This is a genomic window from Pseudactinotalea suaedae (assembly GCF_009733815.1).
Lineage (GTDB): Bacteria > Actinomycetota > Actinomycetes > Actinomycetales > Beutenbergiaceae > Pseudactinotalea > Pseudactinotalea suaedae.
The window spans coordinates 171,750-227,406 of record NZ_WNXY01000009.1 but is presented as its reverse complement, the minus strand read 5'-3'; the positions used below and the strand labels follow the sequence as shown (position 1 = coordinate 227,406).

General features: G+C 72.4%; 55 protein-coding genes and 1 pseudogene (2 of these 56 only partly in view). 29 read left to right on the top strand and 27 right to left on the bottom strand.

Annotated features, from left to right (window positions below; translation table 11 throughout):
* The 10 genes from GPA04_RS15895 to GPA04_RS15850 form a co-directional block, all read right to left on the bottom strand.
* Nucleotides 1-2,341, bottom strand: partial view of a type VII secretion EssC family protein gene (locus tag GPA04_RS15895; protein WP_156225169.1) — the 5' portion only. Its footprint begins 2,093 nt before the window's first position; only the first 2,341 of its 4,434 coding nucleotides appear in the window; its start codon is at nt 2,339-2,341; its stop codon lies beyond the left edge, outside the window.
* Nucleotides 2,342-2,447: 106 nt separating this feature from the next.
* Nucleotides 2,448-3,566, bottom strand: a complete 1,119-nt coding sequence (locus tag GPA04_RS15890; RefSeq protein ID WP_156225168.1) for a glucuronyl esterase domain-containing protein — start codon at nt 3,564-3,566, stop codon at nt 2,448-2,450.
* Nucleotides 3,567-3,643: 77 nt separating this feature from the next.
* The gene (locus tag GPA04_RS15885; protein ID WP_156225167.1) at nt 3,644-3,916 is read right to left on the bottom strand and encodes a hypothetical protein; all 273 of its coding nucleotides are present in this window, start codon (nt 3,914-3,916) and stop codon (nt 3,644-3,646) included.
* A gap of 123 nt (nt 3,917-4,039) precedes the next feature.
* Nucleotides 4,040-5,074 carry a hypothetical protein gene (locus GPA04_RS15880; RefSeq protein WP_156225166.1) on the bottom strand — a complete coding sequence of 345 codons (1,035 nt, stop codon included), beginning with the start codon at nt 5,072-5,074 and terminating at the stop codon, nt 4,040-4,042.
* A 164-nt stretch (nt 5,075-5,238) separates the two neighbouring features.
* On the bottom strand, nt 5,239-5,520 hold the full coding sequence (locus GPA04_RS15875; RefSeq protein ID WP_156225165.1) for a hypothetical protein: 282 nt from the start codon (nt 5,518-5,520) through the stop codon (nt 5,239-5,241).
* A 141-nt stretch (nt 5,521-5,661) separates the two neighbouring features.
* The gene (locus GPA04_RS15870; protein WP_241680845.1) at nt 5,662-6,522 is read right to left on the bottom strand and encodes a hypothetical protein; all 861 of its coding nucleotides are present in this window, start codon (nt 6,520-6,522) and stop codon (nt 5,662-5,664) included.
* A 135-nt stretch (nt 6,523-6,657) separates the two neighbouring features.
* On the bottom strand, nt 6,658-7,119 hold the full coding sequence (locus tag GPA04_RS15865; protein ID WP_156225252.1) for an HNH endonuclease: 462 nt from the start codon (nt 7,117-7,119) through the stop codon (nt 6,658-6,660).
* A 338-nt stretch (nt 7,120-7,457) separates the two neighbouring features.
* On the bottom strand, nt 7,458-8,360 hold the full coding sequence (locus GPA04_RS15860; RefSeq protein WP_156225164.1) for a hypothetical protein: 903 nt from the start codon (nt 8,358-8,360) through the stop codon (nt 7,458-7,460).
* 91 nt (nt 8,361-8,451) lie between these two features.
* Nucleotides 8,452-8,913: a hypothetical protein gene (locus GPA04_RS15855; protein ID WP_156225163.1), complete on the bottom strand. Its 462-nt coding sequence runs from the start codon at nt 8,911-8,913 to the stop codon at nt 8,452-8,454.
* Nucleotides 8,914-9,005: 92 nt separating this feature from the next.
* A complete protein-coding gene (locus GPA04_RS15850; protein ID WP_156225162.1) occupies nt 9,006-9,566 on the bottom strand; it encodes a DNA-3-methyladenine glycosylase I in 561 nt (186 codons plus the stop codon).
* A 60-nt stretch (nt 9,567-9,626) separates the two neighbouring features.
* Between GPA04_RS15850 and GPA04_RS15845 the strand changes: the two genes are divergently transcribed.
* The gene (locus GPA04_RS15845; RefSeq protein WP_156225161.1) at nt 9,627-10,184 is read left to right on the top strand and encodes a nitroreductase family protein; all 558 of its coding nucleotides are present in this window, start codon (nt 9,627-9,629) and stop codon (nt 10,182-10,184) included.
* A gap of 29 nt (nt 10,185-10,213) precedes the next feature.
* On the opposite strand, the gene GPA04_RS15840 is transcribed toward GPA04_RS15845, so the two are convergent.
* Nucleotides 10,214-11,470 carry an MFS transporter gene (locus tag GPA04_RS15840; RefSeq protein ID WP_156225160.1) on the bottom strand — a complete coding sequence of 419 codons (1,257 nt, stop codon included), beginning with the start codon at nt 11,468-11,470 and terminating at the stop codon, nt 10,214-10,216.
* A gap of 25 nt (nt 11,471-11,495) precedes the next feature.
* Here GPA04_RS15840 and GPA04_RS15835 point away from each other — a divergent pair, with 25 nt between their 5' ends.
* Nucleotides 11,496-12,062: a winged helix-turn-helix domain-containing protein gene (locus GPA04_RS15835; protein ID WP_162458636.1), complete on the top strand. Its 567-nt coding sequence runs from the start codon at nt 11,496-11,498 to the stop codon at nt 12,060-12,062.
* On the opposite strand, the gene GPA04_RS15830 is transcribed toward GPA04_RS15835, so the two are convergent.
* From GPA04_RS15830 to GPA04_RS15810, 5 genes are all read right to left on the bottom strand, one after another.
* Complete coding sequence (locus tag GPA04_RS15830; RefSeq protein ID WP_156225158.1) at nt 12,059-12,949, bottom strand: 3-methyladenine DNA glycosylase; 891 nt, start codon at nt 12,947-12,949, stop codon at nt 12,059-12,061. The two genes, GPA04_RS15835 and GPA04_RS15830, sit on opposite strands and share 4 nt — an antisense overlap.
* Nucleotides 12,950-13,160: 211 nt before the next feature.
* Nucleotides 13,161-13,628 (bottom strand): MarR family winged helix-turn-helix transcriptional regulator, encoded by a 468-nt coding sequence (locus tag GPA04_RS15825; protein WP_241680844.1) that lies wholly within the window; start codon nt 13,626-13,628, stop codon nt 13,161-13,163.
* Entirely contained in the window at nt 13,625-14,230 is a 606-nt protein-coding gene (locus GPA04_RS15820) for a CE1759 family FMN reductase (protein WP_156225157.1), read from the bottom strand. The genes GPA04_RS15825 and GPA04_RS15820 overlap by 4 nt, the downstream gene beginning before the upstream one ends.
* Entirely contained in the window at nt 14,227-15,381 is a 1,155-nt protein-coding gene (locus tag GPA04_RS15815) for a CE1758 family FMN-dependent luciferase-like monooxygenase (RefSeq protein WP_156225250.1), read from the bottom strand. The genes GPA04_RS15820 and GPA04_RS15815 overlap by 4 nt, the downstream gene beginning before the upstream one ends.
* 101 nt (nt 15,382-15,482) lie before the next feature.
* A complete protein-coding gene (locus GPA04_RS15810) occupies nt 15,483-16,064 on the bottom strand; it encodes a TetR/AcrR family transcriptional regulator (RefSeq protein ID WP_156225156.1) in 582 nt (193 codons plus the stop codon).
* 82 nt (nt 16,065-16,146) lie between these two features.
* Between GPA04_RS15810 and GPA04_RS15805 the strand changes: the two genes are divergently transcribed.
* Both GPA04_RS15805 and GPA04_RS15800 read left to right on the top strand, forming a co-directional pair.
* Nucleotides 16,147-17,313: an MFS transporter gene (locus GPA04_RS15805; RefSeq protein WP_156225155.1), complete on the top strand. Its 1,167-nt coding sequence runs from the start codon at nt 16,147-16,149 to the stop codon at nt 17,311-17,313.
* A 9-nt stretch (nt 17,314-17,322) separates the two neighbouring features.
* Nucleotides 17,323-18,111 carry a deoxyribonuclease IV gene (locus GPA04_RS15800; protein ID WP_156225154.1) on the top strand — a complete coding sequence of 263 codons (789 nt, stop codon included), beginning with the start codon at nt 17,323-17,325 and terminating at the stop codon, nt 18,109-18,111.
* A 16-nt stretch (nt 18,112-18,127) separates the two neighbouring features.
* Here GPA04_RS15800 and GPA04_RS21165 read toward each other — a convergent pair whose 3' ends face one another.
* From GPA04_RS21165 to GPA04_RS15780, 5 genes and pseudogenes are all read right to left on the bottom strand, one after another.
* Nucleotides 18,128-18,589, bottom strand: coding sequence for a DUF8817 family protein (locus GPA04_RS21165; RefSeq protein WP_194238965.1), 462 nt, complete (start codon nt 18,587-18,589; stop codon nt 18,128-18,130).
* A gap of 112 nt (nt 18,590-18,701) precedes the next feature.
* Nucleotides 18,702-18,833, bottom strand: a pseudogene (locus GPA04_RS21625) (DUF8817 family protein); the annotation flags it as partial.
* A 114-nt stretch (nt 18,834-18,947) separates the two neighbouring features.
* The gene (locus GPA04_RS15790) at nt 18,948-20,285 is read right to left on the bottom strand and encodes an ABC transporter substrate-binding protein (protein WP_156225153.1); all 1,338 of its coding nucleotides are present in this window, start codon (nt 20,283-20,285) and stop codon (nt 18,948-18,950) included.
* 117 nt (nt 20,286-20,402) lie between these two features.
* Complete coding sequence (locus GPA04_RS15785; protein WP_156225152.1) at nt 20,403-20,891, bottom strand: pyridoxamine 5'-phosphate oxidase family protein; 489 nt, start codon at nt 20,889-20,891, stop codon at nt 20,403-20,405.
* Nucleotides 20,892-20,919: 28 nt separating this feature from the next.
* On the bottom strand, nt 20,920-21,501 hold the full coding sequence (locus GPA04_RS15780) for a Dps family protein (RefSeq protein WP_156225151.1): 582 nt from the start codon (nt 21,499-21,501) through the stop codon (nt 20,920-20,922).
* 62 nt (nt 21,502-21,563) lie between these two features.
* On the opposite strand from GPA04_RS15780, the gene GPA04_RS15775 reads away from it, so the two are divergent.
* From GPA04_RS15775 to GPA04_RS15725, 11 genes are all read left to right on the top strand, one after another.
* Complete coding sequence (locus GPA04_RS15775; RefSeq protein ID WP_156225150.1) at nt 21,564-23,375, top strand: gamma-glutamyltransferase family protein; 1,812 nt, start codon at nt 21,564-21,566, stop codon at nt 23,373-23,375.
* Nucleotides 23,376-23,466: 91 nt separating this feature from the next.
* Nucleotides 23,467-24,849: a D-alanyl-D-alanine carboxypeptidase family protein gene (locus GPA04_RS21450; protein ID WP_277754320.1), complete on the top strand. Its 1,383-nt coding sequence runs from the start codon at nt 23,467-23,469 to the stop codon at nt 24,847-24,849.
* Nucleotides 24,850-25,015: 166 nt separating this feature from the next.
* Nucleotides 25,016-25,699 (top strand): histidine phosphatase family protein, encoded by a 684-nt coding sequence (locus GPA04_RS15765; protein WP_156225149.1) that lies wholly within the window; start codon nt 25,016-25,018, stop codon nt 25,697-25,699.
* 129 nt (nt 25,700-25,828) lie between these two features.
* Complete coding sequence (locus tag GPA04_RS15760; protein ID WP_156225148.1) at nt 25,829-26,893, top strand: LacI family DNA-binding transcriptional regulator; 1,065 nt, start codon at nt 25,829-25,831, stop codon at nt 26,891-26,893.
* Nucleotides 26,890-27,708, top strand: a complete 819-nt coding sequence (locus GPA04_RS15755) for a ThuA domain-containing protein (protein ID WP_156225147.1) — start codon at nt 26,890-26,892, stop codon at nt 27,706-27,708. The genes GPA04_RS15760 and GPA04_RS15755 overlap by 4 nt, the downstream gene beginning before the upstream one ends.
* Nucleotides 27,705-28,832 (top strand): Gfo/Idh/MocA family protein, encoded by a 1,128-nt coding sequence (locus GPA04_RS15750; RefSeq protein WP_241680843.1) that lies wholly within the window; start codon nt 27,705-27,707, stop codon nt 28,830-28,832. Before GPA04_RS15755 ends, GPA04_RS15750 begins: the two co-directional genes overlap by 4 nt.
* Before the next feature lie 167 nt (nt 28,833-28,999).
* Nucleotides 29,000-29,485, top strand: coding sequence for a DUF8738 domain-containing protein (locus GPA04_RS15745; protein ID WP_156225146.1), 486 nt, complete (start codon nt 29,000-29,002; stop codon nt 29,483-29,485).
* 4 nt (nt 29,486-29,489) lie between these two features.
* Nucleotides 29,490-29,987: a hypothetical protein gene (locus tag GPA04_RS15740; protein ID WP_156225145.1), complete on the top strand. Its 498-nt coding sequence runs from the start codon at nt 29,490-29,492 to the stop codon at nt 29,985-29,987.
* Between the two features lie 115 nt (nt 29,988-30,102).
* Nucleotides 30,103-30,492, top strand: a complete 390-nt coding sequence (locus GPA04_RS15735; protein WP_156225144.1) for a hypothetical protein — start codon at nt 30,103-30,105, stop codon at nt 30,490-30,492.
* Nucleotides 30,489-31,133 (top strand): vWA domain-containing protein, encoded by a 645-nt coding sequence (locus GPA04_RS15730; protein WP_156225143.1) that lies wholly within the window; start codon nt 30,489-30,491, stop codon nt 31,131-31,133. The genes GPA04_RS15735 and GPA04_RS15730 overlap by 4 nt, the downstream gene beginning before the upstream one ends.
* 65 nt (nt 31,134-31,198) lie before the next feature.
* Nucleotides 31,199-32,038, top strand: coding sequence for a DUF72 domain-containing protein (locus tag GPA04_RS15725; protein ID WP_156225142.1), 840 nt, complete (start codon nt 31,199-31,201; stop codon nt 32,036-32,038).
* Nucleotides 32,039-32,047: 9 nt separating this feature from the next.
* On the opposite strand, the gene GPA04_RS15720 is transcribed toward GPA04_RS15725, so the two are convergent.
* From GPA04_RS15720 to GPA04_RS15710, 3 genes are read right to left on the bottom strand one after another with little or no spacing between them, the layout of a single operon-like run.
* Nucleotides 32,048-32,935 carry a carbohydrate ABC transporter permease gene (locus GPA04_RS15720; RefSeq protein WP_156225141.1) on the bottom strand — a complete coding sequence of 296 codons (888 nt, stop codon included), beginning with the start codon at nt 32,933-32,935 and terminating at the stop codon, nt 32,048-32,050.
* Nucleotides 32,932-33,804: a carbohydrate ABC transporter permease gene (locus GPA04_RS15715; RefSeq protein ID WP_156225140.1), complete on the bottom strand. Its 873-nt coding sequence runs from the start codon at nt 33,802-33,804 to the stop codon at nt 32,932-32,934. Before GPA04_RS15715 ends, GPA04_RS15720 begins: the two co-directional genes overlap by 4 nt.
* A gap of 52 nt (nt 33,805-33,856) precedes the next feature.
* On the bottom strand, nt 33,857-34,399 hold the full coding sequence (locus GPA04_RS15710; RefSeq protein ID WP_156225139.1) for a hypothetical protein: 543 nt from the start codon (nt 34,397-34,399) through the stop codon (nt 33,857-33,859).
* A gap of 117 nt (nt 34,400-34,516) precedes the next feature.
* Between GPA04_RS15710 and GPA04_RS15705 the strand changes: the two genes are divergently transcribed.
* Nucleotides 34,517-37,330 carry an FAD-binding and (Fe-S)-binding domain-containing protein gene (locus GPA04_RS15705; RefSeq protein ID WP_156225138.1) on the top strand — a complete coding sequence of 938 codons (2,814 nt, stop codon included), beginning with the start codon at nt 34,517-34,519 and terminating at the stop codon, nt 37,328-37,330.
* A gap of 60 nt (nt 37,331-37,390) precedes the next feature.
* On the opposite strand, the gene GPA04_RS15700 is transcribed toward GPA04_RS15705, so the two are convergent.
* Nucleotides 37,391-39,451, bottom strand: coding sequence for a choice-of-anchor I family protein (locus tag GPA04_RS15700; protein ID WP_241680842.1), 2,061 nt, complete (start codon nt 39,449-39,451; stop codon nt 37,391-37,393).
* A gap of 129 nt (nt 39,452-39,580) precedes the next feature.
* On the opposite strand from GPA04_RS15700, the gene GPA04_RS15695 reads away from it, so the two are divergent.
* On the top strand, nt 39,581-39,814 hold the full coding sequence (locus tag GPA04_RS15695) for a hypothetical protein (protein ID WP_156225137.1): 234 nt from the start codon (nt 39,581-39,583) through the stop codon (nt 39,812-39,814).
* Between the two features lie 16 nt (nt 39,815-39,830).
* On the opposite strand, the gene GPA04_RS15690 is transcribed toward GPA04_RS15695, so the two are convergent.
* Nucleotides 39,831-40,262, bottom strand: coding sequence for an Lrp/AsnC family transcriptional regulator (locus GPA04_RS15690; RefSeq protein ID WP_156225136.1), 432 nt, complete (start codon nt 40,260-40,262; stop codon nt 39,831-39,833).
* 95 nt (nt 40,263-40,357) lie between these two features.
* Between GPA04_RS15690 and GPA04_RS15685 the strand changes: the two genes are divergently transcribed.
* Nucleotides 40,358-41,857 (top strand): aminotransferase class III-fold pyridoxal phosphate-dependent enzyme, encoded by a 1,500-nt coding sequence (locus GPA04_RS15685; protein WP_156225135.1) that lies wholly within the window; start codon nt 40,358-40,360, stop codon nt 41,855-41,857.
* A gap of 258 nt (nt 41,858-42,115) precedes the next feature.
* Here the strand turns inward: GPA04_RS15685 and hrpA are convergent, their stop codons facing one another.
* On the bottom strand, nt 42,116-46,183 hold the full coding sequence (gene hrpA, locus GPA04_RS15680; RefSeq protein WP_156225134.1) for an ATP-dependent RNA helicase HrpA: 4,068 nt from the start codon (nt 46,181-46,183) through the stop codon (nt 42,116-42,118).
* 59 nt (nt 46,184-46,242) lie between these two features.
* Between hrpA and GPA04_RS15675 the strand changes: the two genes are divergently transcribed.
* From GPA04_RS15675 to GPA04_RS15625, 11 genes are all read left to right on the top strand, one after another.
* Nucleotides 46,243-47,217, top strand: a complete 975-nt coding sequence (locus GPA04_RS15675) for an endonuclease/exonuclease/phosphatase family protein (protein WP_156225133.1) — start codon at nt 46,243-46,245, stop codon at nt 47,215-47,217.
* 35 nt (nt 47,218-47,252) lie between these two features.
* Nucleotides 47,253-47,579 (top strand): ribosomal protein L7/L12, encoded by a 327-nt coding sequence (locus GPA04_RS15670; RefSeq protein ID WP_156225132.1) that lies wholly within the window; start codon nt 47,253-47,255, stop codon nt 47,577-47,579.
* A 36-nt stretch (nt 47,580-47,615) separates the two neighbouring features.
* Complete coding sequence (locus tag GPA04_RS15665; protein WP_156225131.1) at nt 47,616-47,987, top strand: DUF5655 domain-containing protein; 372 nt, start codon at nt 47,616-47,618, stop codon at nt 47,985-47,987.
* A gap of 377 nt (nt 47,988-48,364) precedes the next feature.
* A complete protein-coding gene (locus GPA04_RS15660) occupies nt 48,365-49,141 on the top strand; it encodes a hypothetical protein (RefSeq protein WP_156225130.1) in 777 nt (258 codons plus the stop codon).
* 91 nt (nt 49,142-49,232) lie between these two features.
* On the top strand, nt 49,233-50,426 hold the full coding sequence (locus GPA04_RS15655; protein ID WP_156225129.1) for an ATP-binding protein: 1,194 nt from the start codon (nt 49,233-49,235) through the stop codon (nt 50,424-50,426).
* Between the two features lie 82 nt (nt 50,427-50,508).
* Nucleotides 50,509-51,537, top strand: coding sequence for a LacI family DNA-binding transcriptional regulator (locus GPA04_RS15650; RefSeq protein WP_241680841.1), 1,029 nt, complete (start codon nt 50,509-50,511; stop codon nt 51,535-51,537).
* Nucleotides 51,534-52,751, top strand: coding sequence for a Gfo/Idh/MocA family protein (locus GPA04_RS15645; protein WP_156225127.1), 1,218 nt, complete (start codon nt 51,534-51,536; stop codon nt 52,749-52,751). The genes GPA04_RS15650 and GPA04_RS15645 overlap by 4 nt, the downstream gene beginning before the upstream one ends.
* 111 nt (nt 52,752-52,862) lie before the next feature.
* Nucleotides 52,863-53,705, top strand: coding sequence for an alpha/beta fold hydrolase (locus tag GPA04_RS15640; protein WP_156225126.1), 843 nt, complete (start codon nt 52,863-52,865; stop codon nt 53,703-53,705).
* 31 nt (nt 53,706-53,736) lie between these two features.
* A complete protein-coding gene (locus tag GPA04_RS15635; protein WP_156225125.1) occupies nt 53,737-54,312 on the top strand; it encodes a TetR/AcrR family transcriptional regulator in 576 nt (191 codons plus the stop codon).
* 130 nt (nt 54,313-54,442) lie between these two features.
* Nucleotides 54,443-55,510, top strand: a complete 1,068-nt coding sequence (locus GPA04_RS15630) for an LLM class flavin-dependent oxidoreductase (protein WP_156225124.1) — start codon at nt 54,443-54,445, stop codon at nt 55,508-55,510.
* Nucleotides 55,507-55,657 carry the start of an NADPH-dependent F420 reductase gene (locus GPA04_RS15625; protein ID WP_156225123.1) on the top strand. Its footprint extends 524 nt past the window's final position, so only the first 151 of its 675 coding nucleotides appear in the window; it begins with the start codon at nt 55,507-55,509; the stop codon falls past the right edge of the window. The genes GPA04_RS15630 and GPA04_RS15625 overlap by 4 nt, the downstream gene beginning before the upstream one ends.

Genomic DNA, 55,657 nt, shown 5'->3' with positions numbered 1-55,657 from the left:
GCGAGCGGCCCCGCTGCGCGATCGAGACCATGCCCTCGACGAACTCCGGCACCTCCGCGAGCAGCGCGGCGAACTCGTCGACGCAGATCAGCATCGACGGCGGCGCCGCCTCCGGGTTGCTGCGCTCCAGTGCGAGCAGGTCCTTGGCGCCGTACTGCGCGAGCAGGTGCTCGCGGGAGGTCAGCTCGGCGTGCAGCGAGGTGAGGCACCGCTGCACCAGCGCGGGCGTGAGGTCGGTGATGTAGCCGACGCTGTGGGGCAGCTCGGCGACCTCGCGGAAGGCGGCGCCGCCCTTGTAGTCCACCAGCAGGAACGTGATCCGCGAGGGCGGGTTGTTCATCGCGAGCGAGCACAGCAGCGACTGCAGCAGCTCGGACTTGCCGGCGCCCGTGGTGCCCGCGACCAGGCCGTGCGGACCGTCCTCGCGCAGGTCGATGGTGACGACGCCCTCGCCGCCCGTGCCGAGCTGAGCCCGCAGCCCGGTCGAGGTGGCCCAGCGCTCGATGAGCCGCTCGACGTCGTCGGGGTCGGCGAGGTCGCCCGAGAGCCCGGGCAGTCGCACCTGCGGGGGCAGCATCGACTCGGCCGCGAGCACGGCGGCCTCGTCGCGGTAGCCGGACAGCGCCCGCGCCGCGCGCCAGACCTCGGTCAGGCCGAGCGCCTCGACGCTGGTCAGCGGCTCCACGCCGCCACGGTCGCGGTGCAGCAGCGCCCCCACAGCGCCCTCCGCTCCCGCGGCAGCGGGGTCGACCGTAGCCTCGCCCAGCGCCACCACCGTGGCCGTGGTGGCCGGAACGGTCTCGACGTCCGAGCCGATCCACAGCAGGTGCAGCCTGCGCTCGACCGCGTCCGCGGCCACGGCCTCGACCAGGCGGCGGGGCAGCCCGGCACCCTCGTCGACGAGCACGAGGGTGTGGGCCGTGCCGCCGTCGGCGCTCGCGAGCTCCTCGAGCAGCGCCTGACCCTCGGTCGCGCCGATCGCCACGCAGGCCATGCCGCCGTTGCGCGGCGCGGCGTGGGGCAGCCACCGCAGCCAGGACTCGATGTGCGAGCGGCCGGGCCCGAGCGCCGCCGCGACCTGCACGTCGGTCGGGGAGTGGGTGACGGCGAGGCGCAGCACGGTCGCGCGGACCCACGCGTCGACGTCGGCGGTCTCGCCGGTCACGGCGGCCAGGCCGGCCTCGACGAGCTCGAGCGGCACCGGGAGATCGGCGAGCGTGGCGCGCTCACCGAGGGCGCGGCTGCCCTCCGCCTGCAGGCCGCGGTCGCCGTGGTTGAGCTTCTTCGCCGTCAGCAGCGCGGCGCGCGGCCCGCGGCCCGCGCGCACGGCGAGGAAGTCGTCGCTGTCCGGGCGGCGTACCCAGAGGCGGTGGTCGCGGGCGACCGCGCGGGCGAGGACGACGTCCAGGTCGGGCTCGTCGTCCTCGGCGTTGCGGCGCTGCGTGGTGGCGGCGTCGTCGAGGGTGGCGAGGAGCTCACGCATGTCCTGTCGCCAGATCGCCGACTCCGCGGCGAACTCGCGCCTGGCGGCGCGGCGCTGGATCAGCCACGTCAGCAGCATCATCGACGGGAAGCCGATCATGAACACCAGCGCCAGCGGGCTGCGGCTGTAGCTGAACATCACGCCGCCCATCAGCACCGGCATCAGCATCATGGGCCAGGACAGCGGGGTCTTGCGCTGCGAGGTGGGCGGCGCGGGTGTGTCGAGCTCGGCCGTGGCGACCGAGTCGCCGAACCGCGGCGAGCGGAGCACGCCGCGCTCGCGGGCTGCCTCGCCGTCACCGGGATGGATGAGCAGGACGCTGTCGCCCAGCGTGATCCGCTCGCCGTAGGCCACCGGGGTCGACCGGGTGATGGTGCGGCCGCCCACCACGGTTCCGTGCGCCGACCCCTGGTCGAGCACGACCGGTGTCTCGGCCAGCAGGATCCGTGCGTGCACCCGGCTCACCAGCGGGTCCCGCAACCGCAGCCCGGCGGTGCCCGCGCGACCCACGACCAGGGTGTCGCCGGTGATGTCGGCGACCAGTCCGACGTCGGGCCCTGCCACCACGTGGACGGTGGCGCGCGGGGCGCGGCGCGGCCCGGGGCGCGTGCGCCAGTCGGTGGGGACGCCGGTGACCTCGAGGACGTCGCCGTCACGCAGGCCGGCCTCGGCGAGCGGGGTGTCGGCGGGCCACGTGCGGCCGTCGCTGACGGGTGCCAGCAGCATCCCCCGGCCACCGAGGTGTTCACCCAGGCCGGCGGCGAGATCGGCGACCGTGGAACCTTCTCCGGCGTCGACGACGACGTCGACCGGTGCCAGCTTGCTCTCCGGTGTCGGCAGCACGCTCAGTCGCCACATGGTCGCTCTCCTGCTGGTCGTCGGTGCTGCCGACGCTAGGGAGCCACCGGTGGGAGAGCCAGCGCCGGAGGGGTGGAAACTTCCGCCGCGCGGCGACGCGAGGGGGTCAGCGGTCGGGTGCGGCCGTCACGTGGTGGCGCAGGAAGGTCAGCACGTGCTCCCAGTCCTCGGGACCGAGCGCGTGGCCGCCGGGTCGCAGGTGATAGCCGACCCGGGCTGATCCCAGCGCCTGGTGGACCTCGAGCGCCGCGGCAGTGGCGAGGTACTCGCCGACAGGGTCGGCCCACTCGTCCTCGGCTGCGCTCGCGACGTAGAGGGCGCGTGGCGCGATGCTCGCCAGCAGCTGGTGCTGGTCGACCGGAAGCGCGTGCTCGCGACCGGCGTAGCCGGCGAACGCGGGCGTGAACCAGTGCGGGAAGCTCGTGGTGATCGCCGCGACGCGCTCGCCCACCGGCCGTCGTGACAGCGACGCCCCGCCGCAGCCCGAGTTGTTGGACACGACGGCGGCGAACCCCTCGTCCTGCGCGCCCGCCCAGAGGGCAGCCTTGCCCAGACGCGAGTGCCCGATCGCCACCATCTGGTCCGCGCGCACGTCGTCCCGCTCGGCCAGCACCCGCCGCACGCACGAGAGCCCCCACGCCCACGCGCCCAGCGCGCCCCAGGGGTGGTCGTGCTGGGGCTGTGTCAGCCCGAGCAGGCCCTCGGTGACGTGGTCGGGGTCGTCCGGCGCGATGTCGCCCGCGTACACGGTCGCCATCCCGAAGCCCTGGCGCAGCAGGGTGTCGAGCGGCCAGCCCTCCGCGAGGAAGCCGCGCGCGGTCTCGCTCGCGCGGTGACCGTCGCTGGGGACCATGCGCGCCGGCACCCACCCGGCGGGGAGCGCGACGTCGGCGTCGGGCGTCACGGTGTGGTTGCCGAAGAAGTTGAGCGCCACCAGCACCGGTGAGGGCCCGGCGACCGGCAGCACGAGGAGCACGTCCACGACCACGCTCGCCACGCCGTCGGAGATGGTGATCTGCAGCTGCCGGCGGATCCCCGAGCCGCCGTCGACCTCGACCGCGGCGCCCACCTCGCCAGTCGTCACCGTCCAGTCGACCGCGGGGGTGCGGCCGTAGACGTGGTCGGAGAACAGCTCGAGCCACTGCTCCCGGCGGGCGGACCAGTCCGCGGGCGTGACGCCGTCGACCGACGGGAGGTCCAGGGTGACGTCGCTGTCCGGAGCCATGCCCGCACCGTAGCGGGAGCTGGCGCGGCGATGGCCCGGCCCCAGGGCAGAGGGGCCGGGCCACCGTGGGGGCAGCGTCAGCTGGAGGCGTCCTCCTGCGACTGCGCCTGGGCGAAGATCTGCTGGCTGTTCTCACGGAGCGCCTGCACGACCGAGGTCAGCGCCGGCACGTACTGGCCGGACCAGTCGCCCTTGAACCGCGTCGCGTCGGGGCCGTACCAGGGTGTTCCCTCCAGCATCCCGGTGAGCCGCGTGGTGAGCGTCTCGATCTCGGTGGCGTCGGAGTCCATGCGCGTCGCGAGGTCGCGGCCGGCCTGGATGTCCATCCCGTAGACGTTGGCAGTGGTCATGATGTGTTCCTCTCGATGAGCGCTGCGAGCAGCGCGGGTGTGGGTGTGGCTGGGATCGTGTGCCTGACGGCGACCGTCCGGGTGTGGGCGGGTCCGTCCTGTCAGCTCTGGGTCAGGACAGGGCTAGAGCGCGTCGTCGGCCTCCTCCTGGTCGTCGCCGTCGTGAAGGCCCTTGGCGCGCAGCGCCGCGAGTGCAGCGCCGCCGACGCCCGCGAGGCCGATCGGTGCTGCGGCGAGGGCTGCCGACGCGCCGCCGCCGGTCGCCGGGGCAGCCACGTCGAGTGAAGCCGTGCCGGTCCCGGTCGCGGTGCTCCCGAGGACCGCGCGCGAGGCGAGCGGCGAGCTCTGCACCGCCGGATCGAGTGTGGGCGTTCCGGTCGTGCCGTCGCCGCCGTTCGATCCGCCGGCCCCGCTCGAGCCGCTGCCGATCGATCCGGTCGACGGGCCGCCTGTCGAGCCGGAGCCACCCGCGCCCGGGTTGGACGAGCCGGAGCCGGCCGGCCCGCTGCCACCGATCGAGGTGCCGCCGCCGATGCCGAGGTCCGCCGCGGGTGTGACCGGCGCGGCGGTGTGTCCGCCGGACCCCGTTCCCAGCCCACCGGTCGAACCGGCCGCAGCGATCGTCGCCGGGGCGGTCAGGGTGGCGGGGGTGACGGTGCCGCTGACGGTCGTGCGGGTCCAGAGCTCGCCGTCGGAGCTGATCCCGGTGGTCGTCGTGATCGAGCCGCCGCCCCTGACGTTGCCGGCGCCAGCGCCGCCGTCGGTGCGCCCGATCGGGGCGGCCGGGGCCACCGAGGTGCCGCCGCCTGTCTGGGCGCCGGTGCCGGGAGCGGTCTGCTGGATCGCGGGCTGCGGGCTGGCCAGCATCGGCGGGTTCACGCCGGTGGCGACCGGTGCCGGCGGCGGGTTCCACGCGGTGGCGGGGATGCGCACCGGCGGGGCGTCCTCCGAGGCTCCCTTCTGCTTGCTCGAGGCGAGCTGAAGGAGTCCGCCGAAGATGCGCAGACACTTCGCGATGTACTTCACCCACGGGATCACGACGGCCTTCAAGTAGGCCGCGAGCGCCGCGGCGAAGCCCGTCCAGCTCATGGCCTCAAGAGCCGCGACCAGGATCTCGAGGGTCCTCGCGACCGTATCGGCGAAGTCCGCACTCTCCATGCAGCGGTTCGCTGTGCGGTCGAGGCCATCGACGTCTGCTCCTTGGAATGACACCTGCTCCACCTCCTTCTGAATCGTTCGGGTGATGTCGTGCGGTCGACGCTAGGGAGATCGGTCCGTGCGATCCAGCGACGCTGGGGTGGAAACTTCCGCCCCGCGCGCTGCTACGCGGAGGCCTGGTCCTGCAGGTCGGCGCGCCGCTTCATCTCGGCTGCGTTGCCGCGCAGCGTCTCGGCTGCTTCCTGCATCTGCGGCTTCATCGAGCCGTCCCAGTCCGACTTGAAGCGTTGCGCGCCGGGGCCCAGCCACAGCACCGACTCCATCAGTGCGCCGATGTCGTTGACCATGGCGCCGAGGTTCTCGGCATTGGCATCCATCTGCTGGGCCTGGCTGCGGGTCTCGGTGGTGTCGAGGCCGTAGAAGGTGCTGCGGTCGTAGCTGGTCATCGTCGTCTCCCTCGTGTCGGTGCGATGACGGCGACGCTAGGCACCCGATGTCGGCCCGCACCACCGCGCGAGGGGTGGAAATTTCCGCTCCGCGGGCAGCGCGGAGAGCCCGAGCCGGTGTGGTTCGGGGACCTGCATCGGTCAGGCTGTCGGTGCGGCGCCCGGGTTGAGGCCTGCGCCGCGGGCCTGCGCGTCGATGACGGCGCCCAGGTCGTCGGTCGTCACCAGTGCGGTCTCGGCCGCCCGGCGGCCGACGGCGAACCGGACGTTCTGCACGCGTCCTTGCGTCACGGTGAAGGGGTCGTCGGCCGGTCCGAAGGCCAGCCGGGCGATCGAACGGATCGCGTCGTCGACACGCTGCGCGCGCTCGAGGTTCCAGGCGTGACCTCGCCACGCCAGCACACGCTCGTAGATCTCGCGGTTGGACGGCGGTCGCGGGTATGTGTCGGCGCCCGTCAGCCAGGGCTCGGCGAGCGCGAGGGCGACGTACCACTCACGTGACCACCGCTCCAAGTGCGGTGCGTCAGCGGTGGGGGCGCCGTCGGGGTCGCCTTCAGGGACGTACGGCACGTCGGTGGCAGCACCGTCGCCTTCACGTACCTCGGTGATGTCAAGGACGAGCACCAGGTCGGTGAAGCCCTTGGCGTCCTCACGGCCGCGGAGCAGCAGCAGGTGGTTCTCGCCCTCGTCGAGGAGGGCGGCCATACCGGTGCTGAGCGCCACCCGGCGTGCTCCGCCAGGGGCGTCGAAGAGGCTGGACAGCTGGGCCCCGGTGGAGCCGTGCCAGCGCAGCCGCGCGACCTCCTCGCCGACCGCCAGCTCGCCGACGACGCGCGAGACGTGGGCGGCCGCGCGAGGCAGTGCGAGAGCGGTGGTGCGGAGCTGGGCGTCGACGTCCTCCTCGGGCAGGGCCACGTCGGGCGCCCGGCCGAACATGAGGGCCTCGCCGCTGCCGAGCACCACGGTGGGGACACCACGGCCACGCAGCGTCACTCTCAGCACCGGTAGCCCCCTTCGTCGACGCTCTCGCAGGCTAGCGGACCCGGGCCGCCCGGCCGGGGACAGGACTGCCCACCGCCTCGACCGTGCCGGCATCCACGTCCTGGAAGTGCAACGGCCCGACGTCGATGACGACGGTCAGGCGGCGGCGTGACGCTTGCGCACCGAGGCCTGGGCACCTGGCTGGACGGGATCCCACATCAAGCGCATCCCTGCCTGCTCCGGCGTGCGGCCACCCTTGCGCTCGTTGCAGGTCCGGCACGCGGCCACGGAGTTCTGCCACGTCGACGGGCCGTTCTGGCACCGCGGGACCACGTGGTCGATCGTGGTCGCCGAGCGCCCGCAGTAGGCGCAGGTGTGGCGGTCGCGCTGCAGCACGGCCTTGAACGAGTAGGTGGCCGGCACCGTGCGCTCGTAGCGCCACCGCGCGTAGACGTACCGCACCAGCTCGACCGAGACCGGCCGCTCGTACGGTCCGAACACCTCGCCGTCAGAGGCGTCCAGCACCCGTGCGACCCCACGGTGCAGCATCGTGACGACGTGGCGCAGCGGCTTGACGTCGTGTACCTCGACGCCTCCGGCGTTGTAGATCAGGACCATCGCAGCCACGCTGCACCTCCTTCACGCTCGCTAACGGTATGACAGCACTCACACCTGCGCACGGACATCTGCCGCGCCCGGGCGCCTTCGTGATCGTCGACCAGGAACAGCGTCCCCGCCACCGGTTTTCGGTGAACACCCATGCGGGATGGGAGAAGTGGCGGATCGGGCCTGAGCGTGATCACTCCCGCACCGGCGTGTCCGCCGCAGCCCACACCACCGCCCATGCCCACGCCACGTCGACGACGAGATCGCACCTGCGGCTCGAGATCGCACCCCCGGAGGTGCGATCTCGCCCCAGAGGTGCGATCTCGTCGACAGGTGCTTCCGCGGAAGCGTCAGCGGCCGCCCGAGCTCCCGGCCTCGTCATCGGGAGCGCTCGAGGTACCGCCGCCGTCGGTGAGGACGTCCCACGCCGCCACGGCGAGGTTGCCGGGCACGATGAACATGCCGCCGGCGCCCAGGGTGTCGAAGGCCGCCTCGTTGCGGCGCTCGAAGGCGTCGCCGTAGCTGGTGCCCTGGATCCCCTCGTTGACCTGCGTGCCGATGAGCCACCCGGCACCCCAGGCCGCTCCGACTGCCGGCCCGCCGACCGCGCCGGCAGCGAGGCCGCCGATGCCGCTCGTGGCCTGCACCGCGTCGCCCTTGACCAGCCCTGCGCCCGCGTCGTACACGTTGAGGACGTTGCCCGCGTGCCCCGCGGCGCGGAGCGCGGCCCCGACCGCGGGCTTGCTCGCGCCGATCAGCGAGCTGACCAGGGCGTACTGGTCCTTCGTCATCGCCAGCGCGCCGCGCCCGCCTGCCGCCATGACCGCGGCGACCTGCGCCAGCTCCGGCCCCGTGGTGAGTGCGTCGGCGAGGGCGCGAGCGCGTTCCAGCAACGTTGCCCCCGTACGCGCGCCGGTTCCTGTCCCGCTCGGAGCGGGTGAACCCGAGGTAGGGGTGCCCGACGGCGCCGCGGCGCCGCTGGTCTGCTCGCTCACCTCCCGCTGCTGCCGCGCCTCCTCGAGCACGGCCCTCGCTGCCTCAGCGAGCGCCTTCGAGACGTTCCGGATCCGCGGCAGCTCCACGTTCTCCCAGTGCTGCCGGGCGCGCTCGGCGTCTGGCCCGGACCACCGCAGCGTCGTGAGCTCGCCGTGGGTGCGGATGCCCGCACCGAGCGTGTGCTCGGCGTGGTTGAGCATGTCCTCAGCAAGCCGCCGAAGGGCGTCGGTGTCGGCGCCGTGTGTCACTGCAGTCATGGCTGTCCTCCTGGTCGCTGCCGTCATCGTCGACGAGAGCGGGCCGGAAGGGCAGTGGTGCGGGGGTCGGAAACTTCCGGGTCGGAACCGCTCAGGAGAAGAAGGCAGCGATCGCCGCGATCACGAGGATGCCCACCACGATGCCGACAGCGATCGGCAACGTCTTGGCGAAGCCCCAGTCGGAGACCTTGACGCCGCTGGCGCGGAGCGTCTCCACCCACCACGCCTGCGGCGGCGCCCCGGTCATGGCGGTGCGGCGCGCGTAGGAGTCCGCGGACTCGTTCGGCTCGGGTGCGATCATGCTGCCCAGCAAGGACAGCCTGATCGTGGGGCCGGCCTGCGGCTTGAACACCATCATCGACTGGTTGACCGTGTGGTTCGCGACGTGCTGCAGACCCTGCGGAGGGGTGTCGAGCAGCACGACCGGCTGCTGTCCCGGCTCGACCTCGACGATGCGGATCCGACCATCCGGCGTCCACTCGAGGGTGGCGTTCTTGGTGTTGAAGACGGTCGCGCCCATCGTCTGGGCCGTCACACGGACCGGGGTGTTCATCGATGCTCCTGCTCTCGGGTGTGGCGTGGCTGGGTCAGTAGTAGCACGCGCGCCAGCACCCACCGCGCTGCGCGCAGGGGCAGAGGTGTCCGTCAGCGCGCGCTGATGCACCCCTGCACGTGGTCGTCGACGTAGCCGAGGGCCTGCATGGCCGCATATGCCGTGGTCGGCCCGACGAAGCGGAAGCCGCGCTTCTTCAGGTCCTTGGCGAGGGCGACCGACTCCGGTGTGCTCGCAGGCATCTGGTCCAGCCGCGCCAACCGCGCCGCCCGCGCAGGCGGCCGGTGCGCCTCGAACACCTCGGCGAGCCGCTCGCCCCGCGTGTGCATCTCGAGCAGCGCGCGGGCGTTGGCGATCGTCGCGTCGATCTTGGCCCGGTTGCGGACGATGCCGACATCGGCCATGAGGCGAGCGACGTCGTCGTCCCCGAAGGCCGCGACGGCCGCGGGGTCGAACCCGGCGAAGGCGGCCCGGAACCCCTCCCGCTTGCGCAGGATCGTGATCCAGGAGAGCCCCGACTGGAACGCCTCGAGGCTCATCCGCTCGAACAGCTCGTGCTCATCGGCACTGCTCGACGGCGGAACTCCCCACTCCTCGTCGTGGTACGCCTCGTAGAGGGGATCGCCGGTCCCGAAGCAGCGGAACGTCTCCATGCTCGAGATCGTAGGGCCGACCCCGGACAGCGCCGGGTTCGGCAGGGGCAGGATGGAGGCATGACCGACACCGAGTCCTTCCCGCCCGACGCCGCCCTCGCCGCACTGCGGAGCCTGCGGCAGTCCCGCAGGTTCCTGCCGGATCCGATCGCGCGCGAGGACCTGGAGCAGCTGCTCGAGGTCGCCCGCTGGACCGGCAGCGCCAAGAACACCCAGCCCTGGCACCTCGTGGTGGTCACCGACCGGGAGACCAACAGCGCGCTCGCCGGCATGGGTGCGTTCGCAGGGTTCCTCGCCGGGGTCGCGGCGTCGATCGTGGTGGCTGTGCGCGGTGACGGGCGGTCCGTCGCCTACGACGACGGCCGCCTCCAGGAACGTGTGATGCTCGCCGCGAGCCACCTGGGGATCGGGAGCGGGACCGCCTGGTTCAGCACACCCGAGAACCGGCAGCAGGTGCGCGATCTGCTCGGTATGCCCGCCGAGCTCGAGCCCTGGTCGGCGATCGGGCTGGGCTACACCGACACCTCGCAGAAGCAGGCATCGCCGCAGCTGTCCGGTCGCAAGCCGCTGGCGGAGATCGTCAGCTGGGGCCGGTACGGGGCCCAGCCCTCGGCCTGACCACCCGCAGCCGCGCCCCGCGGCGGCACTCACGCCGCCGCGGCGCTCGCGGCGGGAACCTCTTCCCGCCGCGCCGCGCGCAGGCTCGGCCAGCCGCACAGCAGGACCGCGGCCATCCCGAGCAGCCCGCCGCCGATGAAGACCGCGCGCGGCGATGCCAGTGTGCCGACGAGCCCGCCGAGCCCGAGGGCCAGCACCGAGCCGGTGCGGGCGATGCCGTTGAGAGCGGCGCCGACCGTGCCGCGCTGGGCATCGGGCGTCCGCGTCATCACGAGCGCGCCGTTGGCGGCGTTCCCGATCCCGGCCGCGGCGGCCACCACCACCATGAGGCCGAGATAGACCCAGAACGACGGCGCGCCGCCCGCCACGGCCAGGCCCGCGCAGGCCGCGGCGAAGCCTCCGATGACGGCTCTCACCCACGCCCGGTCGCCAGCCAGCCGCGCCGCCAGCGCGGCACCGAGCACACCGCCCGCGCCCGCCGCGAGCTCACCCAGGCCGTACTGCTCGGGACTGGCGCCGAGCGTGTCACGGGCGAGGAAGACCTCCACGGCGTTGACGCCCTCGACCATGACCACCATCGGGAGCAGCGCGAGGAACACCGGCCACACGACCCGGTCCGCCCGCAGCACCGCGACCCCGGCGAGGATCCCGGAGGAGGTGGGCACCGCCGTCGAGCCCGCGTTCGACCGCGCCTCAGCGCTGAGGTGGCGGCGGGTGCGGATGAGCTGCACCGCCAGCAGGAGCATCGCGAAGGTCGCGGCCGCGACCAGGAGCGCCGGGGCGGCGCCGACGCTCCCGTAGAGGACGCCGCCCACCGCAGCGCCGAGCGGTGCCGCGACAGCGCCGAGTCCCTGCTGCCAGGCGATCACGCTGCCGATGCCCTCCTGGCCGACGACGCGGGGGAGCAGCCCGCTCCACACCGGGCCGATCACGGCCTGCCCGAGCTCGAGCAGCACGACGCCGACCAGGGTGAGCACCGCCGTCGGGCTCCAGGCGAGAAAGACCAGGGCGAGCACCTGCAGGGCGATCCCGGTGGTGAGGAGGTGGCGGGAGTCGAGGGTGTCGGCGAGGCGGCCGGCGACCCCCATGGTGGCGATCGCCGGGAGCGCGAGGGCGATGAGCAGCGCGGCGACACCGAGGGTGCCGACGCCGCGGTCGTGTGCCTGGAGCAGCAGCGTCACCAGCGCCGTCGAGTGCCCGGCGAGGGAGAGGGTGCGGGCGGGGAGGATCAGCCGGACGTCGCGGTGCGACCAGACGCCTGCGTCGATCTGAAAGAAACGCTTCATAAACCTGAAAGGTATGCTTCATAACATGGTGCGTCAAGAGGCAGACCTTCCGAAGGCGTTCGTCATCGAGGGGCCGCAGGGCCTGAAGCTGCTCGCGCACGAGGCTCGGCAGCGCGTGATCTCCGTGGTCTACGAGGGGAACGAGCTGACCGCGACCGCGGCCGCCGAGCTCTGCGGCCTGACCCCCTCCGCCATGAGCTACCACCTGCGGATGCTCGAGAAGGCCGGGGTGCTGCTCGCGGCCGAGGGCAGCGACGGTCGGGAGCGCCGCTACCGGCGCGCCGCCCGTTCGTTCCAGGTGCGCGGCGGTGACCGAGGCAGCGGCGCAGGCGTGCCGCTGCGGTCGACGATCGGGATCTGGATCGACACGCTGACGCGCGCGATCGAGCGCTGGCTCGGAGCCGGCGCGCAGGGCACAGGGGCGATCCAGACCCAGGTGCTCCGGCTCACGGCCGAGCAGAGCGCGGAGCTGGTGGAGCGTATGAACGCCCTGTTCGAGGAGTACGACGAGGTGTCGGAGGCCAACGACCCCGACCTCGGCGAGTGGGAGACGTACTGGGCCCACCTGCCGCGGGTGCGCGAGTCGCGCTAGGCCGGTGTCGCGCTGCTGACGGTGACGCCAGCTCGTGGTCGGCACGCGAGCAGCGCGTCGCAGGCCTCGATGAGGCGGGTGCGCAGCGGGGCGCCCCGCTCGGCGAACTCGGCCTGAGCCGCCGCGTAGGTCCGCTTCCCCGCGGCGGTCTCGATCGGTACCGGGTCGAAGCCGAGGTCGGCGAGGTCGTAGGGAGCCGCGCGCATGTCGAGGACGCGGATGTCGCGGGCGAGCGCGAAGCAGTCGGCGATCAGGTCCGAGGAGATCAGCGGCGAGAGCCGGAACGCGTGCTTGTACAGATCCATGCCGGCGTGCAGGCAGCCGGGCTGCTCGAACGCGGGCCGGTCCTCGGAGCGCGGCCGGAGCGTGTTGCGGTCGCGGGCGGCGGGGGTGAAGAAGCGGTAGGCGTCGAAGTGGCTGCACGTGATGCGGTGCGACTCCACCACCTGGTCGGTGCCCTCGTGACCCAGTCGCAGCGGGTGCGGGTGTCGCGTGCCCTCCGACCGGTAGACCATCGCCCACTCGTGCATGCCGAAGCAGCCGGTGTTGGCCGGACGTGAGGCGGTGGCCACGAGCAGCGCGTGGGTCCCGGCGATCAGGTCCCCACGCTCGGCGAGCATCGTCTGCGAGACCCGGGCGACGCCGTCGACCATCTCGTAACCGCGACGCTCGGCGTACTCGGCGCCGCCTGCCAGCCCGACCCCGTAGCCCGGGTGCCACCGCCGCAGCTGGCTGGGCTTGTACGAGTAGTACGAGAACAGGAAGTCGTGGACCGGGTGCGGGACGCCGTCGCGGCGGCGAGCCAGGTGGTCGGCGACCAACGCGTCGACGCGCTCGGCGTGCGCGTCGGCGCGCTCACGCCAGGTCGGCTCGTCCAGCACGATCACGTCCACCAGTGTGCACCGTCGAGCCCGGTGGCTCCGGGCCTACCCCGTGGCGCCGTCGGTGATCCTGGGCCCACCCGCCGGCCTCCTGTGGGCCCGTACCCACCGCTCCCCGGGAGGGGTGGGCGCTCAGCCACCGCTGCCCCGGGACAGGTGTGCCCTCAGTCACCGCCCGCAGCGGGCGGGGTGGACGGAATCGTGGTGACAGCGGGGTTCAGGAGGTGAGGCGCGAACGGAGCGGGCCGAAGACCTCGAGCAGCATCTGCGCCTGCTCGTCGGTGAGGTGGTCGAGCAGCAGGTCGTTGACGTGCCGGGCGTGCAGCGGCCGAGCCCGTCGCAGGGCGCGGTGGCCCTCCGGGGTCAGCACGGCCTCGAACCCGCGGCGGTCCTCGGGGCACGGTCGCCGCTCCACCAGCCCGCGCCGCACGAGCTGGTCGATCCGGTACGTGAGCCGACCCGGTCCGAACGCGACTGCCTTGGCGAGCTCGCCGAGCCGCAACCGTTGACCGGGCGTCTCGCTCAGCACCAGCAGCAGGTTGAAGTCACCGAAGTCGAGACCGGACTCCGCCTTCATCAGCTTCTCGAGCTGCGTCGTCAGCAGGGCCGTGGTCTCGAAGTACGCCCGCCAGGCCTCCGCCTTGGTGACGTTCGACGCCAGCGACCGCTCCGCCGTCGTCGTCACGACCCACCCAGCATCGACTCGAAGCTGACGAAGTCGGGGCTGTCGGCGTCGAACGGGTCGCTGCGGGTCCGGCGGGGGAGCGCCACGAGCACGTCGGCCAGCTCGCGCCCGGCCTTCTCGATGCGGGCGTCCAGCCCCGGGCTGCCCCAGTCCTCGGCCGACGCGTAGACGGCGGTCGGCAGCGTGAGGGCCTTCAGGTAGGAGAGCAGCGGTCGCAGCGCGACGTCGAGCACCATCGAGTGGCGAGCGGTGCCGCCGGTCGCGGCGAGCAGCACCGGCATGCCGGCGAGCGAGCCGTCCTCGAGCACGTCGATGAAGGACTTGAACAGGCCCGAGTAGGACATCGTGAAGGTGGGGCTCACCACGATCAGGGCGTCGGCGTCCTGCACCTGCTGGCGTGCCGCCTCCAGCTCGGGTGAGGCCACGCGGGTGAGCAGGACGTCGACGACGTCGTGCGCGAGCGTGCGCACCTCGATCGTGGTGCTCTCGACGGCGGTGCCCTGGTTTTGGAGGGCCGTCCGGGTGGCCTTCTCGAGCCGGTCGGCGAGCAGCCGTGTCGACGACGGCTCGCTGAGCCCGGCCGCGATGATCGCGATCCTCATCGGCGGGCCTCCGGAGCGATCGCGGCTGCTGTGTCGACGTCGTCGCGCTCCTCGCGCTCGGACCCGGCGGCCTCGCCCGCACCAGCCGCCGCGAGCAACGAGGCGTGCGTGGGCGCGTCCGGGACTCCCGGTGCGCGGAGGCGGTCGAACTCCTGGCGGAGCACGGGGACCACCTCGGTGCCGAGGATCTCGATCTGCTCGAGCACCGCCTCCTGCGGCAGCCCGGCGTGGTCGATGAGGAAGAGCTGGCGCTGGTAGTCGCCCGCGTAGTCGCGGAAGCCCAGGGTGCGCTCGATGACCTCCTCGGGCGTGCCGACCGTCAGCGGCGTCATCTCCGAGAAGTCCTCCAGGCTCGGCCCGTGCCCGTAGACCGGTGCGACGTCGAAGTAGGGGCGGAACTCCTTCATCGCCTGGGCCTTGGTCGCGGCCATGTAGACCTGGCCGCCGAGGCCCACGATCGCCTGCTCCGGATCGCCGTGCCCGTGGTGGGCGAACCGCTGCCGGTAGAGCTTCACCATCTGCTCGGTGTGCTCCTTGTTCCAGAAGATGTTGTTGTGGAAGAAGCCGTCACCGTAGAACGCGGCCTGCTCCGCGATCTGCGGCGAGCGGATCGACCCGTGCCAGACGAACGGGGGGACGCCGTCGAGCGGGGCCGGGGTCGAGGTGTAGCCCTGCAGCGGGGTGCGGTGCTTGCCGGCCCAGTTGACCACCGGCTCGCGCCAGAGCTTGCGCAGCAACGCATAGTTCTCGACGGCGAGCTCGATGCCGTCGCGGATGTCCTTGCCGAACCAGGGGTAGACCGGGCCGGTGTTGCCGCGCCCGAGCGTGAGGTCAACGCGACCGCCGGAGACGTGCTGGAGCATCGCGAAGTCCTCGGCGATCTTCACCGGGTCGTTGGTGGTGATCAGCGTGGTCGTCGTGGTCAGCAGCAGCCGCTGGGTCTGGGCGGCGATCCAGCCGAGCATCGTGGTGGGGCTCGAGGGCACGAACGGCGGGTTGTGGTGCTCACCGGTGGCGAACACGTCGAGGCCCACCTCCTCGGCCTTGAGGGCGTAGGAGAGCATCGCCTGGATGCGCTCGCCCTCGGTGGGGGTGGTGCCGGTCGTGGGGTCGGGGGTCACGTCACCGACGGTGAAGATCCCGAACTGCATGCTGCTCATGTGTCCATCCTCTCACGGGTATTTCAAATCTGAACTACTCAACGTCCGTGAGGGTGATCTATTCCAGGAGCGCAGCGCTCCGCCCGGCGCGGTCAGGCGCGCACGTGGGCCTGGATCGCCGAGTGCGCCAGCCGGCGCCCGACGTCGATCGGTGCGTCCAGGTGGCCGCGCAGGAAGCCGGCCAGGGTTCCGTCGTAGGCCAGCAGGACCTGGTCGGCCAGGTCCTGCGCCCGCGCGCCGGCGAGGGGGCGTGAGAGGTGGAGGAGCCGCTCGGTCAGCAGCGCGGTGTCGGCGGCGAGCGCGTCCGCGATCTCCTCCGAGGCCTCCACCAGCTCGGTCGAGGTGGCGAGGAAGGCGCACCAGCGCGCCGGGGGGTGCTGGCTGCCGCGGTAGGACGCGAGGGCGTCGAACACCGCGAGCAGTCGGGACGTGTCGTCGGCCGCGGCGACCACGTGCTGGTCCCAGACGGTCCGCCAGTCCGCCAGCCGGATCCGCAGCGCCTCGGCGACCAGCGCGTCCTTGCTGGCGAAGTGCGCGTAGAGGGTGGCGGCGGAGACCTCCGCCTGGCGCAGCAGCTCGTCGACGGGCGTGGCGCGGATGCCGCGCTCGAACAGCACGCTGTCCGCTGCTCGGAGCAGACGGGCGCGCGCGGGCAGGCGATCGCTGGTGGCCACATCTCACCGTAACGTGCGTTCTGCTGAAAGGATCGTTCTGCTGTACTGTAACGAGCGTTCTGTCGGAGACGTGGGAGGCACGATGCGCGCTCTCGTGGCCAGCGGTCTGGCCCTGATCGCGGCGGCCTACGGGCTGGCGCGCTTCGGGTACGGCCTGTTCCTGCCGCAGTTCACCGAGGCCTTCGACCTCGGCTCGACGATCGCCGGCGCCATCCAGGCCGGCAGCTTTCTCTCCTACTGCCTCGCAGCCGTGGTCGCCTCGCGGATGGCGGCCCACCCGCGCGCGCTGGTGGTGTCGGCCGGGACGACGGCGGCGCTCGGCTCCGCCGGGGTGGCACTGGCACCGACCGCCGTGGTGTTCGCGGTGAGCGTGGTGGTGGCCGGGGCCGGCGCCGGGTTCGCCACCCCGGGCCTGGTCAGGCTGATCGAGCGCAACGTGGCCCGCGCCCGTCAGGAGGTCGCGCAGACGATCGTCAACGCCGGTACCGGGGCCGGCATCGTGGCCGCCGGCGTCCTCATGTTCCTCACCATCGGGCGATGGCGGCTGGGTTGGGCTGCCATAGCGGTCGTCGCGGCGCTCGCGACCGTCGCCACCCTCCGCTCCGACCGAGCCGCACGCTCCGGGCACGAGGTCGACGACTCTCGCCGGCTGACGGTCGCAGACCTGGCCCCACTGGTGCGGCCGCTCGCCGCCGCCGCGCTGGCCGGTGCCTCGAGCGCCGCCATCTGGACCTTCGGCCGCTCGGTCCTGGCGGCCTCCCGCCCGGGGGAGGAGGCCTACTCCATCGTGGCCTGGATGGTTCTGGGCGCCTTCGGCCTGCTGGGAGCCACCGCCGGGACGATCGTCCAGACCTGGAGCCTCCGGACCGGCTGGACCCTGACGGCGGTGCTCATGGCCGTCGCGACCGTGATGCTGGGCCTGGCGCCGCAGGCGTCCCTCGCCGCCTACGCCGCCGTCGCGCTGTTCGGTGCGAGCTACACCGCCCTGTCCGGGGTCCTCATCGTGTGGGCGGTGCGGCTCCTGCCCGACCGTGCCGCCGAGGGCACCGTCGCGCTGTTCATCGCGCTGGCGGTCGGTCAGGCGATCGGCTCGGTGGCCCTGGGAGCGGTGCTGGGGGCCGCGGCACCGGCACTGGCCTTCGCTCTCGCCGGCGCCGCCGGGATCGCCGCACTGCTTCCCGTGCTGGGTCCTGCTCCCGGCCGGTCGCCCGCCGCCGGTGGCCCCGCGCATGTCACCGAGGGGTCGTAGCCTGACCTCATGCGGATCGGATCACACGTAGACGCCGAGGACCCCATCGCCGGAGCGAAGGCGCGCGGCGCCGACGTGGCGCAGATCTTCCTGGGTGCTCCCCAGGCGTGGAAGGACCCGGAGGTGCTCTACCCCGGCGGCGCGCAGGCGCTGCGGGAGGCGGCGGCAGCGGCGGACCTGCCGCTGGTGGTGCACGCCCCGTACCGGATCAACGTGGCCAGCACCAACAACCGGATCCGGATCCCGAGCCGCACGCTGCTGCAGAAGCAGGTCGACGCGGCCGCCGAGATCGGTGCGATCGGGATCGTGGTGCACGGCGGGCACGTGGGCGCCGACGACGACCTGGAGGTCGGCTTCGACAACTGGCGCAAGTGCCTGGAGAAGCTCGAGCGGCCCACCACGGTGCTGATCGAGAACACCGCAGGCGGCGATGGTGCGATGGCACGCGGCGTCGATCGGATCGCCGCGCTGTGGGAGGCCGTGCGGGCGGCGGGTGCCGAGGACGTCGGGTTCTGCCTCGACACGTGCCACGCCTGGGCGAGCGGTGAGCCGCTGGCCGGCCTGGTCGGGCGGATCACCGCCGTCACGGGCCGCGTCGACCTCGTGCACGTCAACGACAGCCGCGACGAGTTCGGGTCCAGCGCCGACCGCCACGCCAACCTCGGCCAGGGGCACATCCCCGAGGAGGACCTGCTGGCCGTGCTCCGGGATGCGAACGTGCCCGCCGTCGTCGAGACCCCGGGCGCCCAGACCGAGCAGGGCATCGACATCGCCTGGCTGCACGAGCGCCTCGGCTGAGCCCAGCGCGCGGCCGTCAGGACTCGGCGACGACCGCTGCCGCCTCGCCGCGCGCCGCCGCGAGCGTCGCCAGCCCGCCGTCGTCCAGACCGTCGCTCGGGAGGGCGTCGAGCGCTTCCCGTGCCTGCGCCGCTGCAGCCCGGTCACCGCACCGCACATGGAGCTCGACCAGGTAGGCCAGCGCCCGTGCTCGTTCCGGGACCTGCGCCTGCTCGCCGCTGCGGCGGAGCGCGCCCGCCAGCAGCTTGCGCCCCTGCTCGGCGTCGCCGTGCGAGTCGGCGATCACGACGGCGTTCTCCACCGCGCGACCGAGCGGCCCCGATGCTGCCGAGGTCCAGGTGGTCGTGTCGCGAGGCCCGGGGGTCAGGTCGTCGGACGCGCCGGGCGCCCGCGAGACCCGGATCCAGTTGCCTGCCGGGTCGATGAGGCTGAAACCGCTCAGCCCACCGTTGTTGGCACGCGCCCGCGGGCGCGTCATCCGGGGCACGCCCGTGATCGGGAGCCGCCCGAACAGCTCCCGGAGCCCCCGCACTGAACGCCTCGTGCACCGGCTGCGTGTCGGAGACCGCCACCACGCAGGTCGAGTGGCTGAGCTCGGGGTCCCAGTCCGGCATGCCGTAGTACTGCAGCGCGATGCCGCCACGCTGGAGCGCGACGACCGGGTTGGGCCGCAGCTGCCGGTAGGTCGTCCGCAGCCCCAGCGCCGCCCAGAACCGCGCCATCTCGTCCACGTCGCCGCACGGCAGCAGCGGCACCATCACGGCACCGGCAGCGACGCCGTCGAGCTCGCCATCCGTCACCTGGCGAGACTAGACCCGGCGCGGCGACGAGGTGCGCTATTGCGCGATCGCCTCGTTGGCGGCGTCCTGTGCCTCCTGCAGCGCCTGCTCGACCGGGATCAGACCGGCGAACATGTCGGGGAAGTAGCCGTTGATCGCCTCGGCGCCCGCGTTGGCGTTCGGGCCCAGCGGCGCGGGGGTGGTCTGACCGGCTGCCTGCTCGACGAACGCCGAGGTGTCCACACCCTGCTCGGTCCAGTAGTCGGTGAACGCCTGCTGGGCGTCGACGGCGGCCGGGAACGCCGAGCCGTCGGCGGCGAGGTAGCCCTGACCCTCGGCCGAGCCGATCCAGGCCAGGACCTCGGCGACGGCCTCCGGGTGCTCGGTGTCGGCGTTGCCGAGCGCAGCGACCGAGTGGACCACGCTGATGCGACCCTCCGGGCCGGCGACCATCGGGGCGATGCCCCACTCGAAGCTGTCGCCGATGTCCGCCAGCTGCGGCAGTCGGTACTGGCCCGACTGGAACAGCGCGAGCTTGCCCTGCACGAACAGATCCTTGGTCAGGTCTCCGTTGGCGTTGGTGTCGGCCGCGGGCGGCGCCACGTGGTGGGTGTTGATCAGGTCCACGAGGTACTGGAACGCCGCCACGCCCTCGGGGCTGTTGAACGCGTACTGGTCGCCATCCTGGTACTGCGCGCCGTTCTGGGCGAGGAAGTCGATGTAGATGGCCTGCAGGTCGTTCTGGGCGTTGAACCCGTAGACGTCCACGCTGTCGGGGTCGAAGCCCTCCTCGGCGGAGGTCACCCCGGCGGAGTCGGTGGTGAGCTGCTGCAGCGCCGGCAGCAACGTGTCCTCCTCGGGGTTCGGGCTCCACGCGAGCTCGTTCGGATCGATGCCGGCGGCGTCGAGGATCGTCTTGTTGTAGAACAGCGCGATCGAGTCCGTCAGCTGCGGCACCCCCCACAACGTGCCCTCGCGGGTGTAGAGGTCGGCCGACCCCGCGCTCCACTCGTCGTGGTCCTCACCCAGCACCTCGGTGATGTCGATGAGGTTGCCGTTGTCGGCGTAGACGCCGTAGTTCGAGGTGTTGGTCCAGAAGATGTCAGCCATCTCACCGGCCTGGATGTCCAGCGGCAGCTGCTCCCAGTAGTTCGCCCAGGGCACCTCCTCGATCTCGACCCGGATCTCGGGGTGCTGCTCGCTGAACGCCGCGAACGAGGACTTGTAGGAGGCCGCCGCGGCCTCGTCCCAGAGCCGGAACGTCACGGTGGTGACCTCGCCGTCGGACCCGCCGGCGTCGTCGTCGCCCCCGGATCCCGGCGAGCAGGCGGCCACGGCGAGCAGTGCGCTCGCGGCGACGAACGACACCAGACGGCGGGGGGCGCGTGCGGTCATGTTGAGTCCCTTGTTCACGGTGGTGGGACTCACGGTATCCGCAGCTGAGCCCGTACGCGCTGCGGCGCCCGGCCTGCGTCCGCATCGTGACCGGCGCCGGGACGCACCGGCCCGAGGTCAGCTCGAGCCGGGCTCCGGGAGGTCGACCGCGTCGTTCTCGCCGATGTCTGGTCGGTCGCCCGTGATCTTGGACTGGACGAACGCCACGGCGGCAGCGACGGCGCCGCCAGGCGTGTTCCAGTACTCCGCGCTGGTGCCCCGCACGTGCAGCAGGGCCAGGTCGGTGGACTCGCGGCCCTCGGGGAACCAGGCCTCGGCGGCGCGGTCCCAGAGCTCGTCGATCTTGGCCTCGTCACGCACCACCGCCGCCGTGCCCGACAACGACACCCAGGAGGAGCCGTCGTCGAACGAGACGTTGACGTGCGGCGCGGACGCGATCTGCTTCGCCTGCTCGCTCTCGGTGGAGACGAAGCACCACACGTCCCCGGTCTCGGTGATCTGCTGGGGCGTCATGGGGCGCGAGCGGAGCTCGTCACCATCCCGCGTGGTCAGCATGCAGAAGCGCGCGGCGCGCATCAGCTTCAGCACCTTCTCGATGTCGCTCATGTCTGCTCCTCCTCCGGCGATCGCGCGATCAGTCCTTGCCGAGCTCCTCGTCCGCCGCGGCGGCCGCTTCCTTCTCGGAATCGGCGCCGGCGTTGGCGAGCTGGCCACCGCTGTTCTCCAGGTGCGCGCGCACGAACCACTGGAACAGCTCCAGCTGCCGCACCTGACCGACGACCATGTCCTCGGTGATGGGGTCGAGCTCGCCGACCTCCTCCTGGACCGTGCGCATGTCGGTGATGACACCCGTGTACACGAGGTCCAGAGCCGCCAGGTGCTCGAAGGTGCTCGCGCGCCCGATCGAGTAGTCGTCCCACGTGCGGGCCGCGACCAGGGCGCCGGGGGTGCCGTTGGGCGAGACCCCCATCGTGGCCATCCGCTCGGCGGTCTCGTCGACCATCTCGCGCACGGCGTCGATCTGCGGATCGAGCATCTCGTGGACCCCGATGAAGCCGGGGCCGACGACGTTCCAGTGCGCGTGCTTGAGCGTCAGCTGGAGGTCGTTGAGCGCGTGGAGCCGCAGCTGGAGCAGCTCGGCCACGTGGTGGCCATCCTCGATCGAGAGGCCAGGAACGGTGAACGAGGCGTCGGGGCTATCGCTGTGGTGTGTCATTCGCTCAGCCTGCCACGGACCCCCGACCCGGGGTGAAGCAACGGCACCGCGATACTGGGGCGATGACGTTCACGACCCGCCCCGAGCTGCTCGGCACCTTCGGCATGGTGGCCTCCACCCACTGGTTGGCCTCGGCGAGCGGGATGGCGGTGCTGGAGGCAGGTGGCAACGCCTACGACGCGGCCGTGGCCACCGGGCTGACGCTGCACGTGGTGGAGCCGCACCTGAACGGGCTCGCGGGGGAGGTGCCGATCATCGCGCACGAGGCGCGCAGCGGCCGCAGCTTCGTGGTCTGCGGGCAGGGTGTCGCACCCGCCGCCGCCACGCTGGAGGCCTTCGAGGGCCTCGGCGTCACCGAGATCCCGGGCGCCGGACTGCTGGCCGCGACCGTGCCCGGCTCGTGGGGCGCGTGGCTGCACCTGCTCGCCCGCTACGGCACGCTGGGGCTCCGCGAGGTGGCCCAGTACGCGATCGGCTACGCCCGCGAGGGGTACCCGCTGCTGCCCACCGCCGCCGCCACCATCGGCACCCTCGCGGACACCTTCCGGGAGCACTGGCACGGCTCGGCGGCCGTGTACCTGCCGGGCGGGCAGGTGCCCGCCGGCGGAACCCGGTTCACCAACCCGGCGCTCGCCGCCACGCTCGACAGGCTCGTCACCGAGGGGGAGGCTGCCGGCGGCACCCGCGAGCAGCAGATCGAGGCCTCCCGCCGCGCGTTCTACTCGGGATTCGTCGCCGAGGCGATCGCGACGTTCGCCCGCACCCCCGCGTGGGACGGCGGCGCCGAACCCCACGCGGGTCTTCTCACGGCGGCCGATCTCGACGCCTGGACCGCCACCGAGGAGGAGCCGGCCGGCGTCGACGTGCTCGGCCACCGCGTCCTCAAGACCGCAGCCTGGGGCCAGGGGCCGGTGCTGCTGCAGCAGCTGCAGATGCTCGAGGCGCTCGGCGCGCACGAGCTCGAGCCGGGATCGGCCGATCTGGTCCACACCGCCGTCGAGGTGGCCAAGCTCGCGCTCGCGGACCGCGAGGCCTGGTACGGCGACAGCGGCGACGGCGACGGAGCCGCGTCGCTGGGCGACCTCCTCGAGCCGAGCTACGCCGTCGAGCGCTCGCGCCTGGTCGGCGCCGACGCCGACGCGACGCTGCGGCCCGGCGCGCCGGGCGGCCGGTCGCCGCGCCTGGCGGCCGCGGTGCTCCGGGCGATGTCCGACGGCGGAGCGTGGGCCGACGGGCTGGCCTCACCCGTGCAGCCCGGCCAGGGCGAGCCGACCGTGCCGCGCGGTGACACGTGCCACCTGGACGTCGTCGACCGGTGGGGCAACGTGGTGGCGGCGACACCCTCGGGCGCGTGGCTGCAGAGCTCGCCCACGATCCCCGAGCTCGGGTTCGCGCTGGGCACCCGCGCGCAGATGTTCTGGCTCGAGCCGGGGCTGCCCGCCTCGCTGCTGCCGGGACGCCGGCCGCGCACCACGCTCAGCCCCGGGATGGTGCTCCGGCATGACGGCACGCCGGCGTTCGCGTTCGGCACCCCGGGCGGCGACCAGCAGGACCAGTGGACCGTGCCGTTCCTGCTGCGCGTCCTGGGCCAGACGGACGGCGCCGACCTCCAGGCCGCGATCGATGCGCCGTCCTGGCACACGACGCACGTGCCGAGCTCGTTCGCACCGCGCGTCGCGGAGCCGCGCGGGGTGCGGGTCGAGGAGCGGCTCGGTCAGGACGTGATTGCCGAGCTGCGGCACCGTGGCCACGACGTCACGGTCGCCGGGCCGTGGTCGCTCGGCAGGATCAGCGCCGCCGGCACCCGCCGGGACGGGTTGCTCCGTGCGGCGGCGAACCCGCGCGGCATGCAGGGCTACGCCGTCGGGCGGTAGTGGGGCGGGCGGCGGCCCCGTCTCGATATCATGGCGGGCCCGAGCGCCTCAGCTCGTGTGCTCCCACCCCACGCACAGCGGAAGGCTTCTCATGCCCGCACGGACCGGTGGCGCCCGCCGCGTGCTCACCAGCGTGCTCGCGGTCGCCGCGCTGCTGCTCGCGGTGTCGGTGACGCCGGCCGCGGCGGCTCCGGCCAATCCGGCTGTCCGGTTCTTCACCGCGCAGCAGATCGGTCAGGGCTGGCGCAACCCCAGCGGGATGACGCAGGCCGGCGACGTCCAGCGCAACGGGCAGCAGTCGTTCTACCTCGTCGACCCCGCCGGGCAGCTGTTGTTCTACGGCCGCACGAGCAGCGGTCGCTTCCTCGCGCCGAAGGTCGTGGGCCGAGGGTTCGGCAGCGCCACGCAGCTGATGGGCGGGGTCGACTTCAACCTCGACGGCATCCCCGATCTGCTCGCGACCTTCGGCGACGGTCGCCTCATGTACTACCCCGGCAACGGCAGCGGTGCCTTCTCGAGCTCCCGCCAGATCGGCCGTGGCTGGCAGGTCATGGAGCACGTCACCGCGTTGCAGTTCTCGGTGGGTGGCAAGCCCGGCGTCGCGGCGACCGACGAGCGAGGCGTGCTGCGCATCTATCCGACCGACGGCAACGCCTCCTTCGGCAAGCCGGTGCAGGTGGGCTCGGGATGGAACCGCATCGCCCGGGTGGTCGGTGGCAGCGACTGGGACCGCAACGGGTGCTCCGACCTGCTCGCCGTCGACGCCGCCGGTGCCCTGCTGCTCTACAGCGCGCGCGCCGGCTGCACCTCCTTCTCCGCCTCCCAGATCGGGAACGGTTGGGGCGGCATGACCTGGATCGGCGCCAGCGAGACGCGGGCGCAAGGGGGTTTCTGGAGCACGGTCTGGGCCACGAACGCCGCGGGCCGGCTGCTCGGCTACCCCGCGCGGTTCACGCCAGGCCCCGGACCGACGCTCGCGCGCGGCGTGCTGCTCGTGAACAAGTCCTACCCGCTGCCCTCGGGCTACGGATCGGGACTGACCTCGAGCACCGCGAGCGCGTTCACCTCGATGCGCAACGAGGCGGCACGGCAGGGGTTGAGCATCTTCATCGCCTCCGGGTTCCGCAGCTACAGCCACCAGAGCAGCCTCTACCGCTCGTACGTGGCCAGGCACGGTGCGGCGGCCGCCGACCGGTTCTCCGCCAGGCCGGGGCACAGCGAGCACCAGACCGGGCTGGCGCTGGACGTGAACTCGACCTCCGGATCCTTCGGCAGCACGGCCGAGGGGCGCTGGGTGGCGCAGAACGCCCACCGCTACGGGTTCATCGTGCGCTACCCGCAGCACGGTGAGGCCATCACCGGCTACATGTACGAGCCGTGGCACCTGCGATACGTCGGGCCCGACCTCGCCGGCCATCTGCATCGGACCGGTCTCACCCTCGAGGAGTACCTCAACGTCTGGTCGGCCTACTAGCCGACCGATCCCGCCGCAGGCGCCCGCCGTGACGGATGCCCGGACCGACTCACCGGGCCTGGTTCGGTAGCCATGAGTCGACGCCCGGGTGAACACCTCGTGGCGCTCGACGGCGCCGCCCCGGCCGCGGCCCGGATGGCCGCTGCGATCGGCTTATGGTCAGGACATGCGCATGCTCCTGATCCGTCACGGCCAGACCCCGAGCAACGTCCTCGGCATCCTCGACACGGCAGCGCCGGGCGCCGCTCTGTCGGCCCTGGGCCAGCGCCAGGCGCAGGCTGTCCCGGCCGCGCTCGAGGGCGAGCGGGTCGCGGGCATCTACGTCTCAGGGCTGGTGCGCACGCATCTGACGGCGGAGCCGCTCGCTGCCGCGACCGGACTCGTCCCGCGGGTGCACGAGGGTCTCAACGAGATCGCGGCCGGCGCCCTCGAGACCCGGAGCGATCCCGAGGCGGTCCACGCCTACGTCGGCTGCGCCGAGCGATGGGCACGTGGTGACCTCGACGTCACGCTCCCGGGTGGTGAGTCCGGTCACGAGTTCCGGCACCGCTACGAGCAGGCGCTGCGGGCCGTCGCCCTCAACCATCCGGACGACGCCACGGTCGTCGTGGTCAGCCACGGTGCGGCGATCAGGGTGTACGCGGCGATGGCCGTCGCGCACGATCGCGCCGCGGTCGAGGACCGGAGCTTGAACAACACCGGGATGGTCACGCTGGCGGGTCACCTCGATCGCGGCTTCGCGGTCCTCGACTGGGTGGAGCACCCGATCGGCGGGGCGCACCTGGTCGGTGACACCGAGCACGACGTCACCGCGGACCCGGATGCCGTCCCCGAGGGCGTTCACGCCTGACGAACGCGCTGATCGCGCGAGCGGGGTGCCCGAGCCGGCGATGGCCCGCTGCAGGGCGGCGTGGCCCGTGACGCCGGCGGCCCGCCGTCCCTTGCGGAGCCGGGCGGCACCGGCGTAGCGTGATCGTCGATGCGTATCGACGATCCTGGTGACGCCGCGGTCCCCGCCCGCCGGCGTCCCGCGCCCACGAGCAAGGACGTCGCCCGCGTCGCCGGGGTCTCCCAGAGCACCGTCTCCTACGTGATGAGCGGCAAGCGCCCGATCTCGGAGGCCACCCGCAGGCTCGTGCTGGACGCCATCGCCGAGCTGACCTACGAGCCGCACGCCGGCGCACGGGCGCTGGCGGGCCACCGGACCAAGGTGGTCGGGCTGATGATGCCGCTGCACGACGCGGAGTCCGCCGGCGGGCTGATGGAGTTCGCCGAGGAGATCGCGATCCAGGCGCGCCGCCGGGACCACGACGTCCTCATGCTCACCGCGGACGAGGGGCCCTCGGCGCTCGCCAGGGTGCAGCGGCGGGCGATGTGCGACGCCGTGGTGATCATGCAGGTCATCACCGACGACCCGCGCGTGGCCACCGCCCGTGAGGTCGACCTGCCGGTCATCCTCATCGGCGTCCCGGCCGACCGCGACGGGCTGCACTGCATCGACGTCGACTTCGAGTCCGCGGCCGAGCTGCTGGTCGACGAGCTGGCGGACGCCTCCGCGCGCGAGATCGCCGTGCTCGGCTGGGCGCAGGAGTGGGACGACGCGGGCGCCAACTTCATCCCGCGCTTCCGCGCCAGCGCCGCCGCGCGGGCGGCCGCTCGTGGCGTCGCGCTGCGCTGGGTCGGCGCACCCCACACGCGTGGCGGCGTCGAGGCCTTCCTCGACGCCGTCCTCGACCCCGACGGCGGCGCCCACCCCGGTCTGCTCACGGTCCAGAGCCCTCATCACGTCGGTGCCGCGCTCCAGCAGCGCGGCCTGCTGCCGGGCCGCGACCTCGACCTGGTGTCGCTGTGCACCGACGCCGAGGCCGAGCGGCAGCCGGTGCCGCTGACGGCCGTGTCCACGCAGCCCCGCTGCGTGTCGGCGGAGGCGATGGCCTGGCTGTTCGACCTGCTCGACGGGGACGCCCCCGCCGAGCTTCGACTCGTCCCGGCGCGCCTGACCAGACGCGCCTCTGTCCGACCCATCAAGGAGAACCGACCATGACCGCACCGATCCGCGTCCTCGTCTGGGGCGAGAACCGGCACGAGCAGCTGGAGCCCGAGGTCGCGCAGCGCTACCCGGACGGGATGCACGGCGCCATCGCCCAGGGGATCGAGGCGAACCTCGGCGCGCGCGCCCGGGTGCGCACCACCACGATGGATGAGCCGGAGCACGGGCTCACCGAGGGGGTGCTCGCCGACACCGACGTGCTGATCTGGTGGGGTCACGCGGCGCACGGCGAGGTCGCGGACGAGGTGGTCGAGCGCGCCTACCGGCACGTGCTGGAGGGGATGGGTCTGATCGTGCTCCATTCCGGTCACTGGTCGAAGCTCTTCATGAAGTTGATGGGAACGACCTGCACGCTGCGCTGGCGCGCCGAGCACGACCGCGAGCTGATCTGGACGGTCGACCCGACCCACCCGATCGCGCAGGGCATCCCGCACCCGATGATCATCGAGGAGGACGAGATGTACGGGGAGCTCTTCGACATCCCGACCCCCGACGAGCTCGTCTTCATCTCCTCCTTCAGCGGCGGCGAGGTGTTCCGCTCCGGCTGCACCTTCAAGCGCGGCTTCGGCAAGATCTTCTACTTCCGCCCCGGCGACCAGGAGTACCCCACCTACTTCCACGAGGGCGTCCGCAAGGTGATCTCCAACGCCGCCGAGTGGGCGGTCACGCTGCGGTCCGAGCGCACGCTGCCGACGCTGCTGCGGTACAACACCGGCGAGTTCTACCGCGGTGCCGACTACGAGGGCGCGCTCAGCCCGGAGGCGGCCGCCGCGCAGGCGGCGCTCGAGGCCGAGGCGGCACAGGCGTGACGGGATCGCCGTCGGACGTGCCGCCGCTGAAGGTCCTGCAGGTCGGGGCCGGCGGGATGGGGCGGGCCTGGCTGAGCGCGATCGCGGCGAACCCCGACGTCGAGCTGGTCGGCCTGGTCGACCTCGACGCGGCCGTCGCGGCGGCCGCCCTGGCGGCCGCGCCCGCAGGCCTGTCGGAGCGCGATGTCACGGTCGGGACCGACCTGCTCGAGGTCGCGCGCACGAGCGGGGCGAGCGCCGTCGTCGACGTGACGGTCCCGACCGCCCACCACCCGGTCACGACGGCGGCGCTGTTCGCAGGTCTGGACGTGCTCGGCGAGAAGCCGGTCACCGAGACCGTGGCGGAGGCGCTCTCGTTGGTCGCGGCCACGCAGCTGACGGGCCGACGGTTCGTCGTCAGCCAGTCGCGTCGGTTCAACCAGCAGGCCTTCCAGCTCCGTGCCTTCGCTCAGGCCCTCGGCGCCGCCGGCACGCTCGCGTGCGAGTTCTTCAAGGCACCGCACTTCGGCGGCTTCCGCGAACAGATGCCGCACCCGCTGCTGGTCGACATGGCGATCCACCAGTTCGACCTCGCCCGGTTCGTGCTCGACGCCGACCCGGTCGCGGTCTACGCGGAGGCGTTCAACCCGCGGTGGAGCTGGTACGCCGGCGACGCCTCGGCGGTGGCCACGTTCGAGATGAGCGACGGGTCCCGATTCAGCTACTCCGGTTCCTGGTGCGCACCCGGCCTGGAGACCTCCTGGAACGGCTCGTGGCGGCTCTCGGCCGAGGGCGGATCCGCGATCTGGACCGGCGACGACGCCCCGTCGGTGGAGTCGGTCGAGCCGATCGACGTCGCCGAGGTGGCTGACCCGGGCCGCGAGCTCGCCGGATCGCTCGCGGCCTTCGTGGCGGGCATCCGTGACGGTGCGCCGCTGATGTGCGAGGCGGCCGACAACGTGCTCAGCCTGGCGATGGTGGAGGCGGCGGTCGCCTCGGCCACCTCCGGTCAGCGCGTCGCGATCGACGACGTGCTCGACCGCGCGTACGAGGCCGCGCTCGCGCGCGAGACCCGGGACGACGTCCGCGAGGCGCTGGCCGCCTGGCCCTCGGTGCTCGAGGGGCTCGCGTCCCCCGCGGTCTGACAGCCCGGCTCTCAGCACGCCGAGTGCGACAGTACCTGGCGAGTGCGGCAGGTGCACCTGCCGCACTCGCCGGAAGCTGCCGCACTCGGCGCCTGGGCGGCGGCAACGGTTCGGTCACGGCGCCGGCGTTCCCGGGCAGCCGCGCCGCCGGCTGCCTACAGTGAGGTATGACGACCTGGGCGAGACGAACGAGCGCGCTGGCCGCGGCCGCGTTCCTGGTGGCGGGTCTGGCCGCCTGCCAGGCGCCGGACGAGGGCCGCAGCCCCGAGCCGGGGGACGGCGACGTCACCACCCTCACCCCGACGGACGAGCCGACCGAAGACATGACCGACGACGAGAGCGCCGAGCCGACCGATCCGCCGTCAGGCCCCGCCGACCCGCGGGTCGAGGCGGCTGTGACCGACCTGGCCGAGCGGCTCGAGGTGACCGCCGAGGACGTCACCGCCGGTCCCCTCGAGGAGGTGACCTGGACCGACGGCTCCATCGGCTGCCCCGCCGAGGGTCAGAGCTACACGCAGGCGCTGGTGCCGGGAGCGCGGCTGGTGCTGACGGTCGACGGCGCCGAGTACGCCTATCACGGTGAGGGCGAGGAGCCGCTGTTCTACTGCGAGACGCCGATCGAGCCGGCGGCCTCGGACGACGCCACGGCGTGACGGCGTGACGCAGCCCGGCGGCCTCCGCGCCCTCGGGCGGTCACCGCTGGCGCTCGGGGTGATCGCGCTCGCCGTGCTCGCCGTGCTCGCGGTGCTCGTCGTGGTGTCCAACCGCAGCGGCGGCGAGGCCGGCGCGGCCTACGGGGCGGACGCGGCCGCCGACTGCGTCGCCGGCTACCCCGGCGGTCTGGGCACCGCCGACTTCGCCTTCGACGGCGTGGTCACCAGCACCGGTCCGAGCGTCTCGGACCGCGCCGGTGCCGTGCTCGGGTACGCGGGCGTGACGTTCGAGGTCCGCGAGTGGTTCGCCGGCGGCACGGGCGAGGAGGTCACGGTGGACCTGAGCACCCGGCCGTCCCCGGGTACCCGGCTGCTCGTCGCGGGCGCCGCCCGGTGGGGCGGGCAACCGCTCGACGCCCCGGTCTCCTGGCAGCCGTGCGGCTTCGTCCGCTACTTCGCCCCCGGCGTCGCCGACGACTGGCGCTCCACCTTCACCCCATGACCGCTTTCCACACGATTCCGTCCACCCCCTGGTTTCAACACGATTCCGTCCAGCTGCGCAGCAAGCGCGGCGGGACAGTCGATGCGGATCCGCAGTTTCTGCGGTACCATCGTTCATGCCCCTCGACCAGAAGACCCTCGCGGCGATCCGCCAGGCGCTCGACGACGCCGAGCGGGCCGGCGCCAACCGGACCGCCGACGCGCTCCCGCTGCTGCGCGGCGCCGCCGATCGGCTCACCGAGCTGCTCGACGGCTCGATGGCCCAGGCCGTGCTCGAGGAGGGCGACAGCCTTCGCGCCGCCGGCCAGAAGGCGGGCTTGAGCGAGAACGCCGTCGGCCCGCGTCTGGCTCGGACACCGGCGCTCGCCGCGTACGCCAACGCGGAGGGCCGGGTGACAGCGGCCGGCGTGGAACGGGCTCGCTACGACCTCGAGACCGGCACCCCCCGGGCTGCCGCTCAACCACCGAAGCCGATGCGCTTCACACCACGAAGGAGGACGCCATGACCCGTTCCGACCTCACCCACCTGTACTTCCTGCTGGATCGCTCCGGCTCGATGCAGTCGATCAAGGCCGACACCGAGGGTGGTTTCGCCTCCTTCGTGCAGGAGCAGCGCAACGCCGTCAGCGGCGAGTGCCGCGTGACGCTCGCCCAGTTCGACAACACCTACGAGCTGGTCTACGCCGACGTGCCGCTCGCGGACGTGCCGCCGCTGGCGCTCGCGCCGCGTGGCTCGACCGCCCTGCTCGACGCCATGGGCCGGATGATCACCGACGCCGGCGCGGCGCTGGCGGCGCTGCCCGAGGACCAGCGTCCCGGCACCGTGGTGGTCGCCGTGATGACCGACGGGCACGAGAACGCCTCCACGGAGTGGACGCATCCCGCGATCAAGTCGCTCGTCGAGCAGCAGACCGAGGCCTATCGGTGGCAGTTCCTCTACATGGGTGCCGACCAGGACGCCATCGAGGTCGGACGATCGATGGGTGTCAAGGCCGAGCACTCGGTGACCTACGGCCGCGGGAAGGCGCGCGAGGCGATGGCGGCGACGTCGGCCAAGGTGGCCGGCCTGCGGGCCGCGCGCGTGGCGAACCCCGCCGCGATGGCCGCCGGCTACACCGCAGCCGAGCGCGACGACCTCGCCCACTGAGGCACGCCGGGTTGCGCGGTCCCACCTCGCGGGCGCAGCATCACCCAGGGAAGGGAGGTGGGGTCGTGACCGACGTACGTACCGGTGTCTCGGGGTGGCGCTACCAGGGCTGGCGCGGCGACTTCTACCCGACGGGACTGCCGCAGCGCGAGGAGCTGGCCTACCTGTCCGCGCGCATGCGGACCGTGGAGGTCAACGGCTCCTTCTACTCGCTGCAACGTCCGAGCAGCTGGCTGTCCTGGGCCGCCCAGGTGGCGCCTGGCACGGTCATGGCGGTGAAGGGGCCACGCTTCATCACCCACATGAAGCGGCTGCGCGACGTCACCGAGTCGCTGGGCACGTTCTTCGCGAGCGGCCCGCTGCAGCTCGGCGACCTCACGGGCCCGTTCCTGTGGCAGCTCCCGGCCCGGGACACCTTCGACGCCGACCGGCTGGAGTCCTTCTTCTCGTTGCTGCCGCGCAGCGAGGCAGCGGCTGCTCGACTGGCGCGAGGCGGCCGGGTCGCGCTGATCGAGGGCCGCGGCGAGAAGCCCTGGACCCGTGCCCACCGGGCGGACCGGCCGCTCCGGCACGCGATCGAGGTCCGTCACGCCTCCTACCAGGACGAGGCGTTCCTGGCGCTGTGCCGCCGCCACGGGATCGCCGTCGTGGTCTCCGACGGCGCGGGCCAGTGGCCCATGATCGACGCCGTCACCGCCGACCACGTCTACGTGCGGCTGCACGGCGGCGAAGAGCTCTACACCAGCGGCTACGGGCCGGCCGAGATCGCGCAGTGGGCCGACCGGGTCAGAGGCTGGGCCGTGCGCGAGGACGTCGAGCAGGTGCTCGTGTACTTCGACAACGACGCCAAGGTGCACGCACCGCGGGACGCGATCGCGCTCGCTGCCGAGCTCGAGCACCCCTGACCCCGGCTCTCAGCGGACCCCGGTCACGCCCAGGCTGGAGGTGATCTGCTTCTGGAAGACCAGGAAGAGGATCACGAGCGGGGCGAGCGCGATCGTCGTCGCCGCCATCACGAGCGTCCAGTTGCCGTTGTACTGCGTCTGCAGCGCGGCGGTCGCGACCGTGATGACGTGCCACTCGGGGCGCGGGGCGATGACCAGCGGCCACATGAAATTGTTCCACTGGCTCACCACCGTGATCAGCAGCAGCGTCGCCAGGATCGGCTTGTTCATCGGGACCATGATCTGCCACAGACGTCGCAGCACCCCGGCGCCGTCGATGCGGGCGGCGTCGAGCACGTCCGACGGCGTGGAGCGGAAGTTCTCGCGCAGCAGGAAGATCGCGTACGGGGACCCGAACATGAACGGCACCACGAGCCCGGCGAAGGAGTTCTTCAGCCCGAGCTCGGTCATCATCGAGTACAGCGGGATGATCGTGACCACGGCCGGGATCATCAGCGTCGACACGTACACCCAGAAGATCGCGTCGCGACCAGGGAAGTCGAGCTGGGCGAACGCGTAGGCGGCGAGGATCGACGTCAGCATCTGCCCGAGCACCAGCACCAGCACCACCTGCGCGGTCACCGCGATCGGCACCACGAAGTCGTACCGCTCGCCGAACAGCGACACGTAGTTCTCCACCGTGGCCGGTTCCGGGGTGGCCAGCGGCGAGCTCGTGTTGAACTGCCGCGACGTCTTCAGCGACGTCATCACCGAGAACACGAACGGGGCGACCATGAGCACCGCGCCGGCGAGCAGGAACCCGTAGGTGAGCACGTTCGCGACCAGGCGCGCCGCTCGGGCCGAGCGCGGCGCGCTCGACCGGCGGGACGTCGTCGGGACCGGGTTCGTGGTGCTCATGACATGTCGTAGGTGATGCGTCGACGGAAGTAGCGCTGCTGGACGAGGGTGATCGCGACCAGCACCACGAACAGGACGACCGCCATCGCCGCGGCGCGGCCCAGGCGCAGCGCCACGAAGGCCTCGTCGTAGATGCGGGACGCGATCACGTCGGTGGAGAACCGGGGGCCGCCCCCGGTCATCGCGTAGATCGAGTCGAACACCTGGAAGCTGGAGATGATCGAGGTGACGGTCACGAAGAACATGGTCGGCCGCAGCAGCGGCAGCGTGATCGACCAGAGCGTGCGTGCCGCACCGGCGCCGTCGAGCTCGGCGGCCTCGTACACCGAGACCGGGATCTGCTGCAGGCCGGCGAGGAAGAACAGCGAGATGTAGCCGACCGTCGACCAGATCTGCACGAACGCCACCGCCGGCAGCGCGAGGTCGACATCGGCCAGCCACTCGATCCGGCGGCCGAGCAGGGCGTTCAACGCCCCGTTGGTCGGGTCGAGGATCCACCGCCACACCACACCCAGCGCCAGCGGGGCGCACACCCAGGGCAGCACGTAGAGCACGCGCAGCCAGCTGGTCCCCGGCAGCCGCCGGTTGATGGCGACGGCGAGCAGCAGCCCGATCGCGATCGAGACGGGGATCGTGATCGCCGTGAACGCCGCCGTGACCAGGAGCGAGTTGCGGAACCGGTCCCAGCCCAGGATGTAGGCGTAGTTCTGCAGGCCGAACCACTCGGGTGGGCTGATGAGGTTGTACCGGGTGAGGCTGAGCACCACCACGATGACGACCGGCAGCAGCAGGAACACGCCCACCCCGATGAAGCTCGGGATCAGCAGGAGGTAGCCGGCGCGCGCCTCGATCCGCTGCCGTCCGTTCATGCCACCTCCCGCGCTCCGGTGCCGGAAGCCTAGTGAGGTCGAGCGGCTGCCATCAGCGCTGTGCGCGGAACCAGGCGCGAGAGGTGCCCGACATCAGCAACGAGACCGAGATGGCGATCCAGATGATCCCGACCAGCACGCTGCCCTGACCCCCGATCAGGCTGACGATCGCGAGGGCGACGTACAGCGCGCCCGTGATCGTGAGCGCGATGGCCGCCCAGTACCTGCCCCGCAGCGCCATGATGCCGAACACCAGCACCAGGACGCCGACGACCGCGACGATGCCACCCAGCCCCACGAACATCTCGGGCGTGAGACCGGTCCCGGCGAAGGCGCTGGAGTCGCGCACGACCCCGGCGAGCACCAGGAGCAGCGCGCCGAACAGGATCGCGACGATGCCGCCGATGATCGCCAGCACCGCGCCGGCGGTCACCGAACCCGGCCGCACCGCCGGCGCGGTGCTCCACCCTGCGTAGCCCGGCTGCCCCGGCATGCTCGCGCCGTAGCCGTACTGGTTCCCGGGCGTGCCGTAGCCAGGCACCTGGCCGGGTGAGGGCGGCGGGGGCGGGACGGCGTCCTGCTGGCCGTAGGTCATGGAGCTTCCTTCCGAAAGACGGTTCGCACGAGCCTACGGCCGGGTGTCCGGTGCTCCCATGGGCAGACCTGTCGGACGCCGCGAACCGCGGTGGTCCGGCTACGGCAGAATCGTCGGGTGACCGTGGACCTGGAACCGCTGAGCCGGGTCGTCTCGCCCGAGGGGTGGTCGACGCGGCTGGTCGATCTCACCGCGGTCGCTCATGACGCCTCGCACTACCTGCTGACGCCGTCGGCGCTCGTGACGCCCGCCGATCTCGGCGAGCTCACCGCGGTCCTGGTCGCCGCCAACGAGGCTCGGGTGCCGGTCACCTTCCGCTCCGGCGGCACCAGCCTCTCGGGCCAGGCGGGCACCGACGGCGTCCTCATCGACACCCGCCACTCCTTCTCCGCCGTCGAGGTCCTCGACGGCGGTGCTCGGGTCCGCTGCGAGCCTGGGGCCGTGCTTCGGCGGGTGAACGCGATGCTGGCGCGGCACGGGCGGCGGCTGGGTCCCGACCCCGCGAGCGAGATCGCCTGCACGATCGGTGGGGTCGTGGCGAACAACTCCTCCGGCATGACGTCCTCCCACACCGCGACCGCCTACCGGACCCTGCACTCGATGCGGTTCGTGCTGCCGAGCGGCACGGTCGTCGACACCGCCGCACCCGATGCCACCCGAGCGCTCGCCGCCGCGGAGCCCGACCTCGTCGCGGGCCTGCTGGGGATCCGGGACCGGTTGCGCTGCGACGCCCGGCTGCGCGCGCTCGTCGAGCACCAGTTCTCGATGAAGAACACGATGGGCTACGGCCTCAACGCCTTCCTCGACCACGACGACCCCGCCGAGATCCTCGCCCACCTGATGGTCGGCTCCGAGGGCACGCTCGGCTACGTCGCCTCGGTCGTGCTGGACACCGTGCCCGCACTCCCGCACGTCGCCACGGCGCTCGCGGTCTTCGACGGCATCGGGCAGGCCGCCGCCGCGGTCCCCGCGCTGCTGGAGGCCGGCGCGGTGGCGGTCGAGCTCATGGACCCCTCCGCGCTCCGGGTGGCGCAGGGGCTGGTGGCCGCGCCCGAGCAGATGCGCGCCATCGCCGTCGAGAACCACACGGCGCTGCTGGTCGAGGCGCAGGCGGCCAGCCAGGCGGAGCTCGCGGACTCGGCAGCCGTGCTGGGTGCCGCGATCGGAGCCCTGCCGCTGGCGCTGCCCACGGCGCTGACCACCGACCCGATCGCTCGCGCGGCGATGTGGGCGGTCCGCAAGGGCTTGTACGCGGCGGTGGCCGCCGCCCGCCCGGCAGGCACGACCAACCTGCTGGAGGACATCGCGTTCCCGGCGGACCGGCTGGGTGCCGGCGTCGCCGGGCTCGGGACGCTGCTCGAGCGGTACGGCTACCGCGAGGCGGTCACCTTCGGTCACGCACGCGACGCGAACCTGCACTTCATGATCACGCCGCACCTCGACGACCCGCGGGAGCTGGCCACCTACGAGGCGTTCACCGAGGACCTGGTCGAGCTGGTGCTGGGCGAGGGCGGCACGTTGAAGGCCGAGCACGGGACCGGGCGGATGATGTCGCCCTACGTGCGCCGCCAGTACGGTGACGAGCTGTACGAGGTGATGCGGGAGGTCAAGCGGCTCTGCGACCCGTACGGGATCCTCGCGCCGGGCGTGATCCTCGACGACGACAGCCGCGCCCACGTCTCCCACCTCAAGACCTTCCCCACCGTGGACGCGGCCGTCGACAGCTGCGTCGAGTGCGGGTACTGCGAGCCTGCGTGCCCGTCGCGCAACACCACCACGACGCCACGGCAGCGCATCGTGCTGATGCGTGAGATCGGGCGCGCCACCGCCGAGGGCCGGCACCGCGACGCCGCGGAGCTCCATGACGACTTCGGCTACGAGGCGGTGCAGACCTGTGCCGCGGACTCCCTGTGCGTGCGCTCCTGTCCCGTCTCGATCGACACCGGTGCCGTGATGAAACGGCATCGAGCCGACGGCCTCGGACCGCTCGCGCAGCGTGGCGGTGTCACGGTCGCGGGGCGCTGGGACGCCGTCGAGGGCCTCGCCCGGTTCGGTCTGGGCGTGGCGGACGTGCTTCCCGACGGCGTCACCTCCGGTGCGAGCCGGCTCGCCCGCCGGGTCCTTCCGACCGAGCTCGTTCCCGAGGTCGGCCCCGACCTGCCGGCCCCGGGGCGGGCGCGCAGCGCCCTGACGGGTCTCGTCGACCCCGCTGATGCCGACGTGGTGCTGTTCCCGAGCTGCACGGGTGCGTTGTTCGGCGGACCCGCGTCCTCGCTGCTGGCGCTGTGCCGGGCTGCGGGGATCGCGGTGACGATGCCGGAGCACGTCGATGCGTTGTGCTGCGGCACACCCTGGTCGTCCAAGGGCTTCACCGACGGTCACCGCGCCATGGGCGAGCGGGTGGTCGATGCTCTCTGGCGGGCCAGCCGCGAGGGTGCGCTCCCCGTCGTCATGGACGCCGCCTCCTGCACGCACGGGCTCGAGGGTCTCGAGGCGGTGCTCGAGGGGACCGACGCCGAGCGGTTCGCGCAGATCCGGGTGCTGGACGCCGTCACCTGGGCGCGCGCGGAGCTGCTGCCGAGGATCACCGTCCCTGAGGCGCGCCGGCTCGACCGGGTGGTGGTGCACCCGACCTGCGGCACCGAGCACCTCGTCGCCACGGGCGACCTGGTCGCGCTCGCGCAGGTCGCCGCGCGCGAGGCGGTCGTCCCTGACGCCTGGGGGTGCTGCGGGTTCGCGGGTGACCGCGGCATGCTGCACCCCGAGCTCACCGCGGGTGCGACCCGCGACGAGGCACGCGACGTCGCCGCCCTCGCCGAGGCGGACGCCTACGTCAGCGCCAACCGCACCTGCGAGATGGGGATGAGCCGGGCGACCGGCCGGTCCTACCGTCATGTGCTCGACGTCCTCGCCGAGGTCGTCACCGGCTGATCGGACGACGCGCCCGCCGGGCCGCTCCCTCCAGCGGCACCGGCGAGCGCGTCGCGGTGCTCAGGCCTGGGTGGCCCGAGCGCGGCGGAGGAGGAGAGCTCCTGCGGCCGCGGCGATCACGGCGAGCGTGACCAGTCCAGCGATCCTCGGCGCGCCGGTGTCGGCGAGGCCGCCACCGCCACCGCTGCCTGCGCCCGGCGCCGCCGTGGCCTCGAACGAGACCTCGCCGGTGCCGGACTCTCCAGGGAGCTCCGCCGTCGGGCCCGAGGACGGCGCGGTGGTGGGACCGGCGGTCGGGGCCGTCGTCGCGGTGTCGGTCGGGGTCGTCGTCGGGGCCGTCGTGGGATCGCCGCTCGGCGTCGGCGTCGGCGACGGGGTCAAGGCCGACGTGATCGAGAACAGCGTCGTGGTCCCCGAGACCTCGTTGCCGACGGCGATCAGCGGCTGACCGGTCGGCGACTCGTCGGCGGCGATGAAGGCGATGCTCTCCGGGCCGAGGTCACCGGCCTCGTCGAGCACGGCGGCCGGGTCCTCGGCGTCCTCCAGCGAGATCGAGAAGTCGCGGTTGTTGACGTAGGTGACCCAGAAGACGTCGGTCGGGTCGGAGATGTCGAAGACGGCGATGCCGCCCACGCGCTCGAGCCCGACGAACGCGTAGGTGCGGCCGTCGACCTCGCCGACCGTCACGGCCTCGGGCTCGGGGCCCTTGTCGTCGCTGCGGCCCTCGAGGTTCGACTCGGAGTGGTTGGAGTTGAAGAACTCGGGCGCCGCGTCGGCGACGACCTGCTCCAGCTGGTCCCCGGAGTCGAACACGAGCTCGCCGGAGGTGTTCCAGATCGAGAACGAGCGGGCGCCGAAGGAGTACAGCTGCTCGTAGCACGAGCCGTCCTCCGACAGCCCGTCGGCGGTCGTGACGTTGAGGCGACCGAGGTCCGCGTCCCCGGTCAGGTCGGCGAGGGGCGAGTCGGCGCAGATCGGCGCGAGGCCGTCCTCGCCGAGGTCCTTGACGCGTGCGGGCTCCACGTAGTCGCCCCACTCACGGGCGTCGCCCTCGTTCGCGGTGACCAGGAACGTCTCGTCGCCGACCGCGTAGGAGACCACCGTGTCGGGCATGAACAGACCGAGGACGGGCTGCGGCAGGATCGCGATGCCGCCGTCCCGGTCGCTCGCGTCGAGGCCGTTGCCGGGCAGCATGTGGTCCTTCGCACCCAGCGGCAGGATGTCGGTCACGGTGGCGGTCGCGAGGTCGACGACGGCGAACGCGTTCGCCTCCTGGAGGCTCACGTAGGCGGTCGTGCTGGTGCTGTCGATCGCCGCGTACTCCGGCTCGAGGTTCGCCGAGACCGGGAGGTCGGGGTTGACGTCGGGACCGAACACGCGGACGCCCTCGGGCAGGGTGGCGGAACCGCCCTCCTCGTAGGCGTGGAAGTCGGCGATCCGGACGTCGGCCTGGTCGGGCGCCGCGATGGTCTCGGGAAGATCGACGACGGCGATCGCACCCTCGGGGTCGATCGTGAACCCCTCGTCGGGCTCGCCCTCGTTGGCGACGACCGCGCGAGCGCCGTCCGGGGTGATCACCACGTTGTCGGGCAGCGCGCCGACCCGCACCGCGCCGAGCGCGCCACCGCTCACCGCGTTCGCGTCGAAGAACGCGACCCACCCGTCGCCAACCTTGTCGGGGGACTCGAGCGCGACGGCGACCAGCCCGTCGGCGCGGACCGCGACCGAGTTGGCGACGGCGCCGCTCTCGATCGTGGAGCCGTCGCCGGCGACCGTGCCGACGGCGTCGAGCTCGGCGGTCTTGGCGGGCGCCGTCGGGTCGGACGCGTCGAGGACCTCGACGATCCCGGCGTCGGCGTTCACCACGAACAGCTGGGCGGTCGCGGCGTGAAACACGACGATCTCGGCCGCACCCTCGTCGATGACACCGGTGCGGTAGCTGCCCAGCGGTGCGAGCGTGATGGCGGCGTCGTCGGCCGAGGCGGTGACGGGCTCGGCCACGGCGTACGCCGAGGTGATCAGGCTGAAGGCCGCGAGTGCGGCGAGCGGGAGCGTGAGGGCGGCGGTCAGCAGACGGCGACGGGCGGCCCGAGCACGAGCGGGAGAGATGGTGGTCAGCACGAACGGACCCTAGGAAGGCCGGGCGGCCGGCCGGCGACCGGTGCGTGACCGGAAGATGAACGGGTGGGCCACCGCACCCGGACGGCACGTGCCTACGATGGTGAACCACTCGACGAGGAGGCAGCGCTCATGTCCTTGGTCTTCGGCTCCACCGCGTTCATCGTCATCGCCGCGATCGTCGTGATCGGTATCGTGATCGCGCTGATCGTCCGCGTGGGGCGGCGCGATCAGACCGACTGGGCCGGGGACCCCCGACCTCCGCAGCCGCAGCCCCGACCCCAGCAGGAGCCGCCGCGGTCGATCGACGACTCGCAGCAGTTCCGCGAGCAGAACCGCCCGACCGACCCGCCGGCGCCCACCTGAGCCCGGTGCCGGGAGGTCAGCGCTCGAACTTCGTCGACAGGATGATCGAGGTCGTGGTGCGTTCGACGCCGTCGAGCCCACCGATACGGTCCGTCAGCCAGTCCATGTCCTGCACGCCCGTCGCGACGGCGATGGCCACCAGGTCGTGCGTGCCGCTCACCGAGTGGAGGCTGCGCACCTCGGGCAGCTGGTGCAGCGCGCGCACCACCGCGGCGGATCGCTTCGGTCCCACGGTGATGAGGATGTGTGCCCGCAGCCGGTCCTGCTCGACCTCCTCCGCCACCCGCACGGTGTAGCCGCGGATCACCCCGTCGCGCTCCAGCCGCTGGATCCGGCTCTGGACCGTGGTGCGCGAGAGCCCCAGTCGTCGGGCGATCTCCGCCGTGGAGGTGCGGGCGTCCTCGCGCAGGATCGACAGCAGCCGCTCGTCGGCCGAGGACACGCGCATCCCTGACTCCAGTTCTCGGCGGATCGCCGAACTCGGGCGCGAAGTTGCGCACTTCGACCATGCTAATCGCCGACGCCGTCCCGCATCATGGACACATGCGCACTCTGACCGACAAGCTCGCGCCGCTCCGCGCCCACCGGGGTGCGCGGCGCACCCGTGGTCTCGACGACGCGACCCTGGTGCGCTTCGCCGGCACGCATCCCGAGCTGGTCGCCGCCGTGGACGCTGCGGTCCTGGAGCACGAGGACGTCCGGAGCGCCTTCCCCGACCTGCTCGATCTCGACGAGGACGACCAGGTCGCCGCCGTGCAGGCCGGGTACGTCAACTTCTACCCCCAGGACGGCGTCAACCCCTACGTCGCGCTCGCGGCGCGCGGACCGTGGATCGTCACGCTCAACGGCGCCGTGCTCTACGACACCGGCGGCTACGGGATGCTCGGCTTCGGCCACGCACCGCAGGCCGTCCTCGACGCGATGGCCAAGCCGCAGGCGATGGCCAACATCATGACGGCGAGCCTGTCCCAGCTCCGTGCGGAGCGCGCGCTGCGGTCGGAGATCGGGCACACGCGGGACGCGTGCCCGTACGCGAGCTTCATGTGCCTGAACTCCGGGTCGGAGTCGGTGTCGCTGGCGGCCCGGATCGCCGACACCCACACCAAGACCATGACCGACCCCGGCGGTAGGTACGCCGGACGCACCGTCAAGCGCGTGGTCGTCAAGGGCAGCTTCCACGGCCGCACCGAGAAGCCCGCGCTGCTCTCCGACTCCAGCCGCGCGACCTACACCGAGATGCTGGCGAGCTTCCGCGGCGAGGACTCGGTGATCGCCGTCGAGCCCTACGACGTCACCGAGCTGGCCCAGGTCTTCGCCGCGGCCGAGCGCAACGACTGGTTCATCGAGGCGATGTTCCTCGAACCCGTCATGGGGGAGGGCGACCCCGGCCGCAGCGTGCCGGTGGAGTTCTACGCCCTCGCGCGCGAGCTCACCGCGGCGCACGGCTCGCTGCTGCTGGTCGACTCGATCCAGGCCGGCCTGCGTGCGACCGGAACCCTCTCGATCGTCGACTACCCAGGCTTCGACGGCCTCGCCGCACCGGACATGGAGACCTATTCCAAGGCGCTCAACGCCGGTCAGTACCCGTTGTCGGTGCTCGCCGTGACCGAGCGAGCGGCGGCGATCTACCGCCGCGGCACGTACGGCAACACCATGACGGCCAACCCGCGCGCGCTCGACGTCGCCACCGCGGTGCTGGGCCTGCTCACCCCCGAGATCCGCGAGAACATCCGGACCCAGGGGCGCTACGCCGTCGAGCGCCTCGAGAAGCTGAAGGCCGAGCTCGGCGGCCTGATCACCCAGGTCCAGGGCACCGGCCTGCTGTTCTCGTGCGAGCTGGACCCGCAGCTCAAGGGCTACGGCGCCGGCTCCACCGAGGAGTGGCTGCGCGAGCACGGCCTCGGCGTGATCCACGGCGGCGAGAACTCGCTCCGCTTCACGCCGCGCTTCGAGGCCGACGAGGCGGAGATCGACCTGATCGTCTCCCTCGTCGGGCGCGCGGTCCTCGAGGGTCCCCGCCAGGCGGCGGTCGACGCGGCGTAGGGCGAGCCTCGCGTCCCAGCCCGCCGCCGACCAGGGGCTTCTGCCCAGCCGGCCGCCGACCAGGGGCTTCTGCCCGGTGTCCGCCGCCGACCAGGGGCTTCTGCCCAGTGTCCGCCGCCGACCAGGGGCTTCTGCCCGCTATCGGCGTTCTGACGGCTCAGAAGCACCTGTTCGCAGGGCTTCTGGGCAGGGTAGCGGCGGTCGACGTCGCAGGGGCAGGCCCGGTCGTTCGCGTCCTCCCGACAACCCCGTCAGCGATCATGCCTCCGCGAGCGCCTTGCGGATCCGCTTCTCGCTGACGGTCACAGCGGTGCCGAGCTGTTGCGCGAACAGGCTGACCCGCAGCTCCTCGATGAGCCAGCGCACGCGCGCGAGGGCGGTACGGCGCGCCGGCGGTCCGTGCTCGGCCGCCGTGGTCGCCGCCCACCAGGCGTCGGTGAGCTCGCGGATCTGCCAGGCGAGCTGCGCGTCGCGTCCGGGGTTGGCCTCGGCCTTGCCGATGCGGACCACGTCACCCTTCAGGTAACGGGGCAGGTGCGCGAGCTGGTCTGCCGGGGTGCGTGAGATGAAGCCGTCGCCGACGAGGGAGGCCTGGTGCGCCCGGACGTCCTCCAGCGTGGCGAGCAGGGCCATCGACGTCGCTCGCCGCACCTCGGCGTCGACCTCGCGGGAGGCGGTCAGCGTGGCGGCAGCCTGCCGCGAGACCTGCAGGACGGTGTCCTCGAACCGCCCACGCAGCTCCGTCGCCAACGCCTCCACCTCGCGGCGGCCGCGGATCGCCCCCAGGTCGCGTTCCGCCGTCAGCAGGGAAGCGGCCGCGAGCTGGATGTCGGCGACCAGCGCCTCGGTGCTGCGGTACGGGCTGGCCGCCAGCGCGAGGGTCTCCGCCGTCGACCAGCGGCTGGTGACCCGACCGACCGGCAGCGCGAGCGCGTCGGTGACCAGCCGCAGCACCCCGCGGTGATGCTGGTCGGCCTGCTCCTCCGCGGTCGCGAGCACCCGGATGGTGACGGCGCCGCCGTCGACCACGAGGGCGGGGTACCCGACGACGTCGTGTCCCTGGGAGCGGCCGCCGACCGAGGGCTCGACCACCCAGTCGCCGGTCAACGCCTTCGGGGCGGAGTCGGCGGCGCGTGCGCCCGACCCACCCGGCTCGGCCGGTTGCTGAGCCTTCCGGACAGCCGCGCGCACGGCCTGCTGGACAGCCTCGCCCGAGTGCCGCGCCAGCTGCCGCTGCAGTGCGGCGAGGTCCTTGCCCTCGCCCAGCACCGCGCCACGCTCACCGTGGACGCGGAACGTCATGCGTAGATGAGCCGGGAGCTTGGTCGGGTCCCACGCCTCGGCGGGGATCTCGACGTCGCGCAGCCGCCGCGCGGCATCGCTGAACGCCTCGGCGTACGACGGCGCCCCGTCCGGTGCCGGTGCCACGCTCGCCCAGGCGGGCAGCCGGGTCTGGATCGAGGCGGCGACGTCCGGCGCCGGCACGAGCTGCACCCGGACAGGCTTGGGGAACGCCCGGATGGTCGCGACCGCGAGCTCCTCCGCCAGGCCGGGGACGAGCCAGTCGAAGCCGGCGGGGCGCAGCCGCGGCAGCACCGCGATCGGCACGTGCACGGTGACGCCGTCGGCGTCGTCCCCCGGCGCGAACTGGTAGGTGAGCGGCAGCTCCAGGTCGCCCTGCCGCCAGGTGTCCGGGAACAGGCTGGAATCTGCAGCCGCCCCGGCGTCCGGGACCAGGTCCGCGATCGTGAGCGTCAGCAGGTCGGGTGTCTCGTGCCGCGCCTGCTTCCACCACGCGTCGAAGGCGCGTGCCCCGGTGACCGAGGCGGGCAGCCGCGCGTCGTAGAACGCGACCAGCGTCTCGTCGTCGACCATCAGGTCCCGACGGCGGGAGCGCGCCTCGAGCTCCTCCGCCTCGGCGCGCACCGCCTCGTTGTCCTTGACGAAGCGGTGGTGCGTGCGCCAGTCGCCCTCCACGAGGGCGTGCCGGATGAAGAGCTCGCGGGCGTCGGCCGGGTCGACCCGCGCGTACGGGACCGCGCGGTCGGCGATGATCGGGATCCCGTAGAGCAGCACCTTTTCCTTGACCATGGCCGCGCCCTGCTTGCCGGACCAGTGCGGCTCGGAGTAGGTGCGCTTGATCAGGTGCTCGGCGAGCGGCTCGACCCACTCGGGCTGGATCCGCGCGACCGTGCGGGCGAACAGGCGGGAGGTCTCCACCAGCTCGGCCGCCATCACCCACGCGGGCGGCTTCTTCGCCAGCCCGCTGCCCGGGAACACCACGAATCGGGTGCCGCGCGCCCCGAGGTAGTCGCGCTTGCGCTCGTCGTAGGCGCCGATGTGGGACAGCAGCCCGGCCAGCACCGCCTGGTGCACGCGGTCGGGGTCGGTGGCCCCGCGGTCGGGCGGGTTGACGTGCATGCCGAGCGGCTTCGCGAGCTGGCGCAGCTGGCTGTGCACGTCCTGCCACTCACGCACCCGCAGGTAGTGGAGGAACTCGGACTTGCACAGCCGGCGGAACGCGCTGCCGGAGAGCTCGTTCTGCTGCTCGCGCAGGTAGTCCCACAGCTTGAGCAGGCTCAGGAAGTCGGAGGTGGGGTCGGCGAAGCGGCGGTGCTTCTCGTCGGCCTGCTGCTGGGCGTCGGCGGGACGCTCGCGCACGTCCTGCACGCTCAGCGCCGCCACGATCACCATCACCTCGCGCACGCAGCCGAGCCGCTCGGCCTCCACGAGCATGCGGCCCAGCCGGGGGTCGATCGGGAGCTGAGCAAGCTGGCGCCCGACGTCGGTCAGCCGGTTCCCCGACGCGTCGCCGCCGCGCCGTGCCGCAGCCGTGACGTCCAACGCGTTCAGCTCGGTGAGCAGCTGCATGCCGTCCCGGATGGCGCGCGAGTCCGGCGCGTCCACGAACGGGAACGCGGCCACGTCGCCCAGACCCAGGGCCGTCATCTGCAAAATCACGCTCGCGAGCGAGGTGCGCAGGATCTCGGGCTCGGTGAACTCCGGCCGCGACTCGAAGTCACGCGCGGAGTACAGACGGATGCAGATCCCGTCGGCCACGCGGCCGCAGCGGCCCGCCCGTTGGTTCGCGCTCGCCTGCGAGACGGCCTCGATCGGCAGCCGCTGCACCTTGGTCCGGTTGGAGTAGCGCGAGATGCGCGCGGTCCCGGGATCGACCACGTACCGGATGCCCGGCACGGTCAGCGAGGTCTCGGCCACGTTGGTCGCCAGCACGATCCGCCGGGTCGAGTGCGACTCGAACACCCGGTGCTGCTCGGCCGCCGACAGCCGCGCGTACAAGGGCAGCACCTCGACGGCGCCGGGCACCGTGCTGCGTTCACCCGGCCGGGCGTAGCGCCCGCCGAGGTGCTCGGCGATCGCCTCGGTGGCGTCCTTGATCTCCCGCTCGCCGGAGCAGAACACGAGGATGTCGCCCGGCCCTTGCGCCATCAGCTCGTCGCACGCCTGCACGATGCCGGTCGCCTGGTCGATCGCCTCCTCGCGGCGGGGCGGCGGGGAGGACTCCTCGTCCTCGTCCTCGCCGACGTCGGGGACCAGCGGGCGGTACCGGATCTCGACCGGGTAGGTGCGGCCGGTGACCTCGATGACCGGCGCGGGTGCCTGCTCGGTACCGAAGTGCTCGGCGAACCGCGCGGAGTCGATCGTCGCGGAGGTGATGACGACCTTGAGGTCGGGGCGCCGGGGGAGCAGCCGCCGCAGATAGCCGAGGATGAAGTCGATGTTGAGCGAGCGCTCGTGCGCCTCGTCGACGATGATCACCTGGTAGCGGCGCAGCAGCGGGTCGCGCTGGATCTCGGCGAGCAGGATGCCGTCGGTCATCAGCTTGACGAGGGTGGTCTCGCTGACGTGATCGGTGAAGCGCACCTGGTAGCCGACCGCCGAGCCCATCGTCACGCTCAGCTCGTCGGCGATCCGCTCGGCGACCGTGCGCGCCGCGATGCGGCGCGGTTGTGTGTGCCCGATCGAGCCCTCGACGCCGTAGCCCAGCTCCAGGCAGATCTTCGGGATCTGGGTGGTCTTGCCCGAGCCGGTCTCGCCGGCGACGATGACGACCTGGTGGTCGCGGATCGCCGCCGCGATGTCGTCCCGGCGCGCCGAGACCGGCAGCTGCTCGGGGTAGGTGATCGTCGGCACCGCCGCGCGCCGCTTCGCCAGCAGCTCCTCCGACGGCGCGACCCAGCCATCCCGGCGGGGCCCGCTCGGGCGCCGAGACCCGCTCCGCCGTCGTCGACCCCGACCACGCGATGCGGGGTCGCCGGACCCGCGGCCGGGCTCGGCCTGCGGCGTCGGGGTGTTGGCGGTCACGACCCACCATTGTCCCCGAGCCGTCCAGCCCGAATTCACGCGGGTGCGAGGCTAGGCGCGTGAAGGTGCTCGGATGGGTCGTCACCGCCGCGGTCGTGGTGGTCGGGGTGCTGACCCTGGACCCCGCGATCGTGGGGTTGTCCACGGTGACGCCGGTGCTGCAGGGCATCGCGCTGCGCGGGCTGCTGGCGGTCGGGGCGCTCGCGCTCGGTGTGACCACCGTGCTGGTCTCGCTGCTGCTGCGCAGGACCGAGGGCAGAGGGCGGCGGCTGCTCGTCGTCGGGCTGGCCGCGCTCGTGGTGGGCGTCGGCCACATCGGGGTGGTGCTCGAGCGCGGGACGGCGCCGGGCACGGCGTTCGGTGTGGCGCCCGACGGCGCGATCGACGTGCTCACGGTCAACACCCTCGGCGGTGCCGGAGGACTCGACGGGCTGAGCGCCCTGATCGACGAGCTGGCCCCCGACGTCGTCGCGCTGCAGGAGACGCCGGCCGAGGACGCGGAGCGGATCGCGGCGCAGGTGGGCCCGGCCTACCAGGTGTTCACGGCGACGACCGGCCCGCAGCCGGTGCAGGCGACGGCGCTGCTCGTCTCGACCGATCTCGGTGCGTACCGGCAGACCGACGCCCCGGCCACGACGTTCGGCGGGGTCTGGGCCAGGCCGGTCGAGGGCGTGGGTCCCGAGCTGTTGTCCGTCCACCCGGTGCCGCCGGTCCCGGGCGACGTGCCCACGTGGCGGTCCGAGCTGGCAGCGCTCACCGGGCTGTGCGCGCGGGTCGAGGGCGTGGTGCTGGCAGGCGACTTCAACGCGACCGTCGACCACGCACCGCTGCGGGACTCGACGTGCCTGGACGGTGCGGTCGGCACCGGGGGTCACGGCACCTGGCCGAGCACCCGCTCGCCGCTGCTCGGCACCCCGATCGACCACGTGCTGATGGACCCCGACGTCTGGCAGCCGATCGCCTCGCGGGTGCTCGAGGCTCCGGACGGCGGCGACCACCGCGCGGTGCTGGTGCGGATCGCACCGGCCGGCTAGGCCGGGCCGCCCTATCCGTGGGGTAGGAATGGGCCATGGTGTGGACCTCTGACAGCGGTAGCTCCCAGCCCGACGAGCGCGAGCGCATCGCCGCGCTCGAGGCCACCGTGGCCGACCTGCAACGCCGGTTGACGGCGCTCGAGGAGGCGGGGGGCGGCGCGGGGGCAACCGCCCCCTACGGCGCGCAGCAGCCGGCTGACGCGGTGGACCCCTGGTCGGTGGCGCCGTGGCCGCAGATCGTGCAGCTGATCCAGGCGGGGCAGAAGATCGAAGCCATCAAGGTCTATCGCCAGTACTTCAGCGTCGGCCTCAAGGAGGCCAAGGACGCCGTCGAGGAGGTCGAGCGCCGCATCGGCGGATGACCCACGGGCCTTCCTCTCGCCTGGCAGCATCGGTGCATGGGCGAGAGGGCGTGGACCGTGGCGGACCACCTCGACGGCAAGCCGGAGCAGAGCGTCGCGATGTTCCACCGCTTCGTCGAGCTGGTGGCAGCCTGCGGCCCGTACGAGGTCTCTCCGAGCAAGACCACTGTCACGTTCAAGGGGACCCGCCGTGGCTTCGCCGGCGCGCGCCCCACACCGCAGGGTCTGCACGTCTATCTCGACCTGATGCGCCCGCTCGAGAGCCCGCGGGTCCGCAACGTCAGCCCGTACACGTCACGCCTGTTCGTCCACCAGCTCACCCTGACCTCCCTCGACGACCTCGACGAGGAGCTGGCCGGGTGGATCGCGGAGGCGTACGCCGTGGGCGGCGGCGCTCACCTGCAGTAGCTGCGATCGGGGGCTATAGCCCTCTCTTGCGCGTGGCTTAGACGGATGGATATGACGGCATCGTCGCCCGACCCCCAGAGTTGGGTGCGTGTCCTGTTGCAGTTCGGCCCCGCTACTCGCTACGTTGTGCCGCCGCAGCGAAGCGGCCCGGCACTGCCGGTCAAGCGCTCGACGTCGAGCGCCCGTCGGAGGGGCATCACGTGTCCAAGAACATCGAGATCTCAGACCAGGACGCCAGTCGTCGCCATCTGCTTCGTGCCGGTGCCGTGGCAGGAGTGGTCGCCGCTGGCGCGATAGCGTCCGCGCCGGCGGCGGACGCCGCCCCCGGGCAGGCCGTTCTGCAGGGCCGTACCAACAACGCAGCATCGACGTCGACCGTGATCACCAGTTCCGGGGCGCAGCCGACCTTGGTGGGCCGCAACACGGGTTCGGGGGCCGCTGCCTCGTTCCAGTCGACGACGAGCAACGGGTTTGCCGGTGGGACGAAGGCGCCGGACCGGTACGGGCTGTCGGCCTCCAACACCGCCACCGCGCCGGGCAACGGTGCAGCAGTGGCAGCGTCGGGCAACCGCAACGCCGGCGTCATCGTCAACACGGCGAACGCTGACAAGTACGCGATCCGCGCCGCCAACTTGTCCACCCAGCTGGGGTCCGCCGGCGCCGTCCTGGCCGACGGCGGTACCGGGGTGGGCCTCGTCGCGTCGACCGATGCCGACGACGTGCCCGCGATCGCGTCGTCCGGGGCACTGGTCGCCCTCGGTCCCGTGATCGTCGCCGATCCGAGCGGGCTCATCTCGTTCGTCGCGGGCGTCGTTCCCGTCTTCGGGGCGTCGAGCGCCGGGTCGCCGACCGTTCAGTTCTCGGGCAACGCCACGTTGACAGCCGGTGGTGCCTCCTTCGCCTTGGATCCTGACACCGCCGACGCGCTGGACTTGTCCGCCGCGTCTGTCGTGGTGACGCCCAACAGCGGCCCGATGCCGAACCTCTGGGCCACGGTGTCCGAGAGCGGCCAGCTGACGATCACGGGCGGGACGGCCGACGGTGTCGTCAGCTACCTGGTCACCGCGCCGACGCTCATGGAGGTCGCCGCTCGACGAGCGGCCCCCGACTATCCCGCGCTGGTCGACCGCGCTCGTGAGGCCCGCAGCGTCTGATCAGGTTCGAACGGTGGGGCCGAGGCGACACGGCGGCCCCACCGTCGGGCGAGTCTGCCGTTTCCGCTAGAGAGTCCGATACGGTCCGATCGTGGACCCGATCAGGAACCCGTACGCCCCCGGCGCGGGGCAGCGCCCGCCCGAGCTCGCCGGCCGCGACGCCGAGCTGGACGCCTTCGACGTCGTGCTCGAGCGCGTCGCCCGGGGAAGACCCGAGCGCTCGATCGTGCTGACGGGGCTGCGCGGTGTCGGCAAGACCGTGCTGCTCAACGCGCTGCGGTCCGCGGCCGTGCGGGCGCGGTGGGGGACCGGCAAGCTGGAGGCGCGCCCCGACCAGTCGTTGCGGCGCCCGCTGTCGGCCGCGCTGCACACCGCGGTCCGTGAGCTCGGCCGTCCGGGAGACTCCGACGCGGTCCTGGGCACCATCAAGGCGTTCGCCCTGCGAGCCGCACCTCCGAAGGCGAACCTGCGCGACCGGTGGAACCCGGGCATCGACGTCCCCGCCACGACCGGGCGTGCCGACTCGGGCGACATCGAGATCGACCTCGTCGAGCTGCTCACCGACGTCGGCGGGCTGGCCGCGGACGCTGGCTCCGGCGTCGCGATCTTCATCGACGAGATGCAGGACCTGGAGCCCGAGGACATCTCGGCGCTCTGCGCCGCCTGCCACGAGATCTCGCAGTCGGGGCTGCCGCTGATCGTCGTCGGTGCCGGGCTGCCGCACCTGCCGGCGGTGCTCTCGGCGTCGAAGTCCTACAGCGAGCGGCTGTTCCGCTACACCCGTATCGACCGGCTCGACCGGGCTGCCGCCGACCTCGCGCTCAGCGTGCCGGCCTCGGAGGAAGGGGCGGGGTTCGACGACGACGCGCTCGCGGCCCTCTACGAGCTCACCGCCGGCTATCCCTACTTCGTGCAGGCGTACGGCAAGGTGGCGTGGGACGTCGCCCCGCGCTCGCCGATCAGCGCCGACGACGTCCGTGTCGGCGCTCCCGAGGCCGAGGCCGAGCTGGCGGTCGGGTTCTTCGGCTCCCGCTACGAGCGCGCGACCCCGGCCGAGCGGGAGTACCTCCGCGCGATGGCCGACGTCGCCGCCGAGGGCGACGGAGACGGTGACGTGGAAGCGGTGCCGACCGCCGCCGTCGCCAAGCTGCTCGACCGGACCCCGCAGTCGCTCTCGCCCGCGCGCGACGCGCTGCTCAAGAAGGGCCTGATCTACTCCGGCGAGCGCGGCAAGATCGCGTTCACCGTGCCGCACTTCGGGAGGTACCTGCGGGGGAGTGCGTGATCTCGGCCGTCCACCCCGTCACGGAGGTCAGCTCGGCGACGGCGATGGGCGTGCTAGCTCCAGCGCTGACAGGATGACCGGCATGGAACCTGTTCCGCCGGGCGGTGCGCGACGCCGCGTCACCCGCGCGGACGTGGCACGCCTGGCCGGTGTCAGCACGGCAGCCGTGAGCTACGCGCTCAACGACGCGTCCACGAAGGTCTCGGACGCCACCCGGGCGCGGGTGCTCGACGCGGCGGCGACCCTCGGCTACCAGCCCAACCAGGCCGCGCGGGCGCTCAAGCTCGGCAGCACGGCGCAGCTCGGCCTGGTGGTCCCGGGGGTGCTCAACCGGTTCTTCGCCGAGATCACCGACCGTGCCGAGCTGGCGGCGGCGGCGCGCGGGCTCGCCCTCGTGGTCACCAGCGCTCGCCAGGGTGTCGCCGTCGCGGTGCAGCAGCTCGCCGCACGGCAGGTGGACGGCGTGCTGCTCGCCGTGCGCGTGGAGCCGGACGACCTGGCCCCGTTGCGGGCATCCGGCATCCCGGTCGGCACCCTGACCACCAGGCTCGACGGCGTCGCGAGCGTCGACTCCGACCGTTACCAGGGCGGGCGGCTGGCGGTCGAGCACCTCGTGGGGCACGGGCACCGGCGGATCGGGTTCGTGGGACCGGCGTTCGAGGGACGGCGCCGCCGCGCGTGGGAGGACGTGCTCGCCGAGGCCGGCTGCCCGCCCGGCCCGCTGCTGCCGACCGACTTCAGCCGCGAGCAGGGCTACCGCGCGGGGCGGGCGCTCGCGGAGATGCGCGACCGGCCGACCGCGGTGTTCATCAGCTCCGACGAGCAGTCGATCGGCGTGCTGCTGGCGCTCCACGAGGCCGGCGTGCGGGTGCCGGACGACATCGCCATCGTCTCCTTCGACGGCTCGCAGGAGGCCGCGTACTGCTGGCCGCCGCTGACCACCGTGGCGCAGCCGCTCGAGGCGATGGTGGGCCTGGCGGTCGACCGGATGCTCAACGCGGAACCAGGGTTCGCCGAGCTCGCGACCACGCTGGTGATCCGGCGCAGCTGCGGATGCTCGCCACGAGGTGACACGAGTAACCACGGAGATCTAGTAGGGTTTCCGTCATGAAGATCGGTGTCATCGGAACAGGTCAGTTCGCGCGCAGCTTCATCTCCTTGTGGCAGCTCCACCCCGACGTCGAGGCGGTGTACGTCTGCGACCTCGTGCCGGAGCGGGCCGCTGAGCACGTGGAGAAGTACGGGCTGGCGGGCTCGTTCGCCACGGCCGAGGAGCTGTTGGCCTCCGACGTCGACTCCGTCGCCGTCATGACCCAGCGCTGGACCCACGGCGAGATGGTGCTGAAGGCCCTCAAGGCCGGCAAGAACGTCTACTCGTCGGTGCCGATGGCGATGACCGCCGAGGAGATCACCGAGATCGTCCGCACGGTCGAGGAGACCGGGCTCATCTACATGATGGGCGAGACCAGCTACTACAACCCGGCCGTGGTGTGGGCGCGGAAGAAGGTGGCCGCCGGCGAGCTCGGCCGCGTCTTCTACTCCGAGGGCGACTACGTGCACGACATGGACAACGGCTTCTACGCCGCCTACCGCTACAGCGGCGGCGAGAGCTGGAAGTCCACCGCCAGCTACCCCCCGATGCTCTACCCCACGCACGCGATCGGCGGCGTGCTGGGCGCCCTGCCCACCTACGCCACGAGCGTGAGCTGCATCGGCATCGAGGACGACCGGGGTGACGGCGTCTTCGACGCCGAGGTCTCGGCGTGGGGCAACACGTTCTCGAACATGAGCGCCCTCTTCCAGCTGGCCGACGGCGGAGCGATGCGCACCAACGAGTTCCGTCGCGTGGGGTACTGGAAGGGTCACGAGTCGCGCTTCCGCTTCTACGGCACCGAGGCCGTCATGGAGCAGACCGGCGAGGGCGCCACGCTGAGCGTCAAGACCGAGGGAGAGGACTACGCCAAGGGTGCGACCCTCGACATCAGCGACCTCTTCTACACCAAGGCGGGACAGCTGCCCGAGGAGTTCGGCGACGTCGACCCGGCCCTGATGCAGAGCTTCTCCTCCGGGCTGGCCAAGGTCCACGACAAGTCGCGGCTGCCGAAGGAGTTCGACGGCGCCCACAACGGTCACGAGGGCGCGCACCACTTCCTCGCCGACGACTTCGTCCGCGCCGTCACCACAGGCACCCAGCCCCCGGTCAACGCCTGGAAGGCTGCGCGCTTCACGCTTCCCGGCGTGATCGCCTACGAGTCCGCCAAGCAGGGCGGGGTCCGCCTCGACATCCCTGACCTCGGCGACGGGCCGGCCGACCCGGGCTGGTGAGCTCGAGCTCCTCCTGCGGAATATCTCCGCGCGGAGAACGTTCGTTCTCTACGTAGGGCAGCGACGTCGGAGGACCTTCGTTCTCAGCGCTGGCCGCAGATGGGAACGATCATGGGCCACATCACCGTCGGCGAGGAGAACTCCACCCCCGTCGAGCTCTACTACGACGACCACGGCGCCGGTCAGCCGGTCGTGCTCGTCCACGGCTACCCGCTCGACGGCAACAGCTGGGAGCTGCAGTCGCGCGAGCTGATCGCTGCCGGCTATCGGGTGATCACCTACGACCGCCGCGGCTTCGGCCGCTCCTCGAAGGTCGGGGTCGGATACGACTACGACACGTTCGCAGCCGATCTGAGCGCGCTGCTCGAGACCCTCGACCTGCGCGACGTGATCCTGGTCGGGTTCTCGATGGGCACCGGCGAGCTGGCGCGCTACGTGCGCTCCTACGGCTCGGACCGCGTGGCCAAGCTGGCGTTCCTCGCCTCGCTCGAGCCGTTCCTCGTGCAGCGCGACGACAACCCCCAGGGCGTCCCGCAGGAGGTGTTCGACGGTATCGCCGACGCCGCGCGCGCCGATCGCTACGCCTGGTTCACGCAGTTCTACCAGGACTTCTACAACCTCGACGAGACCCTCGGCGAGCGCATCAGCGAGGAGGTCGTGCGCGCCAGCTGGATCACCGCCGTCGGGAGCGCTCCGGTCGCCGCCTACGCGGTCGTCCCGTCATGGATCGAGGACTTCCGCCCGGACGTCGACGCGGTCCGCGAGGCCGGCCTGCCCACGCTGATCCTGCACGGCACGGCGGACAGCATCCTGCCGATCGACGCCACGGCGCGGCGCTTCCGCGAGCTGGTGCCGGCGGCGGAGTACGTCGAGATCGACGGCGCACCGCACGGCCTGCTCTGGACGCACGCCGCCGAGGTGAACGAGGCGCTGCTCCGCTTCGTCCGGTCCTGACCGGTTGCGCAGCCGCGGGTACGGTGAGGCGATGACCGACAAGGACGTGCGCACCCGGGTCGTGGAGGCAGCCGACCGGCTGTTCTACGGCCACGGGATCGGCCGGGTCGGGATGGACGCGGTGCGCGACGCGGCGGGTGCCTCGCTCAAGGCGATCTACCGGGAGTTCCCCTCCAAGGAGGATCTCGTGATCGCGGTGCTGGAGCACCGACACCAGCTCTGGACGTCGGGCCTGGAGAGCGCCATGGCCGGGATCGCGGAGCCGCGCGAGCGTCTCCTCGCCGTCTACGACTATCTCGCCGACTGGTTCGACGAGGACGACTTCCGCGGCTGCGGCTTCATCAACGCGTTCGCCGAGCTCGGTGCCGACAGCACTCGGGTCGCGGAGGCGGTGCGCGACCACAAGGCGTCCTTCCAGCGGTACGTGGACGCCCTCGTCGGCGAGATCGGAGCACCGACCTCGCTCGGCCCGCAGCTGGCCATCCTCGCCGAGGGCGCGCAGACCTCCGCGGCGATCTCCGGGGCTCCCGATGCGGCGCTGTCCGCGCGGGCCGCGGCCGAGGTGCTGATCGACGTCGCGATGGCTGGGCGCACCGACCACCGCTGACCGGCCCGACCGACCCCGCTCCCGTGGTTCGCAGGGGAGCACACACCTTCCACGGCACGACAGCGGTGACGGCACCTGCCGAACCGCTGTCGTCGCCGACCCCAGCCTGGCTCGAGAGGAGCCGCACGACATGGATGTTTCCCAGATCGAGTTCGGTATCGACAGCTTCGGCGACCTGCCCCGTGACGATCGAGGTGAGATCGTCTCGCACGCGCAGGCGATCCGCGCGACCGTGACCGAGGCGGTGCTGGCCGACCAGATCGGCGTCGACGTGATCGCGCTCGGCGAGCACCACCGGCCGGAGTTCGCGATCTCCACCCCGGAGACGGTGCTGGCCGGCATCGCGACCGCGACCGAGCGCATCCGGCTCGCCTCGGGCGTGACCGTGCTGTCCTCGGACGACCCGGTGCGCGTGTTCCAACGCTTCGCCACCGTCGACGCGCTCTCGGACGGACGCGCCGAGGTGATCCTCGGACGAGGCTCGTTCACCGAGTCTTTCCCGCTGTTCGGTTACGACCTGAAGGACTACGACGTGCTGTTCGAGGAGAAGATCGACCTCTTCCACCGGTTGCTCGAGGAGGGTCCGGTCACCTGGGAGGGCACCACCCGCGCCGCCCTGCACGAGACGGACGTGTACCCGAAGACCGACTCGGGGCGGCTGCGCACCTGGGTGGGCGTCGGCGGGTCGCCGCAGTCGGTGATCCGTACCGCCCGCTACGGATTCGGGCTCATGCTCGCCATCATCGGCGGTGCACCCGACCGGTTCGCACCGTACGTCGAGCTGTACCGGCGCGCGAGCGAGCAGCTCGGCACGACGGCGCAACCGGTCGGCATGCACTCACCCGGATTCATCGCCGCCACCGACGACGAGGCTCGGGCGACGTTCTACCCCGGCTACAAGGTGATCCGTGACCGGATCGGGGCGCAGCGCGGCTGGCCGCCGCTCCGCCCGGAGGAGTTCGAGGCCGAGGTGGAGCACGGTTCGCTGTACGTGGGATCGGTCTCGACCGTCGCGGCGAAGATCGCCCACGCGATCCGGACGCTGGGGGCAGGCCGGTTCGACATGATCTACTCGGCCGCCGGGGCGGTCTCCGCCACGGCGCGGCTGCGCTCGATCGAGCTCTACGGCACGCAGGTCATCCCTCGGGTCCGGGAGCTGCTCGCCGAGCAGCCCACCCTGGCGGCGGTCGGCCGATGACGACGATCGGGATCCTGGGCGCGGGCAAGCTCGGCACCGTCCTGGCGCGGATGGCGGTCGCGGCCGGCTACCGCGTGCTGGTCTCGGGCTCGGGTGATCCCGCCCGGATCGCCCTGACCACCGAGGTGCTCACGCCGGGCGCGACCG

What these genes read in the sequence shown, in the direction of transcription:
- GPA04_RS15685 (WP_156225135.1), top strand. Translation starts at nt 40,358, where the DNA reads ATGCGCACTCTGACCGACAAGCTCGCGCCGCTCCGCGCCCACCGGGGT.
- GPA04_RS15755 (WP_156225147.1), top strand. Translation starts at nt 26,890, where the DNA reads ATGACCGCACCGATCCGCGTCCTCGTCTGGGGCGAGAACCGGCACGAG.
- GPA04_RS15800 (WP_156225154.1), top strand. Translation starts at nt 17,323, where the DNA reads ATGCGGATCGGATCACACGTAGACGCCGAGGACCCCATCGCCGGAGCG.
- GPA04_RS15710 (WP_156225139.1), bottom strand. Translation starts at nt 34,399, where the DNA reads ATGACCTACGGCCAGCAGGACGCCGTCCCGCCCCCGCCGCCCTCACCC.
- GPA04_RS15650 (WP_241680841.1), top strand. Translation starts at nt 50,509, where the DNA reads ATGGAACCTGTTCCGCCGGGCGGTGCGCGACGCCGCGTCACCCGCGCG.
- GPA04_RS15645 (WP_156225127.1), top strand. Translation starts at nt 51,534, where the DNA reads ATGAAGATCGGTGTCATCGGAACAGGTCAGTTCGCGCGCAGCTTCATC.
- GPA04_RS15720 (WP_156225141.1), bottom strand. Translation starts at nt 32,935, where the DNA reads ATGAGCACCACGAACCCGGTCCCGACGACGTCCCGCCGGTCGAGCGCG.
- GPA04_RS15890 (WP_156225168.1), bottom strand. Translation starts at nt 3,566, where the DNA reads ATGGCTCCGGACAGCGACGTCACCCTGGACCTCCCGTCGGTCGACGGC.
- GPA04_RS15845 (WP_156225161.1), top strand. Translation starts at nt 9,627, where the DNA reads ATGACCGACACCGAGTCCTTCCCGCCCGACGCCGCCCTCGCCGCACTG.
- GPA04_RS15635 (WP_156225125.1), top strand. Translation starts at nt 53,737, where the DNA reads ATGACCGACAAGGACGTGCGCACCCGGGTCGTGGAGGCAGCCGACCGG.
- GPA04_RS15885 (WP_156225167.1), bottom strand. Translation starts at nt 3,916, where the DNA reads ATGACCACTGCCAACGTCTACGGGATGGACATCCAGGCCGGCCGCGAC.
- GPA04_RS15765 (WP_156225149.1), top strand. Translation starts at nt 25,016, where the DNA reads ATGCGCATGCTCCTGATCCGTCACGGCCAGACCCCGAGCAACGTCCTC.
- GPA04_RS15715 (WP_156225140.1), bottom strand. Translation starts at nt 33,804, where the DNA reads ATGAACGGACGGCAGCGGATCGAGGCGCGCGCCGGCTACCTCCTGCTG.
- GPA04_RS15850 (WP_156225162.1), bottom strand. Translation starts at nt 9,566, where the DNA reads ATGGAGACGTTCCGCTGCTTCGGGACCGGCGATCCCCTCTACGAGGCG.
- GPA04_RS15745 (WP_156225146.1), top strand. Translation starts at nt 29,000, where the DNA reads ATGACGACCTGGGCGAGACGAACGAGCGCGCTGGCCGCGGCCGCGTTC.
- GPA04_RS15690 (WP_156225136.1), bottom strand. Translation starts at nt 40,262, where the DNA reads ATGCGCGTGTCCTCGGCCGACGAGCGGCTGCTGTCGATCCTGCGCGAG.
- GPA04_RS21450 (WP_277754320.1), top strand. Translation starts at nt 23,467, where the DNA reads ATGCCCGCACGGACCGGTGGCGCCCGCCGCGTGCTCACCAGCGTGCTC.
- GPA04_RS15860 (WP_156225164.1), bottom strand. Translation starts at nt 8,360, where the DNA reads ATGACTGCAGTGACACACGGCGCCGACACCGACGCCCTTCGGCGGCTT.
- GPA04_RS15775 (WP_156225150.1), top strand. Translation starts at nt 21,564, where the DNA reads ATGACGTTCACGACCCGCCCCGAGCTGCTCGGCACCTTCGGCATGGTG.
- GPA04_RS15665 (WP_156225131.1), top strand. Translation starts at nt 47,616, where the DNA reads ATGGGCGAGAGGGCGTGGACCGTGGCGGACCACCTCGACGGCAAGCCG.
- GPA04_RS15760 (WP_156225148.1), top strand. Translation starts at nt 25,829, where the DNA reads ATGCGTATCGACGATCCTGGTGACGCCGCGGTCCCCGCCCGCCGGCGT.
- GPA04_RS15840 (WP_156225160.1), bottom strand. Translation starts at nt 11,470, where the DNA reads ATGAAGCGTTTCTTTCAGATCGACGCAGGCGTCTGGTCGCACCGCGAC.
- GPA04_RS15835 (WP_162458636.1), top strand. Translation starts at nt 11,496, where the DNA reads ATGGTGCGTCAAGAGGCAGACCTTCCGAAGGCGTTCGTCATCGAGGGG.
- GPA04_RS15695 (WP_156225137.1), top strand. Translation starts at nt 39,581, where the DNA reads ATGTCCTTGGTCTTCGGCTCCACCGCGTTCATCGTCATCGCCGCGATC.
- GPA04_RS21165 (WP_194238965.1), bottom strand. Translation starts at nt 18,589, where the DNA reads ATGACGCGCCCGCGGGCGCGTGCCAACAACGGTGGGCTGAGCGGTTTC.
- GPA04_RS15875 (WP_156225165.1), bottom strand. Translation starts at nt 5,520, where the DNA reads ATGACCAGCTACGACCGCAGCACCTTCTACGGCCTCGACACCACCGAG.
- GPA04_RS15780 (WP_156225151.1), bottom strand. Translation starts at nt 21,501, where the DNA reads ATGACACACCACAGCGATAGCCCCGACGCCTCGTTCACCGTTCCTGGC.
- GPA04_RS15640 (WP_156225126.1), top strand. Translation starts at nt 52,863, where the DNA reads ATGGGCCACATCACCGTCGGCGAGGAGAACTCCACCCCCGTCGAGCTC.
- GPA04_RS15815 (WP_156225250.1), bottom strand. Translation starts at nt 15,381, where the DNA reads ATGCAGTTCGGGATCTTCACCGTCGGTGACGTGACCCCCGACCCCACG.
- GPA04_RS15730 (WP_156225143.1), top strand. Translation starts at nt 30,489, where the DNA reads ATGACCCGTTCCGACCTCACCCACCTGTACTTCCTGCTGGATCGCTCC.
- GPA04_RS15785 (WP_156225152.1), bottom strand. Translation starts at nt 20,891, where the DNA reads ATGAGCGACATCGAGAAGGTGCTGAAGCTGATGCGCGCCGCGCGCTTC.
- GPA04_RS15670 (WP_156225132.1), top strand. Translation starts at nt 47,253, where the DNA reads ATGGTGTGGACCTCTGACAGCGGTAGCTCCCAGCCCGACGAGCGCGAG.
- GPA04_RS15630 (WP_156225124.1), top strand. Translation starts at nt 54,443, where the DNA reads ATGGATGTTTCCCAGATCGAGTTCGGTATCGACAGCTTCGGCGACCTG.
- GPA04_RS15880 (WP_156225166.1), bottom strand. Translation starts at nt 5,074, where the DNA reads ATGGAGAGTGCGGACTTCGCCGATACGGTCGCGAGGACCCTCGAGATC.
- GPA04_RS15735 (WP_156225144.1), top strand. Translation starts at nt 30,103, where the DNA reads ATGCCCCTCGACCAGAAGACCCTCGCGGCGATCCGCCAGGCGCTCGAC.
- GPA04_RS15820 (WP_156225157.1), bottom strand. Translation starts at nt 14,230, where the DNA reads ATGAGGATCGCGATCATCGCGGCCGGGCTCAGCGAGCCGTCGTCGACA.
- GPA04_RS15865 (WP_156225252.1), bottom strand. Translation starts at nt 7,119, where the DNA reads ATGGTCCTGATCTACAACGCCGGAGGCGTCGAGGTACACGACGTCAAG.
- GPA04_RS15805 (WP_156225155.1), top strand. Translation starts at nt 16,147, where the DNA reads ATGCGCGCTCTCGTGGCCAGCGGTCTGGCCCTGATCGCGGCGGCCTAC.
- GPA04_RS15855 (WP_156225163.1), bottom strand. Translation starts at nt 8,913, where the DNA reads ATGAACACCCCGGTCCGTGTGACGGCCCAGACGATGGGCGCGACCGTC.
- GPA04_RS15790 (WP_156225153.1), bottom strand. Translation starts at nt 20,285, where the DNA reads ATGACCGCACGCGCCCCCCGCCGTCTGGTGTCGTTCGTCGCCGCGAGC.